Origin of the sequence: Nonomuraea deserti, assembly GCF_004348685.1 — a bacterium.
Lineage (GTDB): Bacteria > Actinomycetota > Actinomycetes > Streptosporangiales > Streptosporangiaceae > Nonomuraea > Nonomuraea deserti.
Map to the genome: position 1 here is coordinate 1 of NZ_SMKO01000037.1, position 56,946 is coordinate 56,946.

The 56,946-nt window shown below is 70.7% G+C and carries 49 protein-coding genes (1 of these 49 only partly in view); 21 read left to right on the plus strand and 28 right to left on the minus strand.

The window, feature by feature from the left end; all coding sequences use genetic code 11:
- Window positions 1-15 precede the first annotated feature (15 nt).
- The 5 genes from E1292_RS16425 to E1292_RS16445 form a co-directional block, all read right to left on the minus strand.
- Window positions 16-921, minus strand: coding sequence for a 5-dehydro-4-deoxyglucarate dehydratase (locus E1292_RS16425; protein WP_132596085.1), 906 nt, complete (start codon window positions 919-921; stop codon window positions 16-18).
- 12 nt (window positions 922-933) lie between these two features.
- Window positions 934-1,701 (minus strand): IclR family transcriptional regulator, encoded by a 768-nt coding sequence (locus E1292_RS16430; RefSeq protein ID WP_246090148.1) that lies wholly within the window; start codon window positions 1,699-1,701, stop codon window positions 934-936.
- Between the two features lie 67 nt (window positions 1,702-1,768).
- A complete protein-coding gene (locus tag E1292_RS16435; protein WP_132596086.1) occupies window positions 1,769-2,629 on the minus strand; it encodes a carbohydrate ABC transporter permease in 861 nt (286 codons plus the stop codon).
- A complete protein-coding gene (locus E1292_RS16440) occupies window positions 2,626-3,555 on the minus strand; it encodes a carbohydrate ABC transporter permease (protein ID WP_132596087.1) in 930 nt (309 codons plus the stop codon). The genes E1292_RS16435 and E1292_RS16440 overlap by 4 nt, the downstream gene beginning before the upstream one ends.
- The gene (locus E1292_RS16445) at window positions 3,552-4,766 is read right to left on the minus strand and encodes a sugar ABC transporter substrate-binding protein (RefSeq protein WP_246090149.1); all 1,215 of its coding nucleotides are present in this window, start codon (window positions 4,764-4,766) and stop codon (window positions 3,552-3,554) included. Before E1292_RS16445 ends, E1292_RS16440 begins: the two co-directional genes overlap by 4 nt.
- Before the next feature lie 231 nt (window positions 4,767-4,997).
- On the opposite strand from E1292_RS16445, the gene E1292_RS16450 reads away from it, so the two are divergent.
- From E1292_RS16450 to E1292_RS16460, 3 genes are all read left to right on the plus strand, one after another.
- Complete coding sequence (locus E1292_RS16450; protein WP_165974580.1) at window positions 4,998-5,792, plus strand: NAD-dependent epimerase/dehydratase family protein; 795 nt, start codon at window positions 4,998-5,000, stop codon at window positions 5,790-5,792.
- A gap of 99 nt (window positions 5,793-5,891) precedes the next feature.
- On the plus strand, window positions 5,892-6,851 hold the full coding sequence (locus E1292_RS16455) for a LacI family DNA-binding transcriptional regulator (RefSeq protein ID WP_132596089.1): 960 nt from the start codon (window positions 5,892-5,894) through the stop codon (window positions 6,849-6,851).
- Between the two features lie 2 nt (window positions 6,852-6,853).
- Entirely contained in the window at window positions 6,854-7,786 is a 933-nt protein-coding gene (locus tag E1292_RS16460; protein WP_132596090.1) for an aldose epimerase family protein, read from the plus strand.
- On the opposite strand, the gene E1292_RS16465 is transcribed toward E1292_RS16460, so the two are convergent.
- Complete coding sequence (locus E1292_RS16465; RefSeq protein ID WP_165974581.1) at window positions 7,771-10,248, minus strand: SpoIIE family protein phosphatase; 2,478 nt, start codon at window positions 10,246-10,248, stop codon at window positions 7,771-7,773. The genes E1292_RS16460 and E1292_RS16465 overlap by 16 nt on opposite strands.
- A 203-nt stretch (window positions 10,249-10,451) precedes the next feature.
- Between E1292_RS16465 and E1292_RS16470 the strand changes: the two genes are divergently transcribed.
- The 6 genes from E1292_RS16470 (at window position 10,452) to E1292_RS16495 (ending at window position 17,013) form a co-directional block, all read left to right on the plus strand.
- The gene (locus E1292_RS16470) at window positions 10,452-12,974 is read left to right on the plus strand and encodes a DNA translocase FtsK (protein WP_132596092.1); all 2,523 of its coding nucleotides are present in this window, start codon (window positions 10,452-10,454) and stop codon (window positions 12,972-12,974) included.
- A gap of 119 nt (window positions 12,975-13,093) precedes the next feature.
- Window positions 13,094-13,822 (plus strand): helix-turn-helix domain-containing protein, encoded by a 729-nt coding sequence (locus E1292_RS16475; RefSeq protein ID WP_246090151.1) that lies wholly within the window; start codon window positions 13,094-13,096, stop codon window positions 13,820-13,822.
- A 70-nt stretch (window positions 13,823-13,892) separates the two neighbouring features.
- The gene (rimO, locus tag E1292_RS16480) at window positions 13,893-15,302 is read left to right on the plus strand and encodes a 30S ribosomal protein S12 methylthiotransferase RimO (protein ID WP_132596094.1); all 1,410 of its coding nucleotides are present in this window, start codon (window positions 13,893-13,895) and stop codon (window positions 15,300-15,302) included.
- On the plus strand, window positions 15,299-15,871 hold the full coding sequence (pgsA, locus tag E1292_RS16485; protein ID WP_132596095.1) for a CDP-diacylglycerol--glycerol-3-phosphate 3-phosphatidyltransferase: 573 nt from the start codon (window positions 15,299-15,301) through the stop codon (window positions 15,869-15,871). Before rimO ends, pgsA begins: the two co-directional genes overlap by 4 nt.
- 7 nt (window positions 15,872-15,878) lie before the next feature.
- A complete protein-coding gene (locus tag E1292_RS16490; protein WP_132596096.1) occupies window positions 15,879-16,370 on the plus strand; it encodes a CinA family protein in 492 nt (163 codons plus the stop codon).
- Window positions 16,371-16,656: 286 nt separating this feature from the next.
- On the plus strand, window positions 16,657-17,013 hold the full coding sequence (locus E1292_RS16495; protein ID WP_132596132.1) for a helix-turn-helix domain-containing protein: 357 nt from the start codon (window positions 16,657-16,659) through the stop codon (window positions 17,011-17,013).
- Here E1292_RS16495 and E1292_RS16500 read toward each other — a convergent pair.
- Window positions 17,010-17,798: a DNA-formamidopyrimidine glycosylase family protein gene (locus E1292_RS16500; protein WP_132596097.1), complete on the minus strand. Its 789-nt coding sequence runs from the start codon at window positions 17,796-17,798 to the stop codon at window positions 17,010-17,012. The genes E1292_RS16495 and E1292_RS16500 overlap by 4 nt on opposite strands.
- A 146-nt stretch (window positions 17,799-17,944) precedes the next feature.
- Between E1292_RS16500 and E1292_RS16505 the strand changes: the two genes are divergently transcribed.
- Window positions 17,945-19,756 carry a serine/threonine protein kinase gene (locus tag E1292_RS16505; protein WP_132596098.1) on the plus strand — a complete coding sequence of 604 codons (1,812 nt, stop codon included), beginning with the start codon at window positions 17,945-17,947 and terminating at the stop codon, window positions 19,754-19,756.
- On the opposite strand, the gene E1292_RS16510 is transcribed toward E1292_RS16505, so the two are convergent.
- Entirely contained in the window at window positions 19,743-20,324 is a 582-nt protein-coding gene (locus tag E1292_RS16510) for a TetR/AcrR family transcriptional regulator (protein WP_132596099.1), read from the minus strand. The genes E1292_RS16505 and E1292_RS16510 overlap by 14 nt on opposite strands.
- Window positions 20,325-20,408: 84 nt before the next feature.
- Between E1292_RS16510 and E1292_RS16515 the strand changes: the two genes are divergently transcribed.
- Window positions 20,409-21,590, plus strand: a complete 1,182-nt coding sequence (locus tag E1292_RS16515; protein WP_132596100.1) for an MFS transporter — start codon at window positions 20,409-20,411, stop codon at window positions 21,588-21,590.
- A gap of 84 nt (window positions 21,591-21,674) precedes the next feature.
- On the opposite strand, the gene E1292_RS16520 is transcribed toward E1292_RS16515, so the two are convergent.
- Window positions 21,675-22,124, minus strand: coding sequence for an RrF2 family transcriptional regulator (locus E1292_RS16520; RefSeq protein ID WP_132596101.1), 450 nt, complete (start codon window positions 22,122-22,124; stop codon window positions 21,675-21,677).
- A gap of 109 nt (window positions 22,125-22,233) precedes the next feature.
- On the opposite strand from E1292_RS16520, the gene E1292_RS16525 reads away from it, so the two are divergent.
- Window positions 22,234-23,415: an ROK family transcriptional regulator gene (locus E1292_RS16525; protein WP_132596102.1), complete on the plus strand. Its 1,182-nt coding sequence runs from the start codon at window positions 22,234-22,236 to the stop codon at window positions 23,413-23,415.
- Here E1292_RS16525 and E1292_RS16530 read toward each other — a convergent pair.
- The 4 genes from E1292_RS16530 to E1292_RS16545 all read right to left on the minus strand — a co-directional run bounded on the left by E1292_RS16530 (window position 23,405) and on the right by E1292_RS16545 (window position 28,302).
- Window positions 23,405-24,880 (minus strand): glycoside hydrolase family 3 protein, encoded by a 1,476-nt coding sequence (locus E1292_RS16530; RefSeq protein ID WP_132596103.1) that lies wholly within the window; start codon window positions 24,878-24,880, stop codon window positions 23,405-23,407. The genes E1292_RS16525 and E1292_RS16530 overlap by 11 nt on opposite strands.
- Before the next feature lie 242 nt (window positions 24,881-25,122).
- On the minus strand, window positions 25,123-25,974 hold the full coding sequence (locus E1292_RS16535) for a carbohydrate ABC transporter permease (RefSeq protein WP_132596133.1): 852 nt from the start codon (window positions 25,972-25,974) through the stop codon (window positions 25,123-25,125).
- Window positions 25,974-26,978: a carbohydrate ABC transporter permease gene (locus tag E1292_RS16540; protein ID WP_132596104.1), complete on the minus strand. Its 1,005-nt coding sequence runs from the start codon at window positions 26,976-26,978 to the stop codon at window positions 25,974-25,976. The genes E1292_RS16535 and E1292_RS16540 overlap by 1 nt, the downstream gene beginning before the upstream one ends.
- 4 nt (window positions 26,979-26,982) lie before the next feature.
- The gene (locus E1292_RS16545) at window positions 26,983-28,302 is read right to left on the minus strand and encodes an extracellular solute-binding protein (RefSeq protein WP_132596105.1); all 1,320 of its coding nucleotides are present in this window, start codon (window positions 28,300-28,302) and stop codon (window positions 26,983-26,985) included.
- A 137-nt stretch (window positions 28,303-28,439) separates the two neighbouring features.
- On the opposite strand from E1292_RS16545, the gene E1292_RS16550 reads away from it, so the two are divergent.
- The 3 genes from E1292_RS16550 (at window position 28,440) to E1292_RS16560 (ending at window position 31,425) form a co-directional block, all read left to right on the plus strand.
- Window positions 28,440-29,588, plus strand: a complete 1,149-nt coding sequence (locus E1292_RS16550) for an ROK family transcriptional regulator (RefSeq protein ID WP_132596106.1) — start codon at window positions 28,440-28,442, stop codon at window positions 29,586-29,588.
- Between the two features lie 12 nt (window positions 29,589-29,600).
- Window positions 29,601-30,251, plus strand: a complete 651-nt coding sequence (locus E1292_RS16555; RefSeq protein WP_132596107.1) for a M15 family metallopeptidase — start codon at window positions 29,601-29,603, stop codon at window positions 30,249-30,251.
- 88 nt (window positions 30,252-30,339) lie between these two features.
- A complete protein-coding gene (locus E1292_RS16560; protein ID WP_132596108.1) occupies window positions 30,340-31,425 on the plus strand; it encodes a carboxylate-amine ligase in 1,086 nt (361 codons plus the stop codon).
- 1 nt (window position 31,426) lies between these two features.
- Here the strand turns inward: E1292_RS16560 and E1292_RS16565 are convergent, their stop codons facing one another.
- The 9 genes from E1292_RS16565 to E1292_RS16605 form a co-directional block, all read right to left on the minus strand.
- On the minus strand, window positions 31,427-32,275 hold the full coding sequence (locus tag E1292_RS16565) for a polysaccharide lyase family 20 protein (RefSeq protein WP_132596109.1): 849 nt from the start codon (window positions 32,273-32,275) through the stop codon (window positions 31,427-31,429).
- A gap of 187 nt (window positions 32,276-32,462) precedes the next feature.
- Window positions 32,463-34,247, minus strand: a complete 1,785-nt coding sequence (locus E1292_RS16570; protein ID WP_220446874.1) for a gamma-glutamyltransferase family protein — start codon at window positions 34,245-34,247, stop codon at window positions 32,463-32,465.
- A gap of 51 nt (window positions 34,248-34,298) precedes the next feature.
- Window positions 34,299-35,267 carry an ABC transporter ATP-binding protein gene (locus tag E1292_RS53765; RefSeq protein WP_246090150.1) on the minus strand — a complete coding sequence of 323 codons (969 nt, stop codon included), beginning with the start codon at window positions 35,265-35,267 and terminating at the stop codon, window positions 34,299-34,301.
- Window positions 35,264-36,229 (minus strand): ABC transporter ATP-binding protein, encoded by a 966-nt coding sequence (locus E1292_RS53770; RefSeq protein WP_132596111.1) that lies wholly within the window; start codon window positions 36,227-36,229, stop codon window positions 35,264-35,266. Before E1292_RS53770 ends, E1292_RS53765 begins: the two co-directional genes overlap by 4 nt.
- Window positions 36,226-37,092 carry an ABC transporter permease gene (locus E1292_RS16585; protein ID WP_132596112.1) on the minus strand — a complete coding sequence of 289 codons (867 nt, stop codon included), beginning with the start codon at window positions 37,090-37,092 and terminating at the stop codon, window positions 36,226-36,228. Before E1292_RS16585 ends, E1292_RS53770 begins: the two co-directional genes overlap by 4 nt.
- On the minus strand, window positions 37,085-38,044 hold the full coding sequence (locus tag E1292_RS16590) for an ABC transporter permease (protein WP_132596113.1): 960 nt from the start codon (window positions 38,042-38,044) through the stop codon (window positions 37,085-37,087). The genes E1292_RS16585 and E1292_RS16590 overlap by 8 nt, the downstream gene beginning before the upstream one ends.
- Window positions 38,044-39,660: an ABC transporter substrate-binding protein gene (locus E1292_RS16595; protein ID WP_132596114.1), complete on the minus strand. Its 1,617-nt coding sequence runs from the start codon at window positions 39,658-39,660 to the stop codon at window positions 38,044-38,046. The genes E1292_RS16590 and E1292_RS16595 overlap by 1 nt, the downstream gene beginning before the upstream one ends.
- A 75-nt stretch (window positions 39,661-39,735) precedes the next feature.
- Window positions 39,736-40,428 (minus strand): GntR family transcriptional regulator, encoded by a 693-nt coding sequence (locus tag E1292_RS16600; protein ID WP_132596115.1) that lies wholly within the window; start codon window positions 40,426-40,428, stop codon window positions 39,736-39,738.
- A gap of 263 nt (window positions 40,429-40,691) precedes the next feature.
- Window positions 40,692-45,593, minus strand: a complete 4,902-nt coding sequence (locus tag E1292_RS16605; RefSeq protein ID WP_132596135.1) for an ATP-dependent helicase — start codon at window positions 45,591-45,593, stop codon at window positions 40,692-40,694.
- Window positions 45,594-45,709: 116 nt separating this feature from the next.
- Between E1292_RS16605 and E1292_RS16610 the strand changes: the two genes are divergently transcribed.
- Window positions 45,710-46,198 carry a VOC family protein gene (locus E1292_RS16610; RefSeq protein ID WP_132596116.1) on the plus strand — a complete coding sequence of 163 codons (489 nt, stop codon included), beginning with the start codon at window positions 45,710-45,712 and terminating at the stop codon, window positions 46,196-46,198.
- A gap of 1 nt (window position 46,199) precedes the next feature.
- Here E1292_RS16610 and E1292_RS16615 read toward each other — a convergent pair whose 3' ends face one another.
- Entirely contained in the window at window positions 46,200-46,394 is a 195-nt protein-coding gene (locus E1292_RS16615) for a hypothetical protein (RefSeq protein ID WP_132596117.1), read from the minus strand.
- A 44-nt stretch (window positions 46,395-46,438) separates the two neighbouring features.
- Here E1292_RS16615 and E1292_RS16620 point away from each other — a divergent pair, with 44 nt between their 5' ends.
- Window positions 46,439-46,633, plus strand: a complete 195-nt coding sequence (locus tag E1292_RS16620) for a DUF3046 domain-containing protein (RefSeq protein ID WP_132596118.1) — start codon at window positions 46,439-46,441, stop codon at window positions 46,631-46,633.
- Window positions 46,634-46,638: 5 nt separating this feature from the next.
- Here E1292_RS16620 and E1292_RS16625 read toward each other — a convergent pair whose 3' ends face one another.
- Both E1292_RS16625 and E1292_RS16630 read right to left on the minus strand, forming a co-directional pair.
- Entirely contained in the window at window positions 46,639-46,911 is a 273-nt protein-coding gene (locus E1292_RS16625; protein ID WP_132596119.1) for a hypothetical protein, read from the minus strand.
- A gap of 125 nt (window positions 46,912-47,036) precedes the next feature.
- Window positions 47,037-48,368, minus strand: coding sequence for an aspartyl protease family protein (locus E1292_RS16630; RefSeq protein WP_132596120.1), 1,332 nt, complete (start codon window positions 48,366-48,368; stop codon window positions 47,037-47,039).
- A gap of 87 nt (window positions 48,369-48,455) precedes the next feature.
- On the opposite strand from E1292_RS16630, the gene E1292_RS16635 reads away from it, so the two are divergent.
- From E1292_RS16635 to recX, 3 genes are all read left to right on the plus strand, one after another.
- Window positions 48,456-49,073: a TetR/AcrR family transcriptional regulator gene (locus E1292_RS16635; protein ID WP_132596121.1), complete on the plus strand. Its 618-nt coding sequence runs from the start codon at window positions 48,456-48,458 to the stop codon at window positions 49,071-49,073.
- A 465-nt stretch (window positions 49,074-49,538) separates the two neighbouring features.
- Entirely contained in the window at window positions 49,539-50,633 is a 1,095-nt protein-coding gene (gene recA, locus E1292_RS16640) for a recombinase RecA (protein ID WP_132596122.1), read from the plus strand.
- Between the two features lie 10 nt (window positions 50,634-50,643).
- Window positions 50,644-51,729 carry a recombination regulator RecX gene (recX, locus tag E1292_RS16645; RefSeq protein ID WP_132596123.1) on the plus strand — a complete coding sequence of 362 codons (1,086 nt, stop codon included), beginning with the start codon at window positions 50,644-50,646 and terminating at the stop codon, window positions 51,727-51,729.
- Between the two features lie 376 nt (window positions 51,730-52,105).
- Here the strand turns inward: recX and E1292_RS16650 are convergent, their stop codons facing one another.
- Together E1292_RS16650 and E1292_RS51140 are read right to left on the minus strand one after the other, a co-directional pair.
- On the minus strand, window positions 52,106-52,720 hold the full coding sequence (locus E1292_RS16650) for a hypothetical protein (protein WP_132596124.1): 615 nt from the start codon (window positions 52,718-52,720) through the stop codon (window positions 52,106-52,108).
- A gap of 398 nt (window positions 52,721-53,118) precedes the next feature.
- The gene (locus E1292_RS51140) at window positions 53,119-53,991 is read right to left on the minus strand and encodes a DUF6192 family protein (RefSeq protein WP_165974583.1); all 873 of its coding nucleotides are present in this window, start codon (window positions 53,989-53,991) and stop codon (window positions 53,119-53,121) included.
- A 595-nt stretch (window positions 53,992-54,586) separates the two neighbouring features.
- Between E1292_RS51140 and rny the strand changes: the two genes are divergently transcribed.
- Window positions 54,587-56,203: a ribonuclease Y gene (gene rny / locus E1292_RS16665; RefSeq protein WP_132596127.1), complete on the plus strand. Its 1,617-nt coding sequence runs from the start codon at window positions 54,587-54,589 to the stop codon at window positions 56,201-56,203.
- On the opposite strand, the gene E1292_RS16670 is transcribed toward rny, so the two are convergent.
- On the minus strand, window positions 56,200-56,946 hold the end of the coding sequence (locus E1292_RS16670) for a S9 family peptidase (RefSeq protein WP_132596128.1). The gene runs 1,062 nt beyond the window's last position; 747 of the gene's 1,809 nt are visible here — the last part of the coding sequence; the start codon falls outside the window, past its right edge; its stop codon occupies window positions 56,200-56,202. The two genes, rny and E1292_RS16670, sit on opposite strands and share 4 nt — an antisense overlap.

Here is a 56,946-nt window from a genome sequence, read left to right on the forward strand (position 1 = left end):
GCACGGGGCGGGCGGTCAGGCGCCGGCGATTTCCAGGCCGGTGGTGATGAGGCGCTCCAGCGACGCCACATGCTCGGGCGAGGGATCCACCAGCGGCGGCCGTACCCCTCCGACCTCCAGGCCCCGGATCCGCACCCCCGCCTTGACCAGCGAGACCGCATAGCCGGGCACGAGGTCGCGCAGCTCCACCAGCGGCAGGTAGAAGTGGGTGAGCAGCCGCTGCACCAGCACCTCGTCCCCACCGGTCACCGCCTTGTAGAAGGCCAGCGAGATCTCGGGCGCGAAGGCGAACACGGCGCTCGAGTACAGGTTCACCCCGAGCCCTCGATAGGCGGGGACGGTCAGTTCGGCGGTGGGCAGCCCGTTGAAGAACGTGAAGGGTTTGTCCGTCGATCTCCGCACGGTCAGGATGATGCGCTGCAGCAGGTCGAAGTCGCCGAGCCCGTCCTTGAAACCGATGACGTCTGGCACCTTGGCCAGTTCGGCGACGGCCTCGGGGGTGAAGCGGGCGGTGCCGCGCTGGTAGATGATCACGGGGAGGCCGCCGGCCGCGGCGACCTCGCGGACGTACTGGACCAGGCCGCTGGTGGGGCCGGTGACCAGGTAGGGAGGCATGAGCAGCAGCCCGTCGGCGCCCTGGGCGGCCGCCGCCCTGGCGATGGCCTTGGCGGCGGGCAGCGGGCCGCCGGCGCCGCCGAAGACGGGCACGCGCCCCTCGGCGGCCCTGACGGAGACGGCCATGACCCTGGTGTACTCGTCGAGGTCGAGGGCGCTGAACTCACCGGTGCCGCACGCGGTGAACACTCCTCCCGCCCCGGCCGCGACCCCAGCGGCGACGTGCCGGGCCAGCGCGGGTTCGGCGAGGCCGCCGTCGGCGCCGAAGGGAGTCACCGGGAAGAAGAGAACACCATCTAGCCGCATCAACAGTCCTTTCTAGCGGATGCCCTCCCTGCGAAGAGTGGCAGCCAGCTTGCGGGTGTGTTTGATCACCGCTTCGGTGATCTTCTCGACGTCGGCGGGTACGAGTTCGGCGGGCATGGAGCAGCTGATCGCGTCGGTGGCCGGGATGCGGTAGTCGACCGCCACGGCCACGCAGGCCACACCGGGTGTGCCCTGCTCGCGTTCGTACGACCAGCCCCGCGTGCGGACCTGGTCGAGTTCGCCGGTCAGTTTGGTCATGTCGGTGATCGTCTGGTGGGTCAGCCCCACCAGCGGCTCCGGCAGGAGCGTCATGACTTCGTCGTCGGTGAGCTGGGCGAGCAGCACCTGTCCGAGCGCGGTGACGTGCGCGGGCAGCCGGCGCCCCACCCGGGGGATCACGTGATCGGCGTCGCGTGACTCCCTGGTCGCCAGGTAGAGCACGTGCGCGCCGTCTCGCCGGGCGAAGTGCACGGTCTGCCCGATCTCGTCCCGGAGGTCCTCCAGCGTCTCCTGGGCGTACGGCAGCGCGGGGTCCTTGTCGAGGTAGGCGGTGCCGGTCAGGAGCGCGTGCGGCCCGATCCCGAAGGCCGACCTGGCCGAGTCGGTCTCCACCCAGTTGAGCTCGACCAGCGTCCGCATGAGGGCGTGGAGGCTGCTGCGGGGGAAGCCGGTGCGCTGCTGGAGCTCCGACAGTGTCATGCTGTGGTGTGAGTCGGCCAGGGCTTCGAGGATGCGTACCGTCCGCTCGGCGGACTTGACCAGCTGGGGCTCCATACTCATCCCATCTCGTATCCTTCGGCGGCTGCAAACATCCAGGATATGGGATACCGTCCATATACGTGGACGCCTAACCCTTGACCGCGCCGCTTGTCAGGCCACGCATGAACTGCCGCTGGAAAGCCAGGAACGCGATGATCGACGGGAGCAGCGCCAGCAGCGAGGCGGCGAGCAGCACGCCGATCCCCACCTCCTCGTCGGAGCGGAGCGAGCGCAACGCGATGGGCAGTGTCCACATGTCGGACGCCGGTGCGACGATCAACGGCAGCAAATACTGGTCCCAGATCATGGTGAAGCCGAAGACGCCGATCACGCCGAGCGCGGGGCGGCACAGCGGCACGATGATCGTGGCGAAGATGCGCAGCTCGCCCGCGCCGTCGATGCGCGCGGCCTCCTCCAGCTCGACCGGCACCTCCTTCATGAACTCCGTCATCACGAGAATGGAGAAGCCCCAGGCGCCGACGGGCAGGATCATGCCCGCGTAGGTGCCGATGAGGTTCAGGTTAAGCAGCGGCATGTCGGCCAGGACGAGCGAGAGGGGGATCGCGATGATCTCCTCGGGGAGCATCATCGTGGCGAGCATGAGCAGCATCACGAACGTCATGCCGCGAAACTTCTTGCGCGCCAGGGCGTAGGCGGCGAAGACGCTGACCAGCATCTGCAGCAGCAGCCCGAAGCCCACGACCACGAACGAGTTGAGCAGGTAGAGATAGACGTTCTTCTCCCCGGCCTGGACGAAGTTCTCCAGGGTGAACTCGTCGGGCCACAGGGAGAAGGACGTCGGGTCGAGGGTCTTGCTGAAGGAGCTCATCAGCAGCGCGACCAGCGGCCCGGTGAAAACCACCACCATAAGCCCATAAATCAGGGTCTTTCCGGCGATGGCCAGCGGACCCTTGCGCGACTCCAGGCCCAGAGCGCTGTCGAACCTCATGTCGTCTGCCTCCTGCGCAACATCTGCACGACCACCGTGAGCGCCAGCGTGGCGGCGAACAACACGATCCCGCCCGCCGAGGCGACGCCCAGCTCGTTCTTCTGGAAGCCGAGCTTGTAGATCAGGGTCATGAGCACCTCGGAGGAGCCGTTCGGGCCGCCGTTGGTGAGCACGTACACCTCGACGAACACCCGCAGCCCGCGGATGGCCGCCAGCGTGAACAGGATCCAGAACACCGGACGCAGCGCCGGCAGCGTGATGTGCCGCAGCCGCCGCCAGGTGGAGGCCCCGTCCACGGCCGCCGCCTCGTACAGCGTGCGGTCCACGCCGACCAGCCCGGCCAGGAAGATCATCATGTCGTACGGCGTGCCGCGCCAGATGCTCATTATCATGATCGACCACAACGAGGAGTCCTCGCTGGCCAGCCAGGGCTGCGGATCGACCCCGGCCCAGCCGATGATGATGTTGAGCATGCCGCTGTCGGCCGGGTGGAACATGATCCGCCAGACCTCGGCCACGGCCGCCATCGTGGTGACGACCGGCAGGAAGGCGGCCGTCCTGACGAACCAGAGGTATCGCGCCGGCCCCTCGATGAGCAGCGCGAAACCGAGCCCCAGCACGATGGAGCCGACCGTGGTGCCGAGCGCCAGCACGATGCTGTGCCAGATGGCCGATGCGAACTCGTCGTCGGAGATGATCGTCTGGTAGTTCTGCAGGCCGACCCATTCGTCACCGAGGAACGTCTGGACCTTGAAGAGGCTCTTCCACAGGCCCACGAACATCGGGATGAACTTGAAGTACAGGAAGAGCACCAGGGCGGGCGCCAGGAACAACCACGCGATCACCGGCCCCCGCCACCGCACCGACCCGGTGCGGCGGTGAGGGGGCGCCGCCGAGCTCCGCGCCGGCGTGAGTGTGGAGGTCATGACGCTTTCTGGCTCTGCAGTTCCTGGGTGAGCTCGGTGTTCAGCTCCTCCAACTTGGCTTTGACGTCGGCGCCGCAGTCGGCCCAGACGGCGTTGATGGAGTCGGCGGAGTCCTGGCGGATCGGCGCCCAGTTGGGCACCGGCGGGGCGTAGACGGCGTGCTCGTACGACTCCTGGAACACCTTCCACCGCGGGTCCTGCCGCTCGGCGGCCATGTCGACCTGGGTGTTGACGGGCAGCCGGACGATGGCGCCGTTGGCGTCCTTGTTCATGCCGATCCGCTGGCCCTCGGCGGAGATGGCGAACTCGGCGAACTTCTTCTGCGCCTCCTGGTTCTGGGAGCCGGCCATGAGGTAGACGTTCTCGCCCTCGCCGAGCGTGCCGGGGCCGCCGGACGGGCCCTTGGGCACCGGGACGACCTCGATCTTGTCGGTGCCGATGCTGTCGACGAACCTGGCCAGCACGTACGGGCCGGTCAGGTAGATGCCGCCCTGCCCCTTCTCGAAGACCTCGTGCGTGACGGTCGTGTCATTGCTGACAGCGCCGGGATTGACGGTCTTGGTCGTGCAGAACTGGTCCTGAAGGTATTGGACGGCCTCGACGGTCTTGGGGTCGTTCATCGTGGCGGTGAACTTGCCGGGGCCGTTGGCCTTGACGAAGTCGCCGCCGTTGGCGTAGATCAGCGAGGAGGCGTACCACGAGGCGTAGCCGCGCTTGGTGCCGGCGGGGATGACGAAGCCGCTGGTGTCGGCCTTGCCGTTGCCGTCAGGGTCCTTCTCGGTGAAGGCGGTGGCGAGCTTGGCGAGGTCCTCCCACGTCTCGGGCGGCTCCATGCCGACCTTCTCCCGCCAGTCCTTGCGGATGAACAGCGCGAACGCCTGGGCGGAGAACGGAGCAGCGTAGGTCTTGCCGTCACTGGCCGTGGCGGCCTTCCATGCCAGCTCCGACACCTGGTCGCCGCCCGCCAGTGAGGCTTTGTCGACCTCCTGGAGCCAGCCCTGCGACTGCATGGTGCCGATCTGGGCGGTGTCGTTGATGACGATGTCGGGAAGCTGCTTCTGCGCCGCCTGCTGGTTCAGCTTGGTCTCGAAGTCGTCGAATATCGCGACGACTTTCGTGGGCGTGCCGCTGGCCTTGGTAAATGCGTCGGCGAGCTTCTGTGCGGTCTTGGCAGAGTCGGAATCAGCCGCTTGCCTGATCCAGATCTCCAAGGTGTTGTCTTCTGAACTTGATCCCCCGGAACCGCAGCCTGTCAGCGTAACGGCCAGGGACGCGATGATCGCGGTCCCGAGCAGACGTCGTGACATCAGACCGCCTCCCGTTCACATACGTGGACATGAGTCGTGCACATGGATATGTGCCTGTGACCGTAATCACTCATCCCGTTCACGGTCAATATTTAAGGATGTGAATTTCTGCCAGATTCGTGTACACCAAGGGACATGCGCATTCTGATGACAGGAGCCGCGGGAAAAGTCGGCACGCTGCTCCGCCCGCGACTCGCCCGCGAGGGACGCACGCTGCGGCTCTCCGACCTGCATCCCGTCGAGCCGGGCCCGGGCGAGGAATGGGTGGCGGCCGATCTCGCCGACCCGGCCGCCGTCGCCGGGGCGATGAAGGACGTGGACGCGGTGCTCCACCTGGGCGGCCAGAGCAGGGAGCGGCCCTGGGCCGACATCGTGCGGGCCAACATCGAGGGCATGCACGTGCTGATGGAGGCGGCGCGCGACGAGGGCGTCGAGCATCTCGTGCTCATGGGCAGCCACCACGCGGCGGGATATCACACCAGGCCGGCCGGCGGCGCCGACCTGCCCGACTACGCCTTCCCCCGGCCCGACACCTATTACGGCGTGAGCAAGGTCGTCATGGAGGCGCTGGGGAGCCTCTACCACGACCGGTTCGGCATGAACGTGACCGTGATCAGGCTCGGCACCTGCAACGAGGCGTCGGCCGACACGCGCGGGCTGGCCACCTGGATCTCGCCCGACGACCTGACCCGCCTGGTCGAGGCCGGGCTCACCGCGCCCGGCTACCACGTGGTCTGGGGCGTCTCGGACAACACCCGCCGCTGGTGGTCGCTGGAGGAGGCCAAGGCCATCGGGTACGTCTCCCGCGACGACTCCGAGGCCCAGGCCGCCGCGCTGATCGCCGAGCAGGGCGAACCCGACCTGTCGGAGCCGCTGCATGATCGGGCCGGCGGCGTGTTCACGCTCAACGAACTCGGCGGCATCTGGTGAACCCCGCGTAGCCCTCAGCAACCGGTTGCAAGAACCTTGACGGCTACTGGTATGAAGGTCAAGGTTTAGTCTGGCAACCGTTTGCATAGGAGGACGGCGATGGCGGCGACGATCAAGGACGTGGCCCGCGCCTGCGGCGTCCACGTGTCCACCGTGTCGCGCACGTTCTCCGCGCCCCACCTGGTCAACCCCGCCACCCGGAGCCGCGTGCTGGCCGCCGCCGACGACCTCGGCTATCGGCCCAACCGTGCGGCAAGGGCGCTGACGACCGGCCGCACGTTCAACATGGGCCTCATTGTCGCCGACATCGCCAACCCGTTCTTCCCGCCGCTCATCAAGGCCGCCCAGGCGCAGGCCAGAGGGCGTGACTACCACGTGTTCGTGGCCGACACCGACGAGGACCCGCGGGTCGAGGAGGAGCTGATCAGGACGTTCACCAAGCAGGTGGACGGCGTGCTGCTGTGCAGCCCTCGGCTGTCGAACCGGATGATCGAGCGCCTGGCCGAGGACGTGCCGTTCGTGGTGGTGAACCGGCGCATCAAAGGCATGCCCTCCGTGCTCATGAACGTCGCCCAGGGCGCCAAGCACGCGCTGGAGCACCTGACCGGGCTCGGCCACCGCAGGATCGCCCTCGTGTCCGGCCCGATCGGCTCGTGGACCAGCAACGAGATGCAGGGCGTGGCCGCCGAGGCGCCAGGTCTGGGCCTGATCTTCTTCGGCCCCAACCAGCCGACGGAGGCCGGCGGCCTGGCCGTGGCGGCCGACGTGGCCGCCTGCGGGGCGACCGCGGTCCTCGCCTACAACGATCTCGTCGCGCTTGGCCTCATCGAGGGACTTTCGGCGATGGAGATAGGGGTACCAGACCAGGTAAGTGTGATCGGGTTCGACGACATCCTGCCCGGGCGGCTCAACAGGCCCAAGCTGACCACGGTGGCCATGCCGGCGGCGGCGGCCGGGAGGATGGCAGTCGACCTGCTGCTCCAATCGGGGGGCGAGGGCGCGACCGTGACCCTCGACACCGCCCTCATTGTCCGCGAGTCCACGGGAAGGGCCCAGTGAAAATGGTTTTCGGAACGCTGCCGTCAGGCGAGCAGGTCGAGCGTGTGGAGCTGTCATCGGGACGCCTGCGCGCCGAGGTGCTCACCTACGGCGCCATCCTGCGCTCCCTGGAGGTGTCCGGGGTGAACGTCGTGCTCGGGCTGGACACTCTGGACGACTATCTCACCCGCAGCCGCTACTTCGGCGCCGTCGTCGGCCGCTACGGCAACCGCATCGCGAACGGACGCTTCACCCTGGACGGCGTCGAACATCACCTGCCGATCAACAACGGCGCCCACAGCCTGCACGGCGGCACCGACGGCTTCGACCGCAGGGTGTGGACCATCGCCGGCCGCACCGACGCGTCGGTGATGCTCGCGCTGACCAGCCCCGACGGCGACCAGGGCTATCCGGGCGCGCTGACCGCCACGGTCACGTACACGCTGGCCGACGACGCGATCCGGCTCGACTACTCCACGAAGACCGACGCGCCGACCGTGGTCAACCTGACCAACCACTCCTACTTCAACCTCAAGGGCAGCGGCGACGTGCTCGACCACGTCATCCAGATGGAGGCGGAGCACTACCTGCCGGTCGACGAGGGCAAGATCCCCACGGGCGAGCTCGCGCCGGTCAAGGGCACGCCGTTCGACTTCACCGAGCCGCACGCCGTGGGGGAGCGCTACGACGGCGCGTACGACCACTGCTTCGTGCTCGACGGCGACATCAGGGTGACCGCCGGCGGGCTCACCATGGAGGTCACCACCACGGAGCCCGGCGTGCAGTTCTACAGCGGCAGCATGCTGGACGGCGAAGCGACGTCGTACGGGCCGTTCGCCGGGTTGTGCCTGGAGACCCAGCATTTCCCCGACGCGCCCAACCAGCCGCAGTTCCCCTCCACGGTGCTCAGGCCGGGCGAGATCCGCACCTCGTCCACCACCTACCGGTTCACCTGACCGAGCGCAGGGCGGCGGCGGCCCTGTTCACCGGCCCTGATCACCAGCAGGGCCACGTCGTCCTGCGACGGCTCGGGGGCGAACGTCTCGACCACGTGCCGCACGCGTTCGGCCACCGCGTGGGCGCTCAGTCCCCGGCACTCCGCGAGCAGCGCCGCCAGCCCGTTGCCGTCGTCCAGGAGCCGGCCGCCGTCGCGCCGCTCGGTCACGCCGTCGGTCACGCACAGGAGCACCTCCTCGGGCGCCAGCTCGAACGTCTCGACGTAGAACCTGGCGCCGGCCTCGATGCCCAGCAGCAGCTGGGGCGTCGCCACCGCCTCGACAAGGCCGTCCGCGCGCAGCAGCAGCGGCGGCGGATGCCCTGCCGAGGCGATCGTGCACAGCGCGCCGCCCTGCGGGAGCGGGGTCAGCTCGCCGCACAGCAGGCTGAGGAACCTGCCCTCCTCGTCCTCCTCCAGCAGCGCCTGGTTGAGCCGGTCGAAGATGTCGGCCACCGTGTAGTGCTCCTTGGCCAGCAGGCGTACGGCGTGGCGGGCCAGCCCGGTCACCGCGGCCGCCTCCGGGCCGCTGCCGCACACGTCGCCCAGCGCGAAGCACCAGTGGTCGCCCACCGTGAACAGGTCGTAGAAGTCGCCGCCGACGTCCGCGCCCTCCTCGGCGGGCTCGTAGACGACGGCGGACTCCAGGCCGGGCATGGGCGCCACGCGCATCGGCAGCAGGCTGCGCTGGAGCACCCGAGACGTGGTGGCCTGCCGGGCGTAGAGCATCGCGGTGTGCAGGTTGAGCGCCACCAGGCGACACAGGTCGGCCAGCAGGTCGGCCACCTCCAGCGGCAGCGTCGGCTCCGCGCGGCCGATCACCAGCGCGCCGTGCGACCTGCCCTGGGTGAGCAGCGGGAACGACAGCACCGCCTCCGGGCCGGCGGGCCAGCTCACCTCGTCGAGCGCGGTGCGGGGGATGGCGGGCAGCGACTTGCGCAGGGCGGCGTTGTGGCGTTCCTCGCTGTGCCAGACGTGGGCGAGCCTGGTCATGCCCGCGAGGTCGGTCAGGTAGACCGCCGCCCAGGTCGCGATCTTAGGTACGACGAGCTGCGCGGTCAGCGCCGCGATCAGCTCCTCGTCGTGCACGCCCGCCAGCAGCTCGCCCGCCTCGGCCAGGAACGACAGCCGGCCCCGGTGCGCGCGGTCCTGCTCGGCCAGCCGCGCGCGCTGCACCGGCACCGCGACCTGGTCGGCGATGTGCTGCAGGCTCACCGTGAGCTCCTTGTCGAAGCGGCCGGGCTGCTCCGCCGTCACCGCGAGGTAGCCGGTCACCTCGCCCGCCAGGAGCAGCGGCGCGCACGCCAGCGAGCGGGCGCGCAGCTGCTCGGCCAGCTCGACGTCCCCGGCCAGCAGGTCCTCGATCATCGTGGGCGTCTTGCGCTCGGCACCGAACACGCCGGTGGCCAGCACCCCCACCAGCCCCGCCGTCGCGCCCGCGCCCGCCGCCACGCCGAACCTGTTGCCGCCCTCCGCGGGGAGCAGCACGTACGCCGCGTCGCCGCCGCTGAACATCTGCACGATCCTGGCGATCGTGTCGAGCAGCTCCTGGAACGGCATGTCCCGGTCGAGCAGGTCCTTGATGCGCCGGCCCGCATCGCTGCGCGGCGCGGGCGGCGGCGTCAGGACGTAGCGGTGGTCGCCCGCGACCACCATCCAGATCGACCGGCGATCCTGCGCACGCCCCTTGGTGCGCAGGTGGGAGACGTAGACCGGCACCAGCCTGCCGTCGGCGTGCCGCATGCGCGCCTCGCCGCGCCAGCGGCCCAGGCCGAGCGTGTCGGTCAGCGACAGCGCGTACGGGCCGTGGCCGCGCCAGGCCACCAGGTCGGCCAGCAGCCGGCCGATCGTCTGCTCAGGACGCCAGCCGAGCAGCGCCTGCGCCTCGGAGTTCCACGACCGCACGAGCCCGTCGCCGTCGGTGACCACCACGCCCACGTGCAGGGTGTCGATGGCGGCAGGGGCCGGGACCGGCGGGCCGGCCGCGGTCTCCTGCCCGTCGCCGCCGTCCGCGAGCTCCAGGCGCACCCAGACGCGCTTCGTCGTCCTCGTGTACGTGACGCCCCAGGCGTCGGCCAGGATGCCCGCGAGCGCGAGGCCACGCCCGGACGGCCGCACCTCATCCGTGAGGGTGACGGCGGGCATGACGCCGGTCTCGTCGATCGTCCGCTCGGGCAGGTGGTCGTCGACCTCGATCTCCAGCTTCGCGGGGCCGGTGTCGGCGTCGAGGCGGCAGGTCAGCTCGATCCCGGTGCCCGCGTGCACGACGGCGTTGGTGACGAGCTCGCTGGTCAGCAGCACGGCGTCCTCGGCGAGGTGGCTCAGATGCCACTCGCCGAGGACCTGACGGACGAACTTGCGCGCGTGAGCCGGAGCATGGGGTGTGCCTTCGAAGGCCGTGCTCGACACCCGGGTCGTGTCCACTCTGCGTCCTAGAACATCACTCGATGTGGCACCTTGGTCACTCTCAGAGTGGCAGACCGGCGGCGTCGCCACCTCCGGTTGTCGATGATCCCCATGTGAAGAGGGGGAGAATCCGGGATCCTGTCAGCTTTGAGGTGCCGGAATGCCACGACACCGGCGAGCCTCCGCGCGTTCCGCGGTGTCTCCGACGTACCTTTGGCATCATGGCCACCCGTACGCCGAAAAGCGCATCGAAGGGGCCGGCGAAGCGGTCGACCTCGTCTCGCCGGACCTCCGCCAAGCGCGGAGGCTCGTCGGTGGGACGGTCCAGGGCTAAGGGAGCCGCCACCGGCCGCAAGCCTTCCGCGACCCACCAGGATCCGATCAGCTGGGTCTTCACGATGATCGGCAAGCTGATCGTCGGTTTGTGGATGCTGGTCGCCAACGGCATCGGCAGCACCGCCCGCGCGCTGGGCAAGAACGCCCGCGAGCTCGATCCGGCGCACCGACGCGACGGGGTGGGTCTGGCGGTGCTCGGGGCCGCCATCGTGGTCGCGGCCATGACGTGGCGCAACTCCGACGGCGCGGTCTCCGGGGTGGTGAACGCGGCCGCGCGCGGCGTGTTCGGCTCGCTGGCCTGGGCGCTGCCGCTGCTGCTCGGCCTGCTGGCCTGGCGCTACCTGCGCCATCCCGACCAGAACGCCGACACCGGGCGCATGGTGATCGGGTGGGCCGCCCTGCTGATCGGCGTGCTCGGCGTCATCCACGTGGCCAACGGCACCCCCTACCCGGCGGGCGAGGGCCAGGGCATGGACAAGGTGTCGCAGGCCGGGGGCATGGTCGGGTTCATCGTGGCGGCGCCGCCGATGAGCATCCTGCCGCCGTGGATCACGATCCCGCTGCTGCTGATCCTGTCGGGGTTCGGCGTGCTGGTGATCACCGCCACCCCCGTGCACCGCGTTCCCGAGCGGCTGGCCGAGCTCAAGCACCTGCTGTTCGAGCGGCACGCCGACGCCGATCCCAAGGACTCCACGTCCAGGACGCCGGCCAAGAAGCGGTCCAGGCCCAAGAGGGCGGAGGACGGCGAGGGCGGCGACCTCGTCAAGCCGTACGACACGCCCGTGCTGGCCGAGAAGGACAAACACGCCGGCCACTCCCCGGAGATCGTGCCGGGCCTGACGGACGAGGAGGCGGCGCCCGCACCCGACCTGGAGCGCAAGCCGGAGCCCCCCGAGCCGACGCCGGCGCCGCGCAAGGTGGAGCAGCTCGTGCTGTCGCCGCAGGCGGGGCCGTACAGCCTGCCCGACCTGCAGCACCTCAAGCCGGGTACGCCTCCGAAACCGCAGACCAAGGCCAACACGACCGTGGTCAACGCGCTGACCAGCGTGCTGGAGCAGTTCGGCATCGACGCGCAGGTCATCGGGTTCACCCGAGGGCCGACCGTGACCCGCTACGAGATCGAGCTGGGGCCCGCGGTCAAGGTGGAGAAGGTCACGGCGCTCACCAAGAACATCGCGTACGCCGTCAAGTCCGCAGATGTCAGGATTTTGTCGCCTATCCCGGGCAAGTCGGCGATCGGGGTCGAGATCCCGAACGCCGACAAGGACCTCGTGGCGCTGGGCGACGTGCTGCGCTCCCAGGTGGCGCAGGCCGACCACCACCCGATGATCGTCGGCCTGGGCAAGGACGTCGAGGGCCGCACCATCGTCGCCAACCTCGCCAAGATGCCCCACCTGCTCATCGCGGGCGCGACCGGCGCCGGTAAGTCGGTCTGCGTCAACGGGCTGATCACCAGCGTCCTGATGCGGGCCACGCCCGACGAGGTGCGCATGGTGCTGGTCGACCCCAAGCGGGTCGAGCTGAGTGTCTACGAGGGCATCCCCCACCTGATCACGCCGATCATCACCAACCCGAAGAAGGCCGCGGAAGCCCTCGAATGGGTGGTCGGTGAGATGGACCGGCGCTACGACGACCTGGCCGCGTCGGGGTTCCGGCACGTCGACGAGTTCAACAAGGCCGTGCGGGCGGGCAAGCTGCAGCCGCCGCCGGGCAGCGAGCGGGTCTACCAGCCGTACCCGTACCTGCTGGTGATCGTGGACGAGCTGGCCGACCTCATGATGGTGGCCCCGCGCGACGTCGAGGACTCGATCGTGCGCATCACCCAGCTCGCCCGCGCGGCGGGCATCCACCTGGTGATCGCCACGCAGCGGCCGTCGGTCGACGTGGTCACCGGCCTCATCAAGGCCAACGTGCCGTCCAGGCTGGCCTTCGCGGTGTCCAGCCTCACCGACTCGCGGGTCATCCTCGACCAGCCGGGCGCCGACAAGCTGGTCGGCCAGGGAGACGCGCTGTTCCTGCCGATGGGCGCGAGCAAGCCGATCCGCATCCAGAACGCGTTCGTCTCGGAGAAGGAGATCGCCGAGATCGTCGCGTACTGCAAGGCGCAGATGCAGGCCGAATACCGCGATGACGTCGCCGCCGCGCCGGTCAAGCGGGAGATCGACGAGGACATCGGCGACGACCTCGACCTGCTGATCCAGGCGGCCGAGCTGATCGTCACCACCCAGTTCGGCTCCACCTCGATGTTGCAGCGCAAGCTGCGCGTCGGGTTCGCCAAGGCCGGACGGCTGATGGACCTGCTCGAGAGCCGCAACGTGGTCGGTCCGAGCGAAGGATCCAAGGCACGAGAAGTGCTGGTGAAACCAGATGATCTGCCTGGATTGCTGGCCGACCTGCGTGGCGAATGACCCCAATGCGTGCATGCCCAGCGGTAACTGGTTGAATATGAACCACTACGCAACGTCGTGGTGGTTAGTCCAGGCGCCATGGGGAGGCGTTCGCTGTGCAGGATCAGAGCATCGGGGCCGTGCTGACGGCCGCCAGGCAGTCGGCTGGGTTGACAGTCGCGCAGGTCAGCGCGGCCACCAATATTCGCGAGACGATCATTCATCGCATGGAGCAGGATGATTACGGCCAATGCGGCGGTGACTTCTACGCCAGAGGGCACATCAGGGCCGTGGCCCGGGCTGTGGGGCTCGACCCCGAGTCCACCGTGCATCTTTTCGACCAGCAGAACGGCGGCGCGCCCGAGCCGGTGGCCGCGTCGGCCGTGTTCCAGGCCGACCGCAAGATCAACGTGCCGGAGCGGCGGGGTCCCAACTGGACGGCGGCGCTGGGGGTGGCGCTGGCGATCGTGATGGTGTTCGGCCTGATGCGGGTGCTGGGGGACGCGAGCGACCAGGTGCGCACGGCCGACGTGCGCGCGGCGTCGGCCAAGCCCAGCGTTCCGCCCAACACACCCATCACCGAGACGCCGCGCGCCAGGCTCGCCAAGAAGGGCATGGTGACGCTCCGGATCAAGGCCAATCGGTCGTCGTACGTGAACGTGCGCGACGCCGAGGGCCGCAAGCTGTTCGCGGGGACACTCAAAGCGGGAAAGACGTCGACCTGGCGGTCGGAGGGCAAGGTGAACGTGCTGATCGCCGACGCGGGAGCTGTGTCGGTGCAGGTCAACGGCAAGAAAGTGACGGAGCTCGGCGAGACGGGGGAGACGGTGCGCCGTTCGTTCGGCCCGCCCAAAACTCAGGCGCGATAGTCACGCGAGGGTCACCTGGGGGAGCCAGTGCATCGGGTGGTGGCCAACTCCCGATACCGTAGTGTTCACCATGTCATCCCGCCGAACCGTATCGCTGATCACTCTGGGCTGCGCGCGCAACGAGGTCGACTCCGAGGAGCTGGCCGCGCGACTCGAGGCTGCCGGCTGGCAGCTGGGCGACGACGACCCCGATGTCGTCGTCGTCAACACCTGTGGCTTCATCGAGTCGGCCAAGAAAGACTCCATCGACACGCTGCTGGCCGCCGCCGACTCCGGGGTGAAGGTGGTGGCGGCGGGCTGCATGGCCGAGCGCTACGGCAACGAGCTGGCCGACGCGCTGCCCGAGGCCAGCGCGGTGATCTCTTTCGACGACTACGCCGAGATCGGCGGCCGCCTCGACGACGTGGTCGCCGGCCGGCCGCTCAAGCCGCACACACCACGCGACCGCCGCACCCTGCTGCCCATCTCGCCGGTGGACCGTGCCAGCGCGCCCAGGCCCAACATCCCCGGCCACGGCGACCTGCCCGCGGGCCTGGCGCCCGCGAGCGGCCCGCGCGTGCTGCGCAAGCGGCTCGACGAGAGCCCGGTCGGCTCGCTCAAGCTGGCCTCCGGCTGTGACCGGCGCTGCACGTTCTGCGCCATCCCCGCCTTCCGCGGCTCCTACGTCTCGCGCAAGCCCGAGGAGCTGCTGGCCGAGGCCGACTGGCTGGCCCACCGGGGCGTGCGCGAGCTCGTCCTGGTCAGCGAGAACTCCACGTCCTACGGCAAGGATCTGGGCGACCTGCGGGCGCTGGAGAAGCTGCTGCCCGAGCTCGCCGCCGTCGAGGGCGTGGAGCGGGTGCGGGTCAGCTACCTCCAGCCTGCCGAGCTGCGTCCCGGCCTGATCGACGTGATCACCGGCACCGACGGCGTCGCCGCCTACTTCGACCTGTCCTTCCAGCACGCCAGCGGCTCCGTCCTGCGCCGGATGCGCCGCTTCGGCGACCCCCAGCGCTTCCTCGGGCTGCTGGAGACCATCCGTGAGCGCGCCCCTGAGGCGGGCGTGCGCTCCAACTTCATCGTGGGCTTTCCCGGCGAGACCGAGGAGGAGTTCGGCGAGCTGGTCGCCTTCCTGGAGGCCGCCAGGCTCGACGTGATCGGCGTGTTCGGCTATTCCGACGAAGACGGCACCGAGGCTGCCGAGCTACCGGGCAAGCTCCCTCAGGAGGTCGTCGACGAGCGCGTGCGGGCGCTCACCGAGCTGGCCGAGGAGCTGACCGCGCAACGCGCTGAGGAGCGCATCGGCACCGAGGTCGACGTGCTGATCGACGACGACCTGGGCGACGGCGGCTACGAGGGCCGGGCCGCCCACCAGGGCCCCGAGGTCGACGGCTCGGTCACGGTGCAGGGCATCGGCCTGGTCCGGGGAGAGATCGTGCGCGCGGTCGTGGTCGACGCCGAGGGGGTCGATCTGATCGCGCGCATCAAGGCCGGTCCATGAAAAGGGACGAGCGCCGCGTGGTAAGCCCGTGGAACATCGCCAACGTCCTCACGGTCCTCCGGTTGGTGCTCGTCCCCTTCTTTGTCGTCTGCCTGTTGCTGCCGGGCACGGGCTGGCGGGTGGCCGCGCTGGCGGTCTTCGCGGTGGCGTCGATCACCGACCATCTCGACGGCGAGCTGGCCCGGCGCTACGGCCTCATCACCGACTTCGGCAAGATCGCCGACCCGATCGCCGACAAGACGCTCACCGGTGCGGCGCTGGTGTGCCTGTCGATCCTCGGCGAGCTGCCGTGGTGGGTCACGGTCGTGATCCTCGGCAGGGAGCTGGGCATCACGGCGCTCAGGTTCGTGCTGCTGCGGCACGCCGTCATCCCGGCCAGCTACGGTGGCAAGGTCAAGACCGTGCTGCAGATCGCCGCCATCGTGCTCTATCTGCTGCCGTTCGTGCCCGATCCCGTCAGGTGGGTGGTGATGGGGGTGGCGGTGGTCGTCACGGTGGGCACGGGCGTCGACTATGTCGTCAGGGCGACCCGGTTGCGCATGGTGGCCAAGCGGGCGCGCGGGGAGTGATGGATCGATGGCGGACGTGGCCGAGGTCCTGAGATTGCTGGTGGCGCAGAATGCCACGGTCGCCGTGGCCGAGTCGCTGACCGGCGGGCTCATCGGGGCCGCCATCACGTCCGTCTCCGGTGCCTCCCAGGCGTTCGTGGGCGGGGTGATCTCCTACGCCACCGAGCTCAAGCGGGAGCTGCTGGGCGTGCCCGGGGAGCTGCTGCGCCGTGAAGGGGCCGTGCATCCCGAGGTGGCCGCGGCCATGGCGGCGGGGGTCGCGCGGGTGTGCGGGGCCACGTACGGGCTGGCGGTGACCGGGGTGGCGGGGCCCGAGCCCCAGGACGGGCGGCCCGTCGGCACCGTCTACACGGCCGTCTGCGGGCCCGGCGGGCAGATTTCGGTCCGGTCGTTGACCCTGCGGGGGTCGCGCGAACGTATCAGGGTAGAGACGGTGGACGAGGCGGTTGATCTCCTGGCAGGTGTGCTGAAGACGAACATAGGGGAACATTCCGAGTGATTACTGTGTTACGTCCCGAGCGAACATCCGACGCACGGTCTGACGCTGTGTCGGTGGATACGGGTACGGTGGAGCTGTGAGTGAGGTCCGTGAGCCAACTGCAAGCACCGAGCGCCCGGCAGGCGGGCCTGATGAGTCGAGCGACGCGCCACGAGTGGCGGTCCCTGGCCGGCCGCGCCCAGTGATGACGGCGAGGAGTATGTACGAAGCGAAGAAGACCAATGTGCGGCACGAACCGATCGCGCGGGGCGTGGTGAAGACATCCGCGCCGGGGAGGGAGCGACAGATGATTCTGCTGCGTCAGCTGCTCGGCGACGTGCTGAGGCGGTTGCGGGTGCGGCAGGGACGCACGCTGCGCGAGGTGTCCACCCTCGCACGTGTTTCGCTCGGCTACTTGTCCGAGGTGGAGCGCGGGCAGAAGGAGGCCTCGTCCGAACTGCTCGCATCCATTTGCGGCGCACTCGGCGTGCCCCTTTCGCAGGTGTTGCGTGAAGTTTCCGATCAGTTCGCGCTGGCGGAGCTCCAGGCTGCCCCCGTGCTTGCCGACGTGCCCGAGCACGAGCGTCTGCCCCTGGCGGAGTCGGTCCCCGGGTCGATCCCCGAATCCGTGTTCCCCGAAGTCAAGGACATGGTGGCCGCCTAACGCGGTTGGCAGCCGGCACACCACAGGATCAGTCGTTCCTGTGGGCCTGTCCCCATCTCCCCGCGGCTGATGCGGGTGCCGCATCGGCGACAGGGCCTTCCCGCCCTGCCGTAGACCCACGTCCGGTTCGCCGGGCGGCGGTCACCTGTGGTCACCGTGCCCGCAGGAGCTCGATGATGTGCGTTGGCGGCCATGATCCGCTGTGCCAGTGACACGAGCCCTTCCAGATCCTCGACCTCCCCGACCGTCCGCCACGGCCAGATCCCGCGCAGAAACAGGGTTTCGGCTCGATAGATCGTGCCGATCCCGGCCAGGTTGCGCTGATCGAGCAGCGCCTCCCCGATGGTCCTGCCGGACTCCGCTCGCAGTCTCCGCGCGGCCTCATCCGGATCCCAGTCCGGCCCCAGCAGGTCCGGGCCGAGGTGCCCGACCAGACGCGCCTCCTCATCGGTCCTGACGAGGTCCACCATGCCGAGCCTGAGCCCCACCGCCTGCCAGCGCTCGTTGGCCAGAACCAGCCTGACCAGGTCGCCGGGCGGGGTGCGCCGCCCGGCCGGCGTCACCATCCAGCTCCCGTCCATCCGCAGATGGGTGTGCACGGTCAGGTCGCCCTCCACGCGGGTGAGCAGGTGCTTGCCCCGCGACACCGTGGTGACGACAGCACGCCCGGTCAGGTCGGCGGTGGCGTGCCTGGGCACGCGGAAGTCCGACCTGGTGAGCACGCGCCCGTCCAGGGCGCCTCGCAGGCGGCCGGCCGTACGATGGACGGCGTCTCCTTCAGGCATCCTTCCAGTCTAGGAAGCGCCTGCACCGCCCCCTCGGCGACCATAATGACGATCAGGGGGAGCAGACGCGGCGAAAGGCTGACTGCGGCATTCCGGAAATCTCGGGTTCACGCGACGACGACCCCGTGGAGGTGGCCGGTCACCGGGTGACCGGACGGCTGGGCTCGGGCGTCTACGCGGGGCGCGCGCCCACCGGTGAGGCCGTGGTCATCCGGCTGCTGCCGGCGGAGACGGATCCCACGCCCTTCCTGCACGCGATGGAGCCCCTGCGCGGGGTCTCCGCGGTCAGCACCGCGCAGGTCCTGTCGACGGGTGTGCTCGACGACCGGGCGTACGTCGTCAGCGAGTTCGTCGACGGGCCCTCGCTGGCCCAGGTGATCCAGGAACGGGGCCCGTTGCGCGGGGCGGAGCTGCGCAGGCTGGCCATCGGGACGCTGACCGCGCTGGCCGCCATCCACCAGGCGGGCGTCGTGCACCGCGACTTCAAACCCGGCAACGTGCTGCTCAGCAGGGACGGGCCACGGGTGATCGACTTCGGCATCTCCCGCGCCGTGGAGGAGCTGGAGCACGATGGCGACGTCATCGAGGGCACGCCGCCGTACATGGCTCCCGAGCAGTTCGGCGGGGGTGCGGCGGGAGCGCCGGCCGACATGTTCGCCTGGGCCTCGACCATGGTGGCCACCGCGACGGGACGCCCGCCGTTCGGCACGGGCCCGCTGCCGGCGCTCATCCACCGCATCACGCGTGCCGAGCCCGCTCTGGGAGAGCTTGAGGGCGAGCAGCGCGAGCTGGCGGCGCGGTGCCTGGCCAGGGACCCCGGCGAGCGACCGACGGCCACGCAGGCGCTGCTCACGCTGCTCGGGCACCGCGTGCCTGAGCAGCGGTTGCTCGCGGAGGGGCAGCAGTCGGCGGCGCCGCCCTCCCGCCACCTGAGACGGCCGCGCGCAGCCGTCACGGTGGTGGTGGCGGTGGTGGCCGCGGTGGCCGTCGCGGCCGCCGTGCTGCTCACCCGGCCATCACCCCCTCCTGTCACGCCCGCCGGGCGCCCGCCGGCGCCGAGGTCCGGGCCGATGCCGCTCACCTCGGTGTCGGAACTCCAGATCCCGGACAGCGGCATCACCGTCCACGAGAACCCCGCCGATCCCGTGTGGGTCTCCTCCTACCACGACCAGCGCAGGGGCCGGGCCGGGTCGTACGTGCGCGATCCGGCCACGCGGCGTTTCGCCTTCTTCGGCAGCCTGGAGGAGCCGATCGTCTCGCCGGGCGGCGGCTACGTGGCCTCCCTGTCCTCGACCCGGCTCCAGCGCACGGAGTTCGAGACCATCCGGCTGCGCGAGCGCGCCACCGGCCGCGACCGCGACCTGCGCACCGTCGACAAGCCCGCCACGCTGTTCTGGCCGGCCTGGTCTCCTGACGGGCGGCGGCTGCTCGCGACCGTCGTCGAGGCCGGCGAGCCGGCCAGGGTCGTGGGGTTCGCGGTCGTGGACCCGGTGACCGGCACGGTCGGGGTCACGCGGGTGGCGGGCGCGGATCAGGCCAGGTACGCGTGGGGTGCGGACGCCGGGAGCGTGGTGTACGGGGCGCCGGGCGGGGTCGTGAAGGTGCTGGCGCTGGACGGCAAGGAGCTGCGGGCCTTCCCTGACGTGGGCGAGGCGGCGCCGGGCGGCGTGGCGCGTACGAGCCTCGGAGCGGTCTTCGTCGCGAAGTGCCCGAACAATGCACGAAATATCTGCTTCTGGGATGAGGCGAGCGGCGACAGGAAGGGCGTCGCCCGGCTGCCGGAGGGCGGGAGCTTCAACGGCTGGATGGACGAGCGGCACTTCCTGGCGACCGTGCCCGGTGGCGGCGGGAACACCGACGTCGTCCTGATGGACGCCGAGGGCAGGGCCGTCCGCACGCTGGCCGACGGCCCGGCCGCCGAGCTGGACGACGTCGCGCTGTGGTTCACCCGTAAGTAGCGACCTGCTCGTCCACCAGGGCGCAGAGCTGGTCCAGGGCCTCCTCGACGCGCTCGCGGTCGCCGGTGGTGAGCAGGTCGATCTGCAGCCCCGTGTACGCCGAGTTGGCCAGCGTGGAGATGCGCAGCGCGTCGGCCTCGGGCACGCCCCGCTCGCGCAGCAGCCCCGCCACGAACTCCGACCGGTCCGCCAGCAGCCGCGGGACGTGGCCGCGCAGACGCCCGCCCGCCGCCAGGCCCTCGATCTCGTGGACGAGCCGCGCGATGGGCAGGTTGTCCTCCGAGGCCTGCCAGTCCCAGGTGCGGCGGATGATCGTGCCCACGCTGTCGGAGCCCGCCCAGCCGGGCAGCGAGCGCAGCCAGGCGCGGTGCCGTTCGTCCAGGCGCTCCATGGTGGCCGAGAGGAGCTCGTCCTTGTCGGCGAAGTGGTGCGTCAGCACGCGCGTGGACTTGCCCAGATGCTCGGCCAGCGGCCGCATCGAGAGCGTCGAGAGGCCGTGTCCCGCCAGATAGTCGACGATCTGGTCGAGCAACTCGGCGCGGCGGTTGGGGTCGGCGGTCCTGGCCATGGGCTGATGTCCCTTTGACGTCATTGAGGTGACGACTGTTACCCTATATGGGAAACGACTGTTACCTTAATCAAGGGGATCCCCATGTCCGTTGACGTGCGGCAGCGTGCCCGCATGCCCGCATGGTTGCTCGCGCTGGCGTTCACCACGTTCGCCTTCGCCACCGACGACTACGTGATCGCGGGCGTGCTGCCGGCCATCTCCGCCGACCTCGGCGTCAGCGAGGCGGCCGGCGGGCAGCTGGTCACCGTGTTCTCGCTGGCGTTCGCGCTGGGGGCGCCCGTGGCGTCCGTGGTGACCGCCACCTGGCCGAGGCGCGGGCTGATCAGCGGCGCGCTGGCACTCTTCGTGGCCGCCAACTGGGCGGCCGCGTTCGCCGGCTCGTACGCCGTGCTCATGGGCCTGCGGGTGCTGGCCGCGCTCGCCGCGGCGGCCGTCGTGCCGGCCGCGTACGCCATCGCGACCTCCATGGCCCCGGAAGGGCGCCAGGGACGTTACCTGGCTCTCGTGATGGGCGGGCTGACCGGCTCCCTGATGCTGGGCGTGCCCATCGGCACCTGGGTGGGCGGCGCGTTCGGCTGGCCGGCCACGTTCGGGGTCGGCGGGCTGCTGGGGCTCGCCGCGCTCATGGCGACCGGGCTCACGCTGCCCGAGCCGCCGCCGGGGGAGGCCATGCCCATGGGACGCCGGCTGGCCCCGCTGGCCCGCCCCCGCGTGCTGGTCGGCCTGCTCGGGATCGTGGCCATCGTGCTGGGCAGCATGATGCTGCTGACGTATCTCGCGCCGTTCCTGCGGGATCTGGCCGGGGCCGGGCCCGCCGAGCTGGGCTGGATCTTCGCCATGGCCGGGCTGGCCGGGCTGGCGGGCGGGCAGCTCGGCGGGCGCGCCGCCGACCGGTGGGGCGCGGACCGGGCGCTGATGGCCGGGATCGCCGGGTTCACGGCGGTGATGGCGGCCTTCACCGCCTGCTGGCTCCTGCGGCCGATGGCGCTGCTCTCGCTCCTGCCGTTGCTGATGGTGTGGGCGGCCGTGTCGTGGTGGATCCCGCCGCCCGCGCAGACCCGGCTGCTCGCCATGGCGGGCCCCGCTGCGCCGCAGGCGCTCGCGCTCAACAGCAGCGCCGTCTATGCCGGGGTGTCAGGTGGGGGCGCGCTCGGCGGGCTCGTGCTCGACGCCCACGGGAGCGGCTGGCTGCCCGCCGCCGCGGCCATGGCCGAACTGGCCGCGCTCGCGTTGTTCTGGACGGCGGGCCGGCTGCGGGCCTGACGGGGGCGGTCAGAATGAGGCGGCGGCCGGCCGCGTGCGCTCGACTCGGCGGAAAGGGTCGGGCTGCGGGCCTGACGTGGGCGGTCAGTCCCAGGCGGCGGGGTCGGAGGCGAGCAGCCGGATGCGCTCGGGCAGCGTGCCGGAGGCGACCTGCTCCAGCGTGACCTCCTCCAGGATGGAGCGTTCGGTGGCCCGCAGCGCGATCCACACCTGCTGCAGCGACTCCGCGGGCCCGCGGTAGCCGACGTGCTCGGGCCGCTCGCCGCGCACGTTGGCGAGCGGGCCGTCCACCGCCCGGATCACGTCGGCCAGGGAGATGTCGGCGGCGGCGCGGGCCAGCACGTAACCGCCCTCCGGCCCCCGCTGCCCGCGCACCAACCCGGCGCGGCGCATCTGCAGCAGGATGTTCTCCAGATATTTGGGGGGCATGTCCTGCTCTTTGGCGAGCTCGCCCACGGTAGTCGGGCCGGCACCGGCTGCGGCGAGTTCGGCGGCGGCGCGGAGGGCGTAGTCGACACGAGCGGAAAGGCGCATGTTCCTGATTATCCCTCCTGGTCAAGACTGGTAGGTCGCAAGGCCGTCAGAACGGGCGCCCGGCGCTAAACTTCTAACAACCTTTTCGATTGACGGGTGGGAATTCCGCGTGGAGCGACGCCCTGGTGTGCCCAGGCTGCTGAGGGAGATCAACGACCGGGCCGCGCTGGAGCTGCTGCTGGCCACCGGCCCCATGACCCGCGGGCAGATCGGCGACCTGACCGGCCTGTCCAAGGTCACGGCCTCGCAGACGCTGGCCAGGCTGGAGGAGCGCGGCCTGGTCGAGGTGGTCGGCACCCAGGTCGGCGGGCGCGGGCCCAACGCCGCCCTCTACTCCGTGATCCCCTCCAGCGCGTACGTCGCCGGCCTGGAGGTCGGGCCCGAGCTGATCTCCGCCGCGGTCGCCGACATCCACGGCCGCACCATCGCCGAGGTCACCGTCGATCCCCAGGACGACGACGACCCGGTCTCCGTGGTGCACGACGCGATCGCCAAGGCCTGCCGCAGCGCCAAGGTCAGCCTGGCCCGGCTGCGCGGCGTCGTGATCGGCACCCCTGGCGTGGTCGACCCGCGCACCGGCGACGTGCGCTTCTCGTTCGACCTGCCGGGCTGGCACGAGGGCATCCACGAAGCCCTCGCCGGTGACCTGCGGCGCGAGGTGACCATCGAGAACGACGTCAACCTCGCCGCCATCGCCGAGCGCGTCGATGGCGCGGCGCAGGGGATCGACGACTTCGTGCTGCTGTGGGCGAGCCGCGGGCTGGGCCTCGCGGTCATGCTCGGCGGCAAGCTGCACCGGGGGCGTGCCGGCAGCGCGGGCGAGATCGGCTACCTGCCGGTGCCCGGCGTCCCGCTGCCCGAGGACATCCGCACCATGCCAGGGCGTCTGCCGTCGCTGGCGGGCGGCCTCCAGTCGCTGGTCAGCGCCGAGGCGGTGACCGAGCTGGCCCGCGGTCACGGTTTCGCGGCCGGCAGCGCGGGCGAGTGCGTCCAGGTCGCGGTGGCGGCGGGCGCCGAGGGCGAGGCGCTGCTCTCCGAGATCGCCGACCGGCTCGCCCTGGGCGTCGCCGCGGTGTGCGTGATCCTCGACCCCGGCCTGGTGGTGCTGGGCGGGGTGGTCGGCCACGCGGGCGGCGCCGCCCTCACGTCCCGGGTTGAGGAGGCGGTGGCCCGCATCTGCCCGGTGCGCCCCCAGGTCGTCACCACCATGGTGACGGGCCAGAACCCGGTGCTGCGCGGCGCCGTGCTGGCCGCACTCGACCAGGCCCGCGAGGCCCTGCTCACTTCCTAGGACCGACCACCCGGGAGCTGGTCCAGCGTCCGCTGAGCAGTTCGACGGCGGCCTGGGCGTTGGGCCTGGCGGCCCCGTACGTCGCGATGTAGGCGGCGCCGCCAGGCCGCCACACGGGCAGCCCCATCTCGATGACCGTGGTGTCGCGGCGGGCCGCCAGCAGCGCGGAGACCAGGTCCTGGCTGGCCTGATGGCGGTGCGCGTCCTTGACCACGACGACCAGCGACCGGTTCGCGGCCTTGGCCAGCAGCACGGGGACGTCCGCGGCCGCGGGCCCGACCCTGACGATCTCCGCGTCGGGCAGCCACGGGCCCACGCCCCAGGGCACGTCGCCCACGGCGATCGTCGGCGGCGTGTCCACCTCGATCACCAGGGGCTCGACCAGGGGTTCGGGGGCGCCGGTCAGCCGTACGGCGCGGCGGGCGGCGTGCAGGCCGACGCCGTTCTGCTCGGCCGCCGCTTCATGGGGCGCGCCGAACCAGGCGCGCAGTGCCGCCACCCGCTCCGCGGCCTGTTCCAGCCGCTCCACCGGCAGGCGTCCCTCGCGGACGGCGGTGACGATCTCGGCGATGATCGCCTGGATGTCGTCGTAGGTGGGCAGCGGGCCGAGGCAGAGCAGGTCGGCGCCGGACGCGAGCGTCAGCACCGCGCCCCCGGCCAGGCCCACGCTCTTGGTGATGGCGTGCATGTCGAGTGCGTCGGTGACGACCACGCCGTCGTAGCCGAGCTCGCCCCTCAAGAGCCCGGTCAGCGCGGGTCCGGACAGCGTGGCGGGGGCGTCACCCGTCACCGCCGGCACCGCCACGTGCGCGGTCATCACCGACTTGGCCCCGGCGCCGATCGCCGCGCGGAACGGGGCCAGCTCGCGCTCCCGGAGCATGTCGAGGCCGACGTCCACGACGGGCACCGCGAGGTGGGAGTCCACCCGGGTGGCGCCGTGGCCGGGGAAGTGCTTGACGCAGGCGGCCACGCCGCCCGCCTGCAGACCCCGTACGGCCGCCACCGTGTGCCTGGCGACCAGCTCCGCGTCCGTGCCGAACGACCTGGTGCCGATCACCGGGTTGTCCGCCTCGGTGTTGACGTCCGCGCTCGGCGCCATGTTCAGGTTGACGCCGCAGGCGGACAGCTCGGCGGCGATCGCCCGGTGCACGCGGTGGGTCAGCTCGACGTCGTCCACCGCGCCGAGCGCCGCGTTCCCCGGGTACGGGCTGCCGACGTGGTATGCCAGCCGCGTCACGTCGCCGCCCTCCTCGTCGAGCGAGATGACGGGCTCTCCGGCGGCGCGCAGCGCGGTGGTCAGGTCGCGCACCTGGCCGGGGTCGGCCACGTTGAAGCCGAAAAGCGTGACACCGCCAAGGCCGTGCTCCAGCTCGCGCAGCACCCATTCGGGCGCCGTGGTGCCCTGGAAAGCGGCGAGCAGTGTGCCGGCCGCGAGGCGGCGCAGCCCTCGATCACTCTGGCTCATCGGACCTTCCTTTCGTTGGAGACCCCGGGCTCACTGCCTTGGGGAGGAGGCGAACCGCCGTGTAGCGGTGCGTGGATCGACGGTTTGCGGTGCGGGCGGGACGTCCCGGGGGCAGTCGCCCGCGATGCGGGGCGGTCCAGCCGGAAGGGGCCGGGATCTCCGGACTCGTCCGTGGGGAGGAAGCCGGCGGTTCCGGGCAGGGTGGAGCACGGCACGGGCGTGCCGTACGGAAGCGATAGAGGTCAGCCCTTCACGGCCCCGGCGACCAGGCCGGAGACCATGCGGCGCTGGACGACGAGGAAGAAGATGACGACGGGGATGGTCATCATCGTGGAGCTGGCCATGATGGCGCCCCAGTCGGTGCCCTTCTGCCCGAAGAAGTACTGCAGGGCGACGGGCATGGTGTACTTGGTCGGGTCGCTGATCAGGTACAGCGACATGATGAGTTCGTTCCACGCGGTGATGAACGAGAAGATGCTGGTCGCGACGAGCCCGGGGGCCACCAGCGGGAAGAGCACCTTCCAGAAGGTGGTGAACCGGCCGGCGCCGTCGATCCAGGCGGCCTCCTCCAGCGACTTGGGCACCGCGGCGACGAATGTGCGCAACATCCAGATGCCGAACGGCAGGGTCAGCGCCACCTGCGTGACGATCAGGCCGAGCAGCTGATCGTAGAGGCCCAGCCGCTTGACGCTCAGGAACAGCGGGATGACCAGGGCCTCGGCGGGGATCATCTGCACGACGAGCAGCAGCGCGAGGAACGGTGTGCGGCCCTTGAACCTGAAGCGGGCCACCGCCGTGGCCGAGAGCAGCGCGAAGACCGCTCCGATCAGGATCGTGCCGAGCGCGACGATGGCGCTGTTGCGCATGTAGAGCCAGATGGAGTGCCCGGCCACGCCCTCGGAGAGCACGCGCTGCACATGCTCGAAGGTGAAGTGCGTGGGGAACGGGATGAAGTCGGTGGTGAAGATCTGGTCGTTGGCCTTGAAGGCGGTGGAGACCATCCAGTAGACGGGGAAGGTGGCCACCACGAAGACCAGCACGCCCAGCGTGTTGAGCGTGACCTTGTCCAGGCGTTTGCGGGCCAGCGGGGTCATCACGTGTCCTCCTGCTTGAACATCTGCCGGATGTAGGCCGCCGTGACGATGAGCAGGATCACGGTCAGCACGAGAGCGATGGCCGCGCCCGAGCCCATCTTCGGCGGTGCCTTGAACGCCTCGGTCACCGCGTACATCGACAGGTTGTAGGCCTCCCGGTTGCTCGTGCCGGCCAGCACGTAGAGCTGGGAGAAGACCTTGAAGTCCCAGATGATCGAGAGCACGGTCAGCACCGCGAACACCGGCTTCAGCAGCGGGAACGTGATCTTCCAGAACGTCCGCCACGGGGCGGCGCCGTCGACCCTGGCGGCCTCGTAGAGCTCGGCGGGGACCCCCTTGAGCCCGGCCAGCACCGAGACGGCGACGAACGGGAAGCCTGCCCAGACCACGCAGATGACCAGCACCATGTAGATGGACCAGGCGTCGTTGAGCCAGGGCTCGCCGGTCCAGTCGGCCCGGCCGAAGAGGGCGGTGGAGAGCCAGTCGGGCAGCAGGTTGAGCGCCCAGTTGACGATGCCCGCCTCGGCGTCGAACAACCAGCGCCAGATCACGCCCTGCGCCACCGGCGGCACCGCCCAGGCGAACATGATGCCGATGATGACGAACAGCGACATCTTCTTGCCGAGCCGGTGCAGCAGCACGCCGACGGCGGTGCCGAGGACGAGGGTGAGCGGCACCGCGATCACGGCGAACACCACCGTGTTGCGGAGCGAGGACCAGAAGATGTCGTTGTCGACGAAGCTGGTGAAGTTGTCGAGCCCGACCCAGGTGGCCGGCTTCTTGCCGGAGATCTGGACCAGTCCCACCTTCTGGAAGGCGATGATCGCCATCTGGATCAGCGGGTAGAGCAGCAACGCGCCGATGACCAGCAGGCCGGGGATCAGCAGGACGTAGGGGATCGACCAGGCGGGCAGCCCGCCGGCCTTCCGCGGCGGGCGAGGGCGGCGCGGCCCCGGGTCGGAGGAGCGGCCTCCGCCCCGGGAAAGCGTTGACGTGTTCGTCATAGGCTCAGGAGGCGTTGAGGATGTCTTCGAGTTCCTTGTTGGCCGCGGCCAGCGCCTCGTCGGCGGACTCCTTGCCCTCGATGACCTTGCGGGCGGCGTTCTGCAGCACCGCCTTGGTCTCGTTGGCCTCGGTCCACTGCGGGTCGGCGGGGAAGGCCTTGGCCTTGGCGAAGGCGGCGGCGAACGGCGCCTGCACCGGGTCTTCCGCCAGCTTGGCGAGGGCCTCGGGATAGACGGGGAGCAGGCCGCCGTCGGTGGCGTACTTGACGCCCCATTCCTTGCCGGAGGCCAGCTTCACGAACTCCTTGGCCGCCTCCTTCTCCTTCGCGGTGCCCCAGACGGCGATGTCGTTGCCGCCGAGGAAGGACTGCGCCTCGCCGCCGGCCTGCGACGGGAGCGGGAAGAACGCGAGCTTGTCGCCCTTGAGCTTGCCCTTGCTCTCCTCCTCGATGCTCGCCAGGTCCCACGCGGCGGTGAGGTACATGCCGACCTTGTTGTTGGAGAAGCGGGTGCGGATCTCGGTGGTGTTCTGGTTGAGCCGCGACTTGCTGGACAGGCCGTCGGTGACCAGGCCGGTGTACTGGGCGAAGCCGGTCTTGAAGCCGGGTTCGGTCAGCTTGCCGACCCACTTGTCGCCCTCCTTGACGGCGTACTCGCCGCCGGCGGTCCAGGCGAGGGCGCCGAGCAGGTGGTTGGCGTCGGAACCGCCGTTGAAGGCGAAGCCGTCGACGTCGGAGCCCTTCTCGGCCTGGATCTTCTTGGCGGCGGCGACGAGCTCGTCCCAGGACTTGGGCACTTCGATCTTGAGCTCCTTGAACCAGTCGGCGCGGTAGAGCACCGCCCGGCTGCCGCCGCCCCACGGCACGGCGTACGTCTCGCCGTCGATGGTCTCCAGGCCCATCAGGTTCTTGGGGATCTGGGCCTGGTCGCCCGAGGCCACGATGTCCGTGATCGGCTCCAGCGCCTCCTGGCTCTGCCAGAGCGGGACCTGGTCGTTGCCGATCTCGGTCACGTCGGGGCCGGCGCCGCCCGCCGCCGCGGCCGTGAACTTGTCGTTGACCTGCGGCCACGGGATCCACTCGACCTTCACCTTGGCGCCGGTCTGCTTCTCGAACTCGGCCACCAGCTCGTCGGTGTACTTCTGGGCGTCGGGGTTGCTGTCGCCCAGGCGCCAGAAGGTCAGGGTCTTGCCGGCGTACTTGGGCCCGCCCGCGGCGGCCGCGCTCGGTGAGGACTCAGGCGTCTCGCCGGAGCCGCACGCTGCCAGGCCCAGGGCCAGGGCGGCCGTGGTGACCGTAGTGGCTGTGATCTTCGCGATCCTCACAGGGTTCTCCCTTCCCGGGTGCCGGCCTACGGTCCGCACCAGGCTGATCGTCAATGCCGAACGATGCTGATAAACTAACAAGAAACTTTCCTTAATAAAACGCTCGTTAGCCGATCGTGACGAGAGGGGACACGTCGATGAGCCGAGACCCGGGAACCCCTCGGTTGTTGCGCCGGCTGAACGATCGGGCGGCCCTCGAGCTGCTCATCGGAGACGGTCCCCTCACCCGCGCCGAGCTCGGCGAGCGTACCGGCCTGTCCAAGGTCACCGCAGGTCAGCTCCTCGTCAGGCTCGAAGAGCGGGGGCTCGTCGAGGTCACGGGGGAGCGGGCCGGAGGCAGGGGCCCGCACGCCGCCCTGTACGCCGTGGTGCCCTCCTGCGCGTACGTCGCCGGGCTCGAGGTCCTGCCCGACAGCCTCAGGGTCGGTGTGGCGGACATCACAGGCAGGACGGTGGTCGAGATCACACTCAACCCCTCGGACGGCCGCGATCCGGTCGAGGCGGTGCACGCGGCAGTGCGACGGGCCTGTGACGCGGCGAACATCAGCCTGTCCCGGTTGCGCTCCTTCGTCATCGGCACCAGAGGCGTCGTCGACCCGGTCAGCGGGGACGTGCGCTGGTCGTACGACCTGCCGGCCTGGCACGTCGGCGTGCTGGCCAGCCTGCGCGAGACGCTCGGCGCCTCGGTGACGATCGAGAACGACGTCAACCTGGTCGCCCTCGCCGAGCACGAGTACGGAGCGGCCGCCGGGCACGACGACTTCGTGGTGATCTGGGCGGGCGTCGGCCAGGGGCTCGGCGTCATGCTGGGCGGCAGGCTGCACCGCGGCATCACCGGGGGAGCGGGCGAGATCGGCTGGCTGCCGGTGCCGGGCGAGCCGCTGCCCGCCGACGTCTCCCAGCCGCAGTCGGGCTCGTTCCAGCGCCTGGTGGGCCACGACGCCCTGCGCGGCCTGGCCGAGCGGCGCGGGCTGACCGGCAACACGGTGCCCGACCTCGTGCGCAGAGGCGACGAGGGCTATCTGGACGAGGTGGCGCGGCGGCTGGCCGTGGGCGCGGTGGCCGTGACCGTCGTGCTCGACCCCGGGCTTATCGTGCTGAGCGGCGACGTCGGCAGGGCGGGCGGCGCGCGGCTGGCCGCCAAGGTGCAGGAGGCGGTGGCGCGCGTGTGCCCGAGCCGGCCCACCGTGGTCACGACCGGGGTCGCCGGCAACCCGGTGCTGCGCGGCGCTCTGGTGGCGGCTCTGGAGCAGGCCCGGGAGCAGGTTTTCTCCGACACTGTGTGAGAATTTCTGCCCATGTGGCAGTCCCCGAACGATGTCGTGCTCATCTCGGACCCCCGTGTCGCCTCCGTCCCGGTGCAGGAGTGCGGCGAACCACTGGCCGACGTACGCGGGCGGCTGCGCGTGGACTCGCGCATGGCCGACGACGACGGCGCGTACGCCCACCTGCGATCCGGCCTGCTCGACCGCCTGGAGAAGGCGGAAGGCCTGCTGCCCGACGGCTATCACCTGCTGATCGTCGAGGGCTACCGCCCCATCGCGACGCAGCGGCGGATCTTCGACGGCTACCGGGCGGAGCTGGAGGCGGCGTTCCCTGACATGTCGCCCGACGAGTCTTATGTCGCGGCGAGTCGTTACGTGTCCCCCGTCGAGGTCGCCCCCCACACCGCCGGCGCCGCCGTCGACCTGACCCTGTGCGCCCCCAACGGCACCGAATACGACATGGGCACCCAGGTCAACGACAACCCCGAGCAGAGCGACGGCGCCTGCTACACCGCCGCCCCCAACATCTCCGACGACGCCCGCGCCCACCGCAAGCTCCTCGCCGCCGCGCTGGAGCCCGCCGGGCTGGTCAACTACCCCACGGAGTGGTGGCACTGGTCCTACGGCGACCGTTACTGGGCCATGGCCACACGCGCCTCTTACGCCCTCTACGGACCCATCTGACAAGCTCCTGTCGGACGGGTTTCCCCCAGGGCACGGTACGGGCACAACTTCGTACGGAGGCTTTTGGACTCCCCAACGAGGTGTGGGCATGGTTCCGTTGATCGGGATCGAAGAGGAATACCTCATCGTCGATCCCCGCACCCGCCACGTGGCTCCCCGAGCGGCCGAAGTCCTGGCCGCCGCCACGGACGTGCTGGACGTGGTGCAAGAAATCACCCGATTCCAGGTGGAGGCACGCACGCCGCCGTCCGCCGACCTGAGCGAGCTGGGCTCGCAACTGCGCACCGTGCGCAAGGAGGTGGCGGACGCGGCCCGCTCGTGCGGGCTGGCCGTCGTCGCGAGCGGCATCCCCGTCCTGGGGAACGTCATGCAGCCGCCGCTCACCGACGACGACCGTTACCTCCAGGGCAGGGTGCTCTACCGCGCGCTGCAGGACGAGATCAGCATCTGCGCCCTGCACGTACACGTGGACGTGCCCGACGAGGAGCACGCCGTCTATGTCGGCAACCACCTGCGGCCGTGGTTGCCCACGCTGATCGCGCTGGCCGCCAACTCGCCTTTCTTCGTGGGACGCGACACCGGGTACGCGTCCTGGCGGGTGATCAGCTGGGGGCGCTGGCCGGTCTCCGGCGCGCCCCCGTACTTCCCGTCGTACCGCGACTACGAGCTGGCGCTGCGCTCGCTGGCGGAGTCGGGCGCGCTGCTCGACGCCAAGACCGTCTACTGGGACGCCCGCCCGTCGCCGCGGCTGCCGACCGTGGAGATCAGGGTGGCCGACGTGCCCCTCGACGTGGCCGACAGCCTCACCCTGATCGGGCTCATCCGCGCCCTGGTCGTGACCTCCCTGGAGGCCGTCGGGCGCGGCGACAGAGGGCTGCCGGTCCCCGCCGAGGTGCTGCGCGCCGCCTACTGGCGGGCCGCCCGTGACGGGCTGCTGGGCGACAGCATGGACGTGCGACACGGCACGCTCGTGCCCGCCCCGGTGATGGCCGGGCGCCTCCTGGAGCACGTACGCCCGGCGCTGGCCGAGGCGGGCGACCTGACGTTCGTCCAGGAGGGCCTGGACCGGCTGCTGCGCCAGGGCTCGGGAGCCATGCGGCAGCGCCGGGTGCACTCCAGGGGCAACGACCTGGCCGAGGTGGTGGACGACCTGATCGAGGCGACGGTCGCGTAGATCACGAGGGGAGCTGACCCTTCGCCGGGTCGACCTCGGCGAAGGACCCGCCCACGGCGATGTTGTCGTGGAAGACCGTGCGGCTGGTGACGTCGGTCCGCCCGCTGTTCCAGGCAGGCTTGTAGACGCCCCATTTCAGATAGCCCTGGGTCGTGGCGTCGTCGTTGAAGGTGTTGGGGCCGGTGGCGGTCACGACCTTGCGCCAGCCGGGGCTCTTGTGCGTCTGGTACCAGCCGTCGATGGCGCCCTGGCTGCCGTGGCTCCACGTGAACCTGAAGACGAAGTCGTGCCACTGCCCCGGTCGCACCTCGGCGAGGTCGAAGCTCACCTTCTTCACGGAGTCCGCGGTCGAGCAGGCGTTGCCGTCGGAGTTGACCCTGAGCCGCCACTTCCCCGAGGGCTGCACGGTGAGGAAGGCGCTGGGAGGCTTGTCGGCCTCGCACCTGTCACGCCAGGGCTTCCACTGGAAGAGGATGTCCTCCCTGGAGTCGCTCTGCCAGGTGCTCGCCAGGTAGATGCTGAACCCGTAGTAGACGGTCCTGCCGGACCTGAAGTAGCTGTCCTTGATGTCCATCGAGTGGCTCTCGGCCCGGGAGCCCCCGGCGACCGCCGCGTCGCCGTACATCAATGTGCTGCGGATCGCGTACCTGCCGGTCCGCGGCAGATCGTCGACCTGGATCGAGTGCTTGCAGCACTCGTTGAACCCCAGCGCCGGCTGCCCCGAGGTTCTCGCGCCGTTCTCGTAACCGATCCGGAGGACGGCGGCCGACGCATGAGCGTTCACGGGCCAGAGGACGGCGGCGGCGAACACCGACATGGCCGCGGACACCGGCTTGGCGAAAGTGCACACCTGGGTTGGTCACTCCTCGAGTCGGCAGCACGGCGGCGCCCTCGCGTCCCGCGCGTGCCGCCGTGCTGGGCGAAGGCGCCACTCTACGAGGGCGCGCGCCCCGCCGGTGTCAGACGATCACCCGACAACCGGCCCTCGGCGCGGCTTCCGCAGGCGACGGTCACGCCGCGCAGCACATCGACCGCCGTCACCGGCCGACGGCGTAGCCCTGCGCGCCCCGCGGGTTCGCGGCGGCCTTGAGGAAGGCGCCGTCACGGGCGACCGCGCTGAGCCGGCCCAGCGACCACGGACCCTGCGCCTCAACCTCGTGCCCGCGCCGCCGCAGCTCCGCGACGACGCCCGGGTCGAGGCGGTCCTCGACGTGCAGGACGCCGGGGCGCGAGCCGCGGGGGAAGAACGAGCTGGGGAAGTGCTCGGAGTGGAACATGGGGGCGTCGATGGCCTCCTGCAGGTTCAGCCCGCCGTGCACGACGGAGAGGAAGAAGTTCGGGCTCCACTGGTCCTGCTGGTCGCCGCCCGGGGTGCCGAACGCCAGCCACGGCCGGCCGTCCCTGAGGGCGAACGAGGGCGACAGCGTGGTACGCGGCCGCGCACCGGGCCGCAGCGCGGCCGGCAGGCCTTCCTGCAGCCAGAACATCTGTGCCCGCGTGCCCAGGCAGAAGCCCAGCGCGGGAATGGTGGGCGAGCTCTGCAGCCAGCCGCCGCTCGGCGTGGCCGAGACCATGTTGCCGTGCCGGTCGACCACGTCGACGTGGCAGGTGTCGCCCCTGACCGTGCCGTCGGCGGAGGTCACCTCCACGCCGCCCGCGCTCTTGGCGACCGTCGGCTCGCCGACGCCCTGCGGGGCGCGCGCGCCGGAGACACCGGGCGCGCTGCTGGAGGTGCCGGGCGCGGGCAGGTCGGGCAGCCTGGGCGTCCGGCCGCCGGGTGCGCCCGGTCGCAGCTCCATGCTGGCCTCGGGGCCGACGAGGGCGCGCCGCTCCGCGTTGTACGCCTCGCCCAGCAGGTCGGACATCGGCACGTCGGCGTCGCCGTACCAGGCCTCGCGGTCGGCGAAGGCGAGCTTGGCGACCTCCGTCACCGTGTGCACGTAGTCGGCGCTGAGATGCCCCATCGCGTCCAGGTCGAACCCGGACAGCAGCGCGAGCTGCTGCAGGAACACCGGTCCCTGCCCCCACGGCCCCGTCTTGCACACGGTGTGCCCGCGGTAGTCGAAGGTGACGGGATCCTCGACGGAGGCCGCCCAGCCGGCCAGGTCGTCGCCGGTCAGCAGCCCGCCGTGCACCTCGCCTGAGCTGTCGCGCCAGGCCGTCTTGGCGCTGAACTCGGCGATCTCCTCGGCGACGAAGCCTTCGTACCAGGCCTTCCTGGCGGCGGCGAGCTGCCCCTCGCGGGTGCTCGACGCCGACTCCGCCTCCGCCACCAGCCGCCGGTAGGTGGCGGCCAGCACCGGGTTGGCCAGCTTCGACCCCGGCGCGGGCGCGGCGCCGCCGGGCAGCCACGTCGCCGCCGACGTCGGCCAGTCTTCGGTGAACAACCCCGCGACCGACTCGATCGTGGCGGAGATCCGCTCCAGCACCGGCACGCCGTGCTCGGCGTAGTGGATCGCGGGGGCCAGCACGTCGGCCAGCGACCAGGTTCCCCAGCGCTCCAGCATGAGCATCCAGCCGCCGAACGCCCCAGGCACGGTCGCCGCCAGCAGCCCCGTGCCGGGCACCACGTCCAGGCCGAGCCCGGTGTAGTGCTCGATCGTGGCCGCGGCGGGCGCCACGCCCTGGCCGCACACCACCGACACCTTCTGGTCGGCCTCGCTCCACAGCAGGATCGGCACCTCACCGCCCGGGCCGTTCAGATGGGGCTCGGCGACCTGCAGCACGAACCCGGCGGCAACGGCCGCGTCGAAGGCGTTGCCGCCGCGTTCCAGCACGCCCATGCCGGCGGCTGAAGCCAGCCAGTGCGTGCTGGCGACCATGCCGAAGTCGCCTGAGAGCTCGGGCCTGGTGGTGAACAAACCATTCTCCTTCTAGCGATGAGCGGCCGCGTCGGGGATGCGGTCCGCCGTGATGAGGTGGCACGCGGCCGGATGCCCGTTACCCCGCGTGTCGGTCAAGGGAGGCTCGTCGGTGCGGCAGGCGTCGTACGCCAGCGGGCACCGCGTGTGGAACCGGCACCCGGAGGGCGGGTCGACCGGGCTCGGCACGTCGCCGCCGAGCACGACCCTGCGCCGCTCGCGCTGCCGCACCGGATCGGCCACCGGCGCCGCCGACAGCAGCGCCTGCGTGTACGGGTGCCGCGGCGCGGCGAAGATCTCGGCCTTCGGGCCCGACTCCACGATCTTGCCCAGGTACATGACGGCGATCCGGTCGGCCAGGAACTCCACGACCGACAGGTCATGCGTGATGAACAGGCAGGAGAAGCCCATGTCCCGCTGCAGATCGGTGATCAGGTTGAGTACGGACGCCTGCACGGACACGTCGAGCGCCGACACCGGCTCGTCCGCCACGACCAGCTTCGGCTCCAGGACCAGCGCCCTGGCCAGCCCCACCCGCTGGCGCTGCCCGCCGGACAACTCGTGCGGGAACCGCGAGCGCATCTCCTGCCGCAGCCCGACCTTCTCCAGCATGGCCGACACCCGCTCGGAGGCGCCCCGGCGGTCGGCCACCTTGTGCCGCAGCAGCGGCTCGCCGACGATCTGCTCGATCGTGAAGCGGGGGTTGAGCGAGGAGAACGGGTCCTGGAAGACCATGTGCATGTCTCTGCGCAGCGGCCGCATGGCCCGGCGGGACAGGCGGGTGATGTCGCGGCCGGCCAGCTCGATCGTGCCCGCGGTCGGGTCGGTCAGGCGCAGCACGCACTTGCCCACCGTGGACTTGCCGCTGCCGGACTCGCCGACCAGGCCGAGCACCTCGCCCTGGCCGATCTCCAGCGACAGGCCGTCCACGGCGCGCACCTGGCCGTAGTGCTTGACCAGGTTGTCGATGCGCAGGATCACGACTGACCTCCGGGGTGGAAGCAGGCCGCCAGATGGCCTTCCGCCTGGCGTACGAGCGGGGGCCGCGAGACGCGGCAGTCGACCTGGACGCGCGGGCAGCGGTCGTGGAAGGCGCACTCGTCGGGGTCGGACAGCGGCGAGGGCACCATGCCGGGGATCTCGGCCAGCCGGCCGCCGACCGCGGCGGTGGGCAGGGCCTTCATCAGCCCCAGCGTGTACGGGTGGCGCGGGTTCGCGAACAGCTCGGTCACCGTGGCCTGCTCCACGGCGCGGCCCGCGTACATGACCACGGCCCGGTCGGCGATGTCGGCCACCACCCCCAGGTCGTGCGTGATCAGGATGATCGCCGTGCCGAGCCGGTCGCGCAGGTCGCGGAACACGTCCAGCACGCCCGCCTGGATCGTCACGTCGAGCGCCGTGGTGGGCTCGTCGGCGATCAGCACCCGGGGCGAGCAGGCCACCGCGATCGCGATCATCACGCGCTGCCGCATGCCGCCGGACAGCTGGTGCGGATATTCCTTCATCCTGCGCGCCGCCGCCGGGATGCCGACCAGCTCCAGCAGCTCCAGTGCGCGGTCGCCGGCCGCCCGCCGCGACAGGCCCTCGTGCCTGCGCAGCACCTCGGTGATCTGGTAGCCGACGCTGAACGACGGGTTGAGCGAGGTCATCGGCTCCTGGAAGACGACCGAGACGTCCTTGCCGCGTACGTGCCGCATGTCCGGCTCGGGCAGCGTGGTCAGCTCGCGGCCGTCCAGCTTCACCGAGCCGGACAGCCGGGTCGTGTCGGGAGGCAGCAGCCGGGGCACCGACATCGCGGTGACCGACTTGCCGCAGCCGGACTCGCCGCACAGCGCCAGGATCTCGCCCTCGTCCAGGGTGAGCGAGATGTCCCTGACCGCCTGCACCAGGCCGTCCTCGGTGTCGAACCCGACGGTCAGGTCGGTGATCTCCAGCAGGCTCATCGGCCGCTCCTCGGATCCAGTACGTCGCGCAGCCCGTCACCGAGCAGGTTGAAGCCGAGCGTGGCCAGCGCGATCATCAGGCCGGGCCAGATGGCCAGCCACGGCGCGTCGCTCAGGTACTGCTGCGCGGTCGTCAGCATCACACCCCACGAGGCCGTCGGCGGCTGCACGCCGAGCCCGAGGAACGACAGCGTGGACTCGCCGATGATGGCCGCCGGGATCGCCACCGTGGCCTGCACGATGAGCGGGCTGGCGCAGTTGGGCAGCACGTACCTGAAGATGATGTGCCCGTCACCGGCGCCGTCGGCGACGGCCGCGGCCACGTAGTCCATCTCCCTGACCGCCAGCACCTCGCCCCGGGTGATGCGGATGACGGCGGGCAGCTGGGAGAAGCCCAGCGCCAGCACCACGCCCTTCAGCGACGGCCCGATGATCGCCGCCAGGCCCACCGCGAACACCAGGAAGGGGAAGGCCAGCGTCACGTCCACCAGCCGCATCACGATCGGGTCGAGCCAGCGCCGGTAGAACCCGGCGACCAGCCCGATCGGGATGCCCACGGCCATCGCGAGCAGGGTCGACAGCACCCCGGCCTGGAGCGACACCTGCGCGCCGTGCGCGATCCTGGCGAACGCGTCCCTGCCCAGGTCGTCGGTGCCCATCAGATGCGCGGGCGACGGCGGCGCCAGCGTGGCCAGGTAGTCCTGCGCGGCCGGGTCGCCGGTGACCAGCGGCCCCGCCAGGGCCAGCAGGACGAAGCCCACGACCAGCACCAGCCCGGCCATCGGCATCGGCCGCCGCCGGAAGCGCCGCCACAACCTGCGCCTGCGGGCGGCCCGGCCCGCCGTTACGGCCTGCTCAGTCATGGGAGCCCCCCGACAGCCTGATCCGCGGGTTGAGGAAGGCGTAGGCGATGTCGACCAGCAGGTTGACGACGACGTAGCCGATCACGGTGATCAGTACGACGGCCTGGATGACCGGGTAGTTCCTGGTCAGCACCGCGTCCACGGTCAGCTTGCCGAACCCGGGGATCACGAAGATCTGCTCGGTCACGACGGCGCCGCTGATCAGGGCGCCGAGCTGGAGGCCGAGCACGGTGACGACGGTCGTCAGGCTGTTGCGCAGCGCGTGCGCGCCCACGACCTTGGCCTCCGACAGGCCCTTGGACCGGGCGGTCCTGACGTAGTCGGCCGACAGCGCGCCCAGCATGGCCGAGCGGGTCTGCCGCATCAGGATGGCCGCGAAGCCGGTGCCGAGCACGAGGGCGGGAAGGATCATGCGCTGCAGGTTCTGGGCCGGGTCCTGGGTGAAGGGCACGTACCCGGAGGCGGGCAGCACCCGCCAGGTGACCGCGAACAGCAGGATGGCGAGCAGGCCCAGCCAGAAGTGCGGCACCGACAGCCCGGCCAGGCCGAACCCGGTGGCGACGTAGTCGGCGACCTTGCCGCGGCGCACCGCGGCGACGATGCCCGCGCCCACGCCGATGACGATCGCGACCAGCATGGCCAGGGCGGACAGCTCCAGCGTCACCGGCAGCCGCTCGGCGATGATGTCGATCACCGGGAGCTGGTCCTGCGTGGAACGGCCGAGGTTGCCGGTCAGGGTCTGGCCGATGTAGTCGACGTACTGTGCGGGCAGCGGCTTGTCCAGGCCGAACTCCTGCCGGATGGCCTCGACCACCTCGGGTGAGGCCTCCTGGCCTGCCATGACGGTGGCCGGGTCGCCGGGCAGCGCCCTGATCCCCAGGAAGATCAGGACACTGCCCAGGAACATGACGATCACCGCGGATCCGCAGCGCCGGAGGATGAACCAGAGCATCAGGCGGTGAACCCGGCGGTGACGAAGCGCGGCAGGCCGTCCTTGAAGTACTGGACTCCGGCGACGTTCTTGTGCATGCCCAGGTAGTACTTGTTGTGGTAGAGGTACACGATCCCGCGCAGCTCGGCGATCTTCTTCGTCGCGCTGCTGTAGAGCTCCGCCCGCTTGGCGGTGTCCGACTCGGCGGCCGCCTGCTTGACCGGGTCGTCGATGCCCGGGTCGGACATGCCGCTGTAGTTGTTGGCGCCGCGGCTGGTGACCATGCCGGTGAGGTTGCCGTCCGGGTCGACCCGGCCCGACCACCCGACCAGCATGGCGTCGAAGTCACCGGCCTTGCCCTGCTCCAGGTTGCTGACGAACTCGCCCGTCTTCACGCTCACGTTGAAGCCCGCCTCCTTGGCCATCTGCTGGATGACCTGCGCCAGGCGGATGTTGGTGGCGTCGTTGGGCGTGTTGAGGCTGACGGGGATGGGCGTCGGCACGCCGGACGCCTGCACGAGCTGCTTGGCCTTGGCCAGGTCGCGCTTCGAGCACTGCAGGTCCTGCGCCCGGTAGGGGCTGTCCAGTGGCAGGGGGGAGCAGTCGGCCTCGTACAGGCCGTTGTAGACGGTCTTGTTGATCAGCTCGCGGTCGAGGGACAGCTCGAACGCCTCGCGCAGCTGCGGGCTCCTGCCCAGCGCCGTGTCCACCTCGCCGGCCTTCTCCGTGGCTCCGTTGGCGTTGCCGACGTTGATCGTGACGCCGTAGTAGCCGAGGCCGCCGCCGGCCACGACCTTCAGGTTGGGGTCGGCCTGCACACCCTTGACCGTGGTGGTCGCGAGCTGGTCGGCCACCTGCACGTCGCCGGACTTCAGGTTCGCCGCCCGGACGTTGGGGTCGATGATGATCTTGTATACCAGCTTGTCGAGCTTGACCTTGGCCGCGTCGTAGTAGTCGGGCGCCTTCTCCAGCACGATCTGGCTGCCGGAGGTGCGGCTGGCGAACTTGAACGGTCCCACGCACACGGGGCTGGCGCCGAAGTTGTCGCCCGCCTCGTCCAGGGCCTTGGGTGACATGATCATTCCGGCGCGGTCGGCGAGCTGCGCGGTCAGCGGGGTGAACGCCTGCGAAAGCGTGAGCTTGATCGTGGCGGGGTCGACCACGGTGACCTTGTCGACCGGGGCGAGGTCGGCCTGGCGCGCCGACTTCTTCCAGGTGCGGTGCCGGTCGAGCGACTTCTTGACGGCCTCGGCGTCGAGCGGTGTCCCGTCGTTGAACTTCACGCCCTCGCGCAACTTGATCGTCACCTCCTTGCCGTCGTCGGAGACCTCCGGCAACGCGGCGGCCAGCTGCGGAACCAGAGCCGAGGCCGCGTCGATGTCGTAGAGCTTCTCGCACATGTTCGCGAAGACCTCGCGGCCCACTAGCGTGGTCGCGGAGCTCGGGTCGAGTGCGTCGGGGTCGGCGTTGAGCGCGATGTTGAGCGTGCCGCCCGCCTTGACCGGCCGGTTGTCGGTGGTGGCGTCGGCGATGGATGGAGGTGCGGCGGGCGTGCCGGTGGATCCGCCTCCGCCGCATGCCGCCAGGGCCACGGGGAGAACGGCGAGCGCCGCGACGAGCCTGGGGGACGGTCTCATGGGGCCTCCGTAGAACCTTTTAGGAGACTGTATACAAGACCTGACATTTCATAAGCGTTTCATGACGCTGTGTTGTTATCTGACCGTTTTCCAATCGTTCGGGTGTTTCGTTGTACGGCCCACGGCCACAAGGAACGATCTCCTGGCCGCGGCCACATGCGCGATCGCCCTGGCCTGCGCCTCGTCCTCGTCGCCCGCGGCGATGGCCTCGTACAGGCTCACGTGCTCCGACCAGGAGTGCGGGCCCCGCGCGGCGGCGGTCTGGCTGAAGACCCACTGCGCCCGCTGGAGCATCGGCTTCATCATCAGGCTCAGGTAGGAGTTGCCCGCGGCCTCGCCCACGGCCAGGTGGAAGGCGGTGTTGAGGTCGGCCACCTGCTCCAGGCGCCCGACGTCCACCGCCTCCCTGGCCTGTTCGAGCACCTGCCGCAGCCGCTCGGCGGAGGCGGGGTCGCGCTTGCGCGCCGCCAGCCGGGCCGCGAGCCCCTCGATCGCCATGCGCACGTCGAAGAGCTCCTCGCCCTCTTCGGCGGACAGGCGGGCGACCGTGGCGCCGAGCCGGGGGACGACCTCGATGAACCCCTCGGCGGCCAGCACCCGGATGGACTCGCGTACCGGGTTGCGCGAGACACCGAGCGCGGCGGCCAGCCGGTCCTCGACCAGCCGTTCACCCTGGGCGAGCTCGCCGGAGAGTATGCGGCGCCGCAGCTCCTCGGTGACCTCGTCGCGTAACGTCTGATGGGCCGCGCCCAGCGTCATACCAGTCATTTGACGACTTATCGTATACAGGTCCCTTTGTGGGGTCACTCTTCCCCGCGTGGACTCCAGTCCGTCGCCTCCGCCGCCCTGCTGACCTCCCACATGCGCTCGAACTCTCCCCTGAAGTGCTCGTACCAGAAGTGGTCGCGACGCGGGGTGGGCGTGCAGATGACGTCGGCCGGCCGGGGATCGTGCTGCTCCTGGCCGCCTACGCGACCCCAAGCGTGTCCCTGACCGCCGGGGCGCTGCGCCCGAGGAATGCCGGGGCCCGCTCAGGCACGCAGGCGCAGGCCGCGGGGCGTGGGGTGGAAACCGGCCGCCTCCAGCGCGGCCGCCAGCGGCGAGTCGACGATGGAGGCACCGTCGGCCCGCTCCACGGTCAGCTTGCCCAGCGCGCCGTCGCGTACGGCCAGTGCCAGGGCGTCGACGGCCGGCTGCAGGCGCGTGTCGTCGGTGAACGACAGCAGGGTCTTGCCACCCCGCTCGACGTAGAGCACCAGATGGCCGTCGACCAGGACCACCAGGGACCCGGCCTTCCTGCCCGGCTTGTGCCCGACGTCGCCGGGATGCTGCGGCCAGGGGAGCGCGGCGCCGTACGGGCTGGCAGGGTCGGCGGCGGCGAGCACCACCGCCCGCCGCCCAGAACCGCCCGACCGCCCAGAACCCACGGAAGCGGCCCCGAACCCGGCTCCGGTCCTCGCCCCTGTCCCAGTTCCCGCCCCGAGCCCGGCCCTCGCGCCGCTCCCGGTCCCGGTCCCAGGTCCGGTCCCGGTCCCAGGTCCGGTCCCGGTCCCAGGTCCGGTCCCGGTCCCAGGTCCGGTCCCGGTCCCAGGTCCGGTCCCGGTCCCAGGTCCGGTCCCGGTCCCCGGTCCGGTCCCGGTCCCCGGTCCGGTCCCGGTCCCCGGTCCGGTCCCGGTCCCCGGTCCGAGCGCGGTCCCCGGTCCGAGCCCGGTTTCCGGCGCGAAGCCGGATGCGGCCGGGGCGATGCCCGGTGCCATGGCGCGCATCCGGTCGACCGCCCCGGGCAGCGCGAACTGGGCACCGCCCAGCCCTTCGACGAAGTAGCCCCGCCGGCACCGCCCGCTCTCCTCATACGCCCGCAACACCTGGTAGATCGGCGTGAACCCCCCGGGCAAGCGCTCCGAGGTCACCGCCCCGCGCGTCACCACCCCGTGCCGTTCGAGCAGCACTTCGGCCTGGGCGTTGGCCCGCTGGGTCGCGTCGGGCGCGGGCCCGGGCAGCAACCACCACCGCCCGGCCACCGTGGGCGGCCCGCTCCTGCTGGGCAGCACCGCCCGCCGCCGCCGCGTGGTGGCGGGCCGGTGCGCGGGCCGTCCGGTGCCGAGGGTGGCCCGCAGCGGCGCGAGCGTGTCACCCGACACCCGCCCCGCCCACGCCAGGTCCCACAGCGCGGCGACGAGCGTCGTGTCGTCGAGCGAGCCGAGCTGGTCGGAGATCCCGCGGAAGAACAGCGCGCCGCCCCCGCCCAGCAGTTCCAGCACGCGCTCGTGCACGGGCGTCATGGTGATCTCGGCGGGTTCGGGCAGCAGCAGCGGCGCGGTGTCGGTGAAGTAGAGGGACACCCAGCCGTCACCGCCGGGCAGCGAGCCCTGCCCCGCCCACATCACCTCGCCGGACGACGTCAGCTCGTCGAGCAGCGCCGGATGGTAGCCGGGCACCCGGGCGGGCAGCACCAGCGTCTCCAGCGCGGACGCGGGCACGGCCGCCCCTTGGAGCTGCTCGATGGAGCGGACCAGGGAGTCCATCGCCCTGGCGGCTCCCGCCCGCTCGGCCGAGGCCGGCCCCGAGCCGGTGATGCCGTGCCAGGCGGGCAGGAACAGGGCCAGCGTCTCCGGCGCGACCGGTTCGACCTCCTTGCGGAGCCTTGCCAGCGACCGGCGGCGCAACATCCGCAGCACCCCGGCGTCGCACCACTCCTCGCCCCGCCCGCCGGGCCGGAACTCGCCGCTGACGACCCGCCCGGTCACCGCCAGCCGCCGCAGCGCGTCCGTCACCACGGCGACGCCCAGCCCGAACCTGGCCGCGGCCGTACCGGCGTGGAAGGGCCCGCGCGTGCGGGCGTGCCGCGCCACCAGGTCGGCCAGCGGGTCGGCGACCGGCTCCAGGAACACGTGCGGCACCCCCACCGGCAGGGGCACGCCGAGCGCGTCACGCAGCCGCGCCGCGTCCTCGATGGCCGCCCACTGCTCCTCGCCGGCGACGCGCACCCTGATCGCCCGCCGCGCGCGCTCCAGCTCCCGCAGCCAGGCCGGGTCGCCGCCGCGCACGCTCACGTCGGGCGCCAGCAGCGGGCCGTGCGAGCGCAGCAGGTCGGCGAGGTCTTCCGCGTCGCGCAGCGGCCGGTCGAGCCGGGCCAGCTCGCGCTCGCTGTCGGAGATCACCTCGGGGTCGAGCAGCTCGCGCAGGTCGGCCTGCCCGAGCAGCTCGGACAACAACGCGGTGTCGAGGGCCAGGGCCTGCGCCCGCCGCTCGGCCAGCGGCGCGTCGCCTTCGTACATGAACGCGCCCACGTAGTGGAACAACAACGACGCCGCGAAGGGGGAGGCCTGCGAGGTCTCCACCTCCACCAGCCGCACCCTGCGCGCCGCGATGTCGCGCATGAGCTGGACCAGGCCCGGCACGTCGAAGACGTCCTGCAGGCACTCGCGCATCGTCTCCAGCACGATCGGGAACGAGGCGTACTGGGAGGCCACGCCCAGCAGGTGGGCGGCCCGCTGCCGCTGCTGCCACAGCGGGCTGCGCCTGCCCGGCGTGCGGCGCGGCAGCAGCAGCGCCCGCCCCGCGCACTCCCTGAACCGGGAGGCGAACATGGCCGACCCGCCCAGCTCCTCGGTGACGATCTGCTCGATCTCCTCGGCGTCGAACGCCGCCACGTCGGTGGGAGGCTCGGCCAGCGTGTCGGGGATGCGCAGCACGATGCCGTCGTCGGAGTGCACGGCCTGCACGTCGACGCCGTAACGCTCGCGCAGCCGCCGGTTGATCGCCAGCGCCCATGGCGCGTGCACCCGCGCGCCGTAGGGGGAGTGGATCACGACCCGCCAGTCGCCCAGCTCGTCGTGGAAGCGCTCCACCAGCAGCGTGCGGTCGTCGGGCACGTAGCCGGTGGCCTCGCGCTGCTCGTCGAGGTAGGCCAGCAGGTTGCCCGAGGCGTAGGCGTCGAGCCCCGCCGCCCGCATCCGGTCGGTCGAACCCTGCTGGGCCTGCTCGCGCAGGAACCGCCCGATCGCCCTGCCCAGCTCGGCCGGGCGGCCGGGCGCGTCGCCGTGCCAGAACGGCAGCTTGCCCGGCTGCCCCGGCGCCGGTGAGACGAGCACCCGGTCGGCCGTGATGTCCTCGATCCGCCAGGACGTCGCGCCCAGCACGAACACGTCGCCCACACGCGACTCGTAGACCATCTCCTCGTCGAGCTCGCCCACTCTGGAGGACCGCTCGCCCACCAGGAAGACCCCGAACAGGCCGCGGTCGGGGATGGTGCCGCCGTTGGTGACCGCGAGCCGCTGCGCCCCTGGACGCCCCTGCAGGGTGCCGGTCACGCGATCCCACACGATGCGGGGGCGCAACTCGGCGAACTCCTCGCTCGGATAGCGGCCGGCCAGCATGTCGAGCGTGGCCTCCAGCGCGCCGCGCGGCAGCGTGGCGTAGGGGGCGGCCCGCTTGACCACGGACTCCAGCTCGTCGACCGTCCACTCGTCGAGCGCCGTCATGGCGACGATCTGCTGGGCCAGCACGTCGAGCGGATTGCGCGGATAGCGCAGCTCCTCGATCTCGCCGCTCTTCATCCGCTCGGCCACCACGGCCGTCTGCACCAGATCGCCGCGGTATTTCGGAAAGATCACCCCTTTGGACACCGCCCCCACCTGGTGGCCGGCCCGGCCGATGCGCTGCAGCCCGCTGGCCACGCTCGGCGGCGCCTCCACGCACGCGACCAGGTCGACCGCGCCCATGTCGATGCCCAGCTCCAGGCTGGAGGTGGCGACCACGGCGGGCAGCCGGCCCGACTTGAGAGCCTCCTCGATCTGCGCCCGCTCCTCCTTGGAGACCGAGCCGTGGTGAGCGCGTACGATCTCCGTCACGACGCCCTTGGCGGATCCGGCCTGCGCCATCATCTCGGCGGGCGTGCGCCGGGGAGATCTGACGTCGACGGGCGGCTGGTCGGGTGGCCCCGTCTCCCAGATCGACAGATCGACGGCCTCCGTGCCGTGCTCGCGCTCATATGCCAGCTCGTTGAGCCGGGTGCACAGCCGCTCGGCCAGCCGCCGCGAGTTGGCGAAGACGATCGTCGAGCTGTGCGCCTCGATGAGGTCGAAGAGCCGGTCTTCGACATGCGGCCAGATCGACCTGCCGCCCGGCTCGGGCGCGAACTCCTCGCCCTCCTGCGGCTTGCCGCCCTCCATCTCCGTCATGTCCTCGACCGGGACGACGACCTCGATCTCGATCTGCTTCTCCGACGGCGGCTGCACCACGGTGGCCGGGCGAGCCCCGCCGAGGAACGTCGCCACCTCGCTCACAGGGCGCACGGTCGCCGACAGCCCGATGCGCTGCGCGGGCCGCTCGAGCAGCGCGTCGAGCCGCTCCAGGGTGAGCGCCAGATGCGCGCCCCGCTTGGTGGCCGCGACCGCGTGCACCTCGTCGACGATCACCGTCTCGACCTCGCGCAACGCCTCACGAGCCTGGCTGGTGAGCAGCAGGAACAGCGACTCGGGCGTCGTGATCAGGATGTCGGACGGCCTGGCGGCGAACCGCCTGCGGTCTTCCGCCGGGGTGTCGCCCGAGCGGATCGCCACCGAGATCTCCGGCACCGGCAGCCCCAGCCGCCGCGCCGTCTGCTTGATGCCCGCCAGCGGGGCGCGCAGGTTGCGCTCGACGTCGACGGCCAGTGCCTTGAGCGGCGACACGTAGAGCACGCGCGTGCCCCTGCGCCCTGCCCGCTCCTGGGCCCGCTCCTGGGCCCGCTCCTGGGCCCGCTCCCCGGCCCGCTCGTCGACCGGCGTCGCGGCGAGCCGGTCGAGCGACCACAGGAACGCCGCGAGCGTCTTGCCCGACCCGGTGGGCGCGACGACCAGGGTGTTGTCGCCGCGCGCGATCGACTCCCACGCACCCTCCTGAGCGGCGGTGGGATCCTGGAATGCTCCGGCGAACCATTGCCTGGTCATCTGGCTGAAGTGGTCTAGCGAGCTCACCAGCACATACTGCCTCGCGTCACCGACAGAAACCGCATTCGCACGACGGCGCGTGATTGAGCGGGTGCCATGGCGGACATAGAGCGACCGTGACCATTGACTACGCGTCCATCGAAGCCCGCCGTGCGGAGCTCAGGCGGCGTTACGTCTTACCGCACCGGCCGTCCAGCAGCGCGCGCGGCCTGCACCACGTGGCCCTGTTGTCGTCCGACGTGGAACGGACCATAACGTTCTACCAGGAACTCCTGGAGTTCCCGCTCACCGAGATCATCGAGAACCGCGACTACAAGGGCTCCAGCCACTTCTTCTTCGACATCGGCAACGGCAACCTGCTCGCCTTCTTCGACTTCCCCGGCCTCGACCTCGGGCCGTACCAGGAAGTGCTCGGCGGGCTGCACCACATCGCGATCTCCGTCGACCCCGCGACGTGGGAACGGCTGCGCGGGAAGCTGGAGATGGCCGGCGTGCCGCACCAGATCGAGAGCGGCGCCTCCATCTACTTCAAGGACCCCGACGGCGCCCGCCTGGAGCTGCTCGCCGACCATCTCGGTGAGATGTACGGCGCGCGGGTGATGTGACCTAGCGTCGCGACGCCCTGCGCGTTCGCGGCCTGCCCGCACGCGGTAACCGCCTGAGGCCCGCGTGCCGCTCGGCACGCTCCGCCTTCTCCTTCCGTACGGCGAGGCGCAGCGCGAGCTGCAGCCGGCGGCGCTTGGCCCTGTTGGCCCTGGCGATGGCTGACTTCGGGGGTGAAGACTTGGGGGTCCTTGGCATGGGGATGTCCTACCCACCCGTGGCGGGCTTCCATACTTGACTGCATGCGCCTGACCGAGTTCTGGAGACGGATGAACGCTCACTTCGGTGAGACCTACGCCGAGTCATGGGCGCGCGACTACGTGCTCGCCCCGCTCGGCGGGCGGACGGTGACGCAGGCGCTGGCCGACGGCGAGAGCGCCAAGACCGTCTGGCGCGCCGTGTGCCAGGTGGAGGACGTCTCGCCCAAGCTGCGCTGAGGCGGCTAGGGCTGGGCCGCGTCCAGCGCCCGGCGCAGCGCGGCGGCCGTGCTCTCCAGATCGTCCGCCCTGCCCTGCCCGCCGGGAGACCACAGGAAGAGCCAGCCCTGGCCGGACGGCGTCGCGAAGATGATCGTCTGGCGGCCGGTGTGCGGATGCCACACCCACAACACCGGATCGTCGTCGCCGACCAACCGGCTGACCAGGCCCACGTCGGGCAGCAGTTCGGCGAGCGACTCCAGATGGACGCGCCGTTCCCCGGTGAAGCCGCTCGCCACGTCGCCGCCTCCAAGCTCTCGCCCTGCAGTGAGTCTCCCCAGCTCACCGCGCATGACAACACGCCGTGGCCAACCCTCGTGAACATCACGGGGCGAGATCGCGGAGTCACGCGGAGCGCGGGCTTTCAGCGCCCCGGATCCATGAGGATCCGCATGCGACCGAAGTCGAACGTGAGCGCATAAGGCTTGAAGAACTCGTGGGTGGGCAACCCGCCGATGCGGAAGCCGAAGCCGCTCTCGAACCAGTCGGGGAACGCGCCGATCAGGCCGGGAACCTGACGACGGGTGGCGGAGCCGAGCGTCACTTCCCCGACGGTCACCTGGTGGAGGCCGTCACCGGGGGGTACGGCGACGCCGGCCGCGGCGAAGGTGGAGCGTGGCGCGGTGAATCCGATGTCGCCGCCGCCGGTGTCGACGAAGAACACCATCCGGTCGAGGCCGTTCACGGTGCCGTGGGACAGCAGGTAGTGATCGCCGAGGAACCACATGGGCGCGCTGTGCCGCGCCCGGATGCGGGCGCGCGTGTTCTGCCGCAGCACCAGCGCCTGGCCCGGGTAGTCGATGGTGGGCAGGAACCGCGACAGGACGCTCGTGCCGATCGCGCCCTGGGTGGCTCTCCCGTCTGGTGCGGCGATCCGGATCGTGTCGGGGATCGTGTGGACCGGCAGGTCGCCGATGCGGAGGTCGCCCATCGCCAGGCGGTCCACGCGCCCTTGGTACGCCTTGTGCTCGCCGTAGACGGTCCTGCCGGTCGTGTGGCCGTACGCGGGGATGCCGAGCCGGTCGGCGTAGTCCTGGTTGAGCGCGAACAGCGCGCCCGTGTCGAGGAAGAACAGCGCGGGCGGGGCGCCGTTGACGGACGCCTCGATCATCGGCAGGGGGTCGGACGCCGCGAACGGGATCCGGGCGGTGGCGGGGCCGGAGATCGTGTACGGCCTGCGCCCTGCGAAGCTCCTCAGCTGTTCGGGGGTCGCGGTCGGGGCGTCCGCCTTGACCGAGGGGAGGAGGCCGGCCAGTTCGGCGTACGCGTCGCCGCGCCACAGCGCGTCGGCGAGGTTGCTCAGCGAGCGCGCGTGCCCGGGATCCTGCCGCAGCACCCGCTTCAGCAGCCGTTCGGCCGTGGGCAGGCGGTTGGCCAGCAGCGCGACGTAGGCGTGCTGGGCGAGCGCGCCCACGTGGTCGGGATCGCGGGCGAGGACCTGCCCGTACAGGGCGTCGGCGGCGTCGAAGTCGCCAGCCTCGAAGAGTTCGCCGGCCTTGTCCATGAGGTCCATGAGCCGTTCCTTTCGTGGCGGTCGCACCCCTCGGACGGGTGGCCAGGGGACCACCACCGGCGTCGGCCCGGCCGGGCGCTCGTCACCGTCCGCGGCTCCTGCCGCGCCGGCGATCGCGAGACCGGCCGCGCCGGCTGCCTTCGCCAGGAACGCCCGGCGCGTGCCCGTCACCTCGCCGTCCATCGTCTCCCCGCCTTTTCGGATACTAGTCGGTATTCGGATACCGATCAGTATTCATATACCCTTGAGAATGTCAACGGGAAGGTGGTCATGGCGGTGGCGGAACGGCTCACCCGGCAGGAGCGGCGGGAGCGCAATCGGCTCAAGCTGCTGGAGGCGGCGGAGAAGGTGTTCGCCGAGCGCGGCATCCAGGGCGCCTCCATCGACGAGGTCGCCGCCGAGGCGGGCCTCACCAAGGGCGCCGTCTACTCCAACTTCGCCGGCAAGGAGGAACTGCTGATCGAGGTCATGCGGCACCGCCTCGGCGGGGAGGCGCGGGCTCAGGCGGACCGCCTGCTCCACTCCGGGCGCGACTCCGGCGAGTTGGTGGAGGAGTTCGCCCGCTACTGGGCCGAGCGGGTGCGCGCGGGCGACCAGGAGGCGTTCGCCCAGATGACCGTGGAGCTCATGATCCACGCGACCCGGAATCCGGCCGTACGCGAGCAACTCGTCGACCTCGTGTTCCCGCCCGCCGGCGAAGGCCGGCACCCGCTGTCGCCGCCGGGCAGCGCGCTGGCCGAGCTTCCCTACGCGCAGGCCGACGCCATACTGAAGTCCCTCGACATCGGCATGCGCCTGCTCGTCCTGCTGGCCCCCGAGCGCTGTCCTCCGGAGTTGTTCGCGACGGCCCTCGGCCTCCTCACGGCACCGAGATCCGACCACCCCTGATCGCGGCGTGACCGGCGTGCCGCCGCCCCACTCCCCGGCGGGCGGCCCTCCGCCGTGCCTCCCTGGCGGGCGTGCCTTCCCGCTTCGCTTCCGTGGCGGGCGTGCCTTCCCGCTTCGCTTCCGTGGCGGGCGTGCCTTCCCGCTTCGCTTCCGTGGCGGGCGTGCCTTCCCGCTTCGCTTCCGTGGCGGGCGAGGCGCCGCTGCTGGTCTGCCTTGGTGGACGGCCCTGGCGGTGCTGGGATTCCCGGCGTCGCCGGGACGTCCTGGCGTACCTTGGGTCACTTGCGCCGACCGGCTTCAGGGCGGTCGCGGCTCGTGGCGTGTTCCTGCTGTGATCGAACAGCCGTTCGGCTACGATGGGAGCACGCCGAGCCACGTCTTCCCCGGCAGTCCCAGAAAAAATGTCGGTGGCAGGCCGTAGCTTTCACTCGACTGACCGGACCACGACCCTCCAGGGGGAGTTCCATGGCTATCAACGACCGCGAGAAGGCCCTCGAGACCGCGCTCGCTCAGATCGAGCGACAGTTCGGCAAGGGCTCAGTGATGCGCCTGGGCGACGACGCCCGAGCTCCCATCGAGGTGGTCCCGACCGGGTCGATCTCCCTCGACGTGGCCCTCGGCATCGGCGGCCTGCCGCGCGGCCGCATCGTCGAGGTCTACGGCCCCGAATCCTCGGGCAAGACGACCATCGCCCTGCACGCGGTGGCCAACGCCCAGCGGGCCGGCGGCATCGCGGCGTTCGTCGACGCCGAGCACGCCCTCGACCCCGAATACGCCAAGAAGCTCGGGGTGGACACCGACGCCCTGCTCGTCTCCCAGCCCGACACCGGTGAGCAGGCGCTCGAGATCGCCGACATGCTCATCAGGTCCGGCGCCGTCGACATCATCGTCATCGACTCGGTGGCCGCGCTCGTGCCCAAGGCCGAGATCGAGGGAGAGATGGGCGACAGCCACGTCGGCCTCCAGGCCCGCCTCATGTCCCAGGCGCTGCGCAAGATCGCCGGCGCCCTGAGCAACACCGGCACCACCGCGATCTTCATCAACCAGCTCCGCGAGAAGATCGGCGTCATGTTCGGCAGCCCCGAGACGACGACGGGTGGCAAGGCGCTCAAGTTCTACGCCTCGGTCCGGATGGACATCCGCCGCATCGAGACGCTCAAGGACGGCACGGAGGCGGTCGGCAACCGCACCAGGGTCAAGGTCGTCAAGAACAAGATGGCCCCGCCCTTCCGGGTCGCCGACTTCGACATCCTCTACGGCGTGGGCATCTCCCGCGAGGGCGGCCTCATCGACATGGGCGTGGAACACGGCTTCGTGCGCAAGTCCGGCGCCTGGTACACGTACGAAGGCGACCAGCTCGGCCAGGGCAAGGAGAACGCGCGCAACTTCCTGCGCAACCACCCCGACATGGCCAACGAGATCGAGAAGAAGATCAAGGACAAGCTGGGCGTGGGCCCTCGCCTGGACACTCCCGCCGAGGCCGCCGCCCCGGCCCCGGCTCCGGCGGCTGCTCCCTCCGGTCGTGGTTCGAAGTCCACCCCCAAGCCGGGTGACGTCTGATCGTTGACCGATGAATAACCCGGACCGGCCGCAGGCGCCCCAGCCGCACAACCGGGGCGCCTGGCCCAACACCACCTCGCCGCGCGGTCGCGACCTCGCTCTCTCGGCGGCGGACGGCTGGCCGTCGCTCGACGAATGGCGCAACCGCCCGCGCACCCCCGACACCGAGCCCGGCGACGCCCCTACGGGTTCCGGGAGCCCGGCTGCGGATTCCAGCGTGCCCGGATCCCCGCCTCCGCCGCCGGGCCGCTCCCGCCCGGACGGCGATGGTCCGGGGCGTGATGACCAGCGTGCCCAGGATGCCCCGGCAGAGCCGGGGCGAGGTGCGACCCCGCCCCCGGGACCTGACGGCTCTGGTGTGCGTGATGGCGGTCGGGCGGAGCAACCTTCGCCCACCGGCGACGGAGACGGCGGATGGCATTCCGAGGTGCTGGCCGGGAGCAGTTGGTTCGCCGGCGAGCAGGCCGAGGGCGGCAAGAAACGATCGGGCGGGGGGCGCCGGTCCAGCAAGTCCGGCAGGTCCGGCAGGCGCGGTGAGAAGAGGGCGAAAGGATGGTTGCCCGAGGGCCCTGACGCCGAGAGCCCGGCCGGTGCCGCTCCGGCAGCCGATCCGGAGTCGGTGGCCCGGGCCATCTGCCTGCGCCTTCTCACCTTGGCTCCCAAGACACGTGCCCAGCTCGCTGAGGCCCTGCGCAAGCGGGAGGTGCCGGACGACGCCGCGGAAGCGGTGCTCAGCCGGTTCTCAGAGCTGGGGCTGATCGACGACGAGGCGTTCGCCGCGGCCTGGGTCGACTCCAGGCACCACGGGCGCGGCCTGGCCAAGCGCGCCCTGGCCGCCGAGCTGCGCCATCGCGGTGTCGACACCGACACGGTCAACGAAGCCGTCGACCGCCTCGATCCCGACCAGGAGGCGGAGACCGCTCGCCGGCTGGTGGAGCGCAAGCTGGCCGCGACCCGATCCCTCGACCCGCGCGCCCGCACCCGCCGCCTGGCCGGCATGCTCGCCCGCAAGGGCTACCCCTCAGGCCTGGCCTTCCGCGTCATCCGGGAGGCTCTGGAGCAGGAGGGCATCGACATGGAGGAAGACCTCCCCTGACCGGGACGCCCGCCCCTTCGCGGGCCAGGCTCCGACGGAATGCCGTCGCCTCCAGCCGGGCTTCCTGGCGGGATGTCCGTCCCCGGCAAGTCGGGTTCCCTGGCGAGATGCCCGCCCGGGTGGGGCAGCTCTCCGACGGGATGCTTGCCCTCTGCGGTCCGTTCCCTGAGAAGGTGTCTTCGAACCCATTCGGTGATCTTCAAAGTCCACCAAAGACCTTGTTTGCAGCGGCTTGTCGCCCTCTTGTGATCAAGCGCATGTCGCTATGATCGCGGTCAGCGCAGCCGAGTGATGATCGGCTCTGATCAGTCGTTCTGGCGCTCGGCGACCCTTCGCTGCAACTCCTCAATGCCTGCAAGTATCGAGTGCGCCACTTCTACGTCTTCGCCATCCGCCCAACCACCACCGCTGTGGCCCGCTGATGCACGTCGAGCCCACTCGACCCGGCGAGGTCGTCGGAGTGGTGCTGGCGCAAGGCCGCCAGCAGGGAATCACCACATCGCACAATCTCATCCGGCGCACCGTCTTCGGGGTCGGAGCCGACACCCGAATAACTGGAGTGGGTGCGATAAATGGTCGTCCGTCCTGCCTCGAGCTCGCTCAGCCGGTAGCAGAGGCACGAGCCGGCGAATCCCCAGACGAAATGACTGACGGAGCTCCTGCAAACGACGAGGGGAATCAGGTCAGGATCTCGACCGTGAATCTCCCGCTCGGTATCGTCGAACGGCTCGGGTTCGAGTGAGAGGCCGCGGGCCAGTTGGATGGCCAACTCCCATGGCAGGAGGGGAGACCAGCCGATCAGCCACTCACGCAGGGTGGGATCCGCCTCGGCAATCACGAAGAACTCGTCGGGGAAATCGACCCCATAGCATTGGTGCAGGACCTCGTGAGGCCTGGCCTCGTTCCCGTAGAGCGCCTGTGCCAGCTGGACCATCGAGGTGTAGTTGTCGCGCGACGCCTCCATGCGCAGGCGTTCGAGCCGATCCGCCATGTGCAGTCCTATGCGTTCAGGTTTGGTCGACCGGAACTCGATCACTTGCACTCGCCGTCTCACGGTCACGACGTTCCGATGCATCGTCCATGTATGTCCTGGCAAGCAGGTCTAGGACATACGACGGTTCGGTGTCCATCGAATTGTCTACGAAAGGCGTAAGCAATCAGGCAGCCTGTGGCGAGAGGGGCCGCTGTCTCGTCCACGCTGGTCTGGCAGTTTTCCTGGTGAGGCGACGTGTCATCAGCGCGATCGCAGCCACGGTCAGGTGGGCTTCGCTGTGCGAGGGCTTGCGTTCGAAGTCGATCACATCGCGTCGGGCGTTCATCAGCCAAGACAGAGACCGCTCGACGATCCACCTCCTCGCGAGCACTTTGAACCCGGTCTGACCAGGCCGTTTAGTCACGATCTTCAAGGTGAGGCGCAGAACGCGGCGGGCCCACGCCACCAGCGTAGGCGCTGTCGCCCCAGACAGGGTGAGCTGCGGATGCAGCATCCGCAACCTGGCCGGCAACTCGCGGGCAGCGTCGCGGTCGGGCTGCCCGGCGGCCGTGGCCATGACCATCATGAGCACGCCGAAGGTGTCCACGACGAGACGGCTCTTTCTCTCCGGCACCTTTGTCTGCGTCATACGACCTGGAGCGGCCGGTGACAGTGGCCGCAGCGCGCACCGACTGGGAGTCGATGACGCCTGCGACCGGGTTGGGGCATGCGCGCAACCGGATGGCGCGCCGCTGTCCCACGCGGGGCAGGGCCGGCGTGCGCTGGCGGACGACCTCGCCGGCCTGCCAGGCCTGGTCGACCTGGGCGCGGTTGACCAGATGCCGGGCGGTGGTGCCGGCCATCGCCTTGGACGCGACCTCCGGCCGGCGCAGCAGATCGGTCGCCACCGCCGCGGCGACCTGCTCATCGCGGGCCGAGTCGTGGCTGCGCTCGACCTTCTCCTGTACCGTGACCGGATGCTCGACCTGCTGGCCGACCTCGCGCAGGGCCGCGTCCTCGGTCCAGCGGCGCTCGCCGCTCCGCGTGTGCGGAGCAGGGTCGGTGATGGTGGCGTAGCGCTGGGTCTCGTCGCTGATGCTGGCCAGGATCTTGTGGATGCCGTACGACACCTTCGGCTGGCGGTGCGCGGCCGGCCAACGGGCCGCCACCCATCGATAGGTGCGTAATGACGCGACTGGGATACCAAGATCATCTGCGAACATCTGCAGCGACGGGGAGACCAGGAACGTCTCATCCGTCGCGGCGACTGACCCGCCGTGCGAGCGCATGGGTTCGATTTCGAGTGTTTTGTCCCCGAGTGCAAAAGTACAGCGGGTCTGTACCTCGATCAGCTCCCGGTGACAATCCCTAGCAGACAAGGTCTTTCGCGCTCTAGTCAAGATTGCTAGCGAGGGCATGAAGACACCCTCTTAAGGAGTGCCCGTCGCCTCCAGCCCGGCTTCCTGAAGGGATGCCCGGCGCGGTCCGCCGGGCTCCGACGGGATGATCGCTCGCCCGTCAGCGAGGCTTCCGCATCCCGGCAGTTCCTGGGGGCAATGCCGGATCTTGCGGCGGATGTGGCGATGCGGGTCCGTAAGACACGCTTGGAGACGCGTTTGCTTGCTCGTGACCTGTTCGACGCATAACCTCGACGGCAGTGAGGAGTTACTCCGCGCAGTGCGGATTGCCATACCGGTGAACGACGGACGAGCGAGCTTGGGCGATCGAGGCAGGCGAGGTGTCGGCTTTCCGGGCCGACGCCCGGTCAGTCTTGGCTGGATATCGACCCAGGCGATGACCGGGCTGTCTGTGGCGTGCTGGTGACCCCTCCCGTTTTGTGGCCGCGTTATGAGGTGTTGACGACGCGAGGAGGGCGGGGCGCACATGGGGCCGCTGGTCGTGGTGCTGATGGTGGCGGTGCTCGTGCTCGCGTTCGGGATGATCGTCGCGCTCCTCGTCGTCATACGCCGTACCTCCGGTCCTCTGCCACGTGCCGGCAAGCCGAGCTCCGAGCAGGTGCAGGCCGTTCACGAGGAGCTCGAGCAGGCGCGTGAGGAGGCGCGGGAGATCCGCCACAAGGCGGAGACCGACGCCGAGGAGATCCTGCGCAGGTCGGAGAGCGCCGCCGAGAGCGCGGCGCAGATGCGGCGAGAGGTCGAAGAGGAGGCCCGGATCCTCAAGTCCGAGCTCAAGGAGCTACGGACCGATCTAGAGCGCAGGGAGGCCAGGCTGGCCGAGCGCGAGCAGCGGCTGGACGAGGAGGCCAGACGGCAGTCCGAGCGTGACAGGAAGCTCGCCGAGACCGAGGTCGAGCTGGCCGACCGGCGTGAGGAGCTGCTCCAGGTCGAGCAGGAGCGGCGGGTCATCCTGGAGCGGGTCGCCGGGTTGACGGGCGCGCAGGCCAAGGCGGAGCTGGTCAGGGAGATCGAGAACCAGGCCAAGCGCGAGGCCGCCCTGATCGTCAGGGAGATCGAGGGGGCCGCCCGCAAGGAGGGCGAGAAGCGGGCCACCAAGATCGTGACGCTGGCCGTGCAGCGGGTGGCGGCGGAGCAGACGGCGGAGTCGGTCGTCAGCGTGCTGCACCTGCCGGGCGACGAGATGAAGGGCCGGATCATCGGGCGCGAGGGGCGTAACATCCGCGCCTTCGAGTCCACCACCGGAGTCAACCTGATCATCGACGACACGCCTGAGGCGGTGCTGCTGTCGTGCTTCGACCCGGTGCGGAGGGAGACCGCCAGGCTGACGCTGGAGAAGCTGGTGCTGGACGGCCGCATCCATCCGCAGCGCATCGAGGAGGCCCATGACCGCAGCCGCCAGGAGGTTCAGGACCTGTGCGCGCGGGCCGGTGAGGACGCCCTGGTCGAGCTGGGCATCACCGACATGCATCCCGAGCTGACGCTGCTGCTCGGGCAGTTGCGCTACCGCACCTCTTACGGACAGAACGTCCTCAAGCATCTGATCGAGTCCGCGCACATCGCCGGCATCATGGCCGCCGAGCTGAAGATGAGCCAGCCGCTGATGAAGCGCTGTGCCCTGCTCCACGACATCGGCAAGGCTCTCACGCACGAGGTCGAGGGCAGCCACGCGCTGATCGGCGCGGAGATCGCCCGCCGTTACGGCGAGGAGGAGGACGTGGTGCACGCCATCGAGGCGCACCACAACGAGGTCGAGGTCCGCACCGTCGAGGCGGTGCTCACGCAGGCCGCCGACGCGATCAGCGGCAGCCGTCCAGGAGCCCGCCGCGAGTCCCTGGAGGCGTACGTCAAGCGGCTGGAGCGGTTGGAGGAGATCGCGCAGTCGTACGACGGGGTGGAGAAGGTCTTCGCCATGCAGGCGGGCCGGGAGATCCGCGTCATGGTCAAGCCCGACGCGGTCGACGACATCCAGGCGCAGGTGATCGCCCGCGACGTGGCCAAGCAGGTGGAGGAGGAGCTGACCTACCCGGGGCAGATCCGCATCAGCGTGGTCAGGGAGTCGAGGGCCACCGAGTTCGCCCGTTAGGCGAAGAGCTGCTGGTAGAAGGCGAGCTCCGCGGCGAGCGCCGCGGCCCGCGTCTCGGCGCGGCGGAAGCCGTGCGACTCCCCGTCGAAGGAGAGATAGGTGCACGGGATGCCGCGTTCGGAGAGCGCGTCGGCGAAGGCGGCCGACTGCTGGGGCGGCACCACGGGGTCGTCGAGCCCTTGCAGGAGCAGCATGGGGCAGGTCACGCCGTCGACGAGGCCGAGCGGCTCGCGGGCGGCGTAGACCTGCGGGTCTTCCGGCCCCACCAGCCACTCCACGTAGCGTGACTCGAAGTCGTGGGTGTGCTCGGAGAGGGGCGCGAGCGCGCTGATGCCGTAGTAGGAGACGCCGCCGGCGAACGCGTCGGACCGGCAGCAGGCGGCCAGCACGGTCCAGCCGCCCGCGCTGCTGCCGCGTACCGCGATCTTGGCGGGGTCGGCCAGGCCTTCGCCGGCCAGCCACCGTGCGGCGGCGATCGTGTCGGCGACGTCCACCAGGCCCCACTGCCCTTTCAGCCGGTCGCGGTAGGGCCTGCCGTAGCCGGTGGAGCCGCCGTAGTTGACGTCGAGCACGCCGATGCCGCGCGAGGTCAGGAACGCTTTCTCCAGGTCGAGCGCGCTGTCGGCGTGAGCCGTCGGCCCGCCGTGCACGAAGATCACGTATGGTGGCGCGCCGGTGGTCGCCGGTCCGTGCGGCGGATAGAGGAACGCTGGGGCCGGCGTCTCCACGGCCCGGGGGAGCGG

Coding starts and splice junctions, on each gene's coding strand:
- E1292_RS16535 (WP_132596133.1), bottom strand. CDS start 25,974: ATGACCCCGCTGGCCCGCAAACGCCTGGACAAGGTCACGCTCAACACG.
- E1292_RS16590 (WP_132596113.1), bottom strand. CDS start 38,044: ATGCTCTGGTTCATCCTCCGGCGCTGCGGATCCGCGGTGATCGTCATG.
- recA (WP_132596122.1), top strand. CDS start 49,539: ATGGCTATCAACGACCGCGAGAAGGCCCTCGAGACCGCGCTCGCTCAG.
- E1292_RS16585 (WP_132596112.1), bottom strand. CDS start 37,092: ATGACTGAGCAGGCCGTAACGGCGGGCCGGGCCGCCCGCAGGCGCAGG.
- E1292_RS16635 (WP_132596121.1), top strand. CDS start 48,456: ATGGCGGTGGCGGAACGGCTCACCCGGCAGGAGCGGCGGGAGCGCAAT.
- E1292_RS16605 (WP_132596135.1), bottom strand. CDS start 45,593: ATGACCAGGCAATGGTTCGCCGGAGCATTCCAGGATCCCACCGCCGCT.
- E1292_RS16450 (WP_165974580.1), top strand. CDS start 4,998: ATGCGCATTCTGATGACAGGAGCCGCGGGAAAAGTCGGCACGCTGCTC.
- E1292_RS16435 (WP_132596086.1), bottom strand. CDS start 2,629: ATGAGGTTCGACAGCGCTCTGGGCCTGGAGTCGCGCAAGGGTCCGCTG.
- E1292_RS53770 (WP_132596111.1), bottom strand. CDS start 36,229: ATGAGCCTGCTGGAGATCACCGACCTGACCGTCGGGTTCGACACCGAG.
- E1292_RS16650 (WP_132596124.1), bottom strand. CDS start 52,720: ATGGCGGATCGGCTCGAACGCCTGCGCATGGAGGCGTCGCGCGACAAC.
- E1292_RS16600 (WP_132596115.1), bottom strand. CDS start 40,428: ATGACTGGTATGACGCTGGGCGCGGCCCATCAGACGTTACGCGACGAG.
- E1292_RS16555 (WP_132596107.1), top strand. CDS start 29,601: ATGTGGCAGTCCCCGAACGATGTCGTGCTCATCTCGGACCCCCGTGTC.
- E1292_RS16510 (WP_132596099.1), bottom strand. CDS start 20,324: ATGGCCAGGACCGCCGACCCCAACCGCCGCGCCGAGTTGCTCGACCAG.
- rimO (WP_132596094.1), top strand. CDS start 13,893: ATGTCATCCCGCCGAACCGTATCGCTGATCACTCTGGGCTGCGCGCGC.
- E1292_RS16595 (WP_132596114.1), bottom strand. CDS start 39,660: ATGAGACCGTCCCCCAGGCTCGTCGCGGCGCTCGCCGTTCTCCCCGTG.
- E1292_RS16630 (WP_132596120.1), bottom strand. CDS start 48,368: ATGGACGGCGAGGTGACGGGCACGCGCCGGGCGTTCCTGGCGAAGGCA.
- E1292_RS51140 (WP_165974583.1), bottom strand. CDS start 53,991: ATGCGCTCGCACGGCGGGTCAGTCGCCGCGACGGATGAGACGTTCCTG.
- E1292_RS16455 (WP_132596089.1), top strand. CDS start 5,892: ATGGCGGCGACGATCAAGGACGTGGCCCGCGCCTGCGGCGTCCACGTG.
- rny (WP_132596127.1), top strand. CDS start 54,587: ATGGGGCCGCTGGTCGTGGTGCTGATGGTGGCGGTGCTCGTGCTCGCG.
- E1292_RS16430 (WP_246090148.1), bottom strand. CDS start 1,701: ATGAGTATGGAGCCCCAGCTGGTCAAGTCCGCCGAGCGGACGGTACGC.
- E1292_RS16530 (WP_132596103.1), bottom strand. CDS start 24,880: ATGAGCCAGAGTGATCGAGGGCTGCGCCGCCTCGCGGCCGGCACACTG.
- E1292_RS16490 (WP_132596096.1), top strand. CDS start 15,879: ATGGCGGACGTGGCCGAGGTCCTGAGATTGCTGGTGGCGCAGAATGCC.
- E1292_RS16500 (WP_132596097.1), bottom strand. CDS start 17,798: ATGCCTGAAGGAGACGCCGTCCATCGTACGGCCGGCCGCCTGCGAGGC.
- E1292_RS16540 (WP_132596104.1), bottom strand. CDS start 26,978: ATGACGAACACGTCAACGCTTTCCCGGGGCGGAGGCCGCTCCTCCGAC.
- E1292_RS16615 (WP_132596117.1), bottom strand. CDS start 46,394: ATGCCAAGGACCCCCAAGTCTTCACCCCCGAAGTCAGCCATCGCCAGG.
- recX (WP_132596123.1), top strand. CDS start 50,644: ATGAATAACCCGGACCGGCCGCAGGCGCCCCAGCCGCACAACCGGGGC.
- E1292_RS16440 (WP_132596087.1), bottom strand. CDS start 3,555: ATGACCTCCACACTCACGCCGGCGCGGAGCTCGGCGGCGCCCCCTCAC.
- E1292_RS16460 (WP_132596090.1), top strand. CDS start 6,854: ATGGTTTTCGGAACGCTGCCGTCAGGCGAGCAGGTCGAGCGTGTGGAG.
- E1292_RS16470 (WP_132596092.1), top strand. CDS start 10,452: ATGGCCACCCGTACGCCGAAAAGCGCATCGAAGGGGCCGGCGAAGCGG.
- E1292_RS16620 (WP_132596118.1), top strand. CDS start 46,439: ATGCGCCTGACCGAGTTCTGGAGACGGATGAACGCTCACTTCGGTGAG.
- E1292_RS16560 (WP_132596108.1), top strand. CDS start 30,340: ATGGTTCCGTTGATCGGGATCGAAGAGGAATACCTCATCGTCGATCCC.
- E1292_RS16550 (WP_132596106.1), top strand. CDS start 28,440: ATGAGCCGAGACCCGGGAACCCCTCGGTTGTTGCGCCGGCTGAACGAT.
- E1292_RS16520 (WP_132596101.1), bottom strand. CDS start 22,124: ATGCGCCTTTCCGCTCGTGTCGACTACGCCCTCCGCGCCGCCGCCGAA.
- E1292_RS16495 (WP_132596132.1), top strand. CDS start 16,657: ATGATTCTGCTGCGTCAGCTGCTCGGCGACGTGCTGAGGCGGTTGCGG.
- pgsA (WP_132596095.1), top strand. CDS start 15,299: ATGAAAAGGGACGAGCGCCGCGTGGTAAGCCCGTGGAACATCGCCAAC.
- E1292_RS16515 (WP_132596100.1), top strand. CDS start 20,409: ATGTCCGTTGACGTGCGGCAGCGTGCCCGCATGCCCGCATGGTTGCTC.
- E1292_RS16570 (WP_220446874.1), bottom strand. CDS start 34,247: ATGGTCGCCAGCACGCACTGGCTGGCTTCAGCCGCCGGCATGGGCGTG.
- E1292_RS16425 (WP_132596085.1), bottom strand. CDS start 921: ATGCGGCTAGATGGTGTTCTCTTCTTCCCGGTGACTCCCTTCGGCGCC.